Raw genomic sequence first — 57,671 nt, 5'->3', positions numbered from 1 at the left:
CCATATCGGTGATAGCTTTGGAGATCGCCGGCTGCGACAACCCGAGACGGCGAGACGCCTTGGCCATGCTGCCGACCTCTGCGACGGTCTGCAGCGTATGCAGATCCTTGAGGCGTAGGCGTCGGCCGATGCGGTCGTGCCACTGCATGGGCATTCACCTCACGTTATAGCCCGATAGGAAAATGCAATTTCGGGTTATAGCGTTGTTGCTTCAGAATAGCGAGATGGAAAGCCGGCCGGATTATCGCATTGCTGTCCCAAGCACATGGAGAACGCCATGCAGCTTTACTCGCGTCGCGCCATACTGGCCGGGTTTTCGGCTCTGGCTCTTCCGCTACCCGTTATTGCTGCCGACCAGCCGCTGAAGATCGTGTTTCCATTCGCGCCTGGTGGGTCGGGAGATTCGATCGCGCGGCTGTTTGCCGAGCAGCTTCAGACCAGGCTCGGCAAGGTGGCGATTGTGGAGAACCTTGCTGGCGCTGGCGGGCGTATCGGCGCTCAGGCGGTCAAGAATGCAGCACCGGGAGAGGAGGCAGTGCTGTTTGCTTCCGCTTCGCAATTCACGCTTCAGCCGCATCTCTTCAGGAGCCTGGGATATGATGCAGAGCGCGACTTTGTGCCACTTTCGCAGGTGATGACGGTCGATCTGGCTCTGGCGGTCAGCGGGAAGCTGCCCATCCATTCGGTGCACGAACTCATCGACTGGATGAAGGCCAATCCCGAACAGGCTGTGTACGGCTCGCCGGGAGCAGGTACAGCACCTCATTTCATCTGCGGCGAGTTTGGCCGGATCACAGGCCTAAACCTGCGCCACACGCCCTATAGGGGTACGCCTGCTGCCCTCCCGGATGTGCTGGCCGGCCGGGTCCCGATGTATATGGCGTTTCTTTCCGAACTCCTGGAGCAACATGGGGGCGGTGGCATACGCATCATCGCCACCGCAGCCGCTGCGCGATCTTCCTTCCTGCCCCAGACCGCAACTCTGAAGCAGAGCGGGATCGATATCGACGCGGCCGGGTGGTTCGCATTCTATGCGCCTGCCCATTCCTCGCGTCAGTTCGTTGAGCGCCTGGGAAAGGAGATCATTGCAATCGGGAGCGATCCCGAAATGCGCGCAAAGATTCATGCCATGGGGTGCGAGCCAACAGGAACGACATCGGACGAACTTGAACATATCCAGCGCGCCGAGTTCGAACGCTGGGGACCGATCGTCAAGGCGTCAGGATTCCCGATCGAAGGCTAGAGCGGCACATGACCACCGATCCCCGCGAAAAGTTGTTGGATCTTGTTCAATCGCACCGCGTGACGGCAGTGATCTATGTCGCTGCCCGGCTGGGGCTCGCCGAGTTGCTGCGCGACGGACCGCGAACGGTCGACGAACTTGCGAGCCGAACCCACACGGATCGGGACGCACTTGCCCGCTTGCTCGTCGCTCTCTCGACCGTCGGCATCTGCTCTCGCGTCGGTGAAGGCCGCTACTTGCTAACCGAGCTGGGGGCGGGACTCGACGGTGCTGCGGGACGATCATTCAAGAACTGGGTCATTTTTGAAGGCTCCATGCTGACCAGGAGGTGGGATGGTCTTCTGGATTCGATCATGTCGGGCAAGACGGCTTCCCAACTTCAGGACGTCGACGACAATTTCGACCTGATGGCGCGCTCGCCAGAGCATGTGCGGGTATTCAATGAAGCCATGACGGACCTGACACGGCTGGTCACGCACGATCTACTGCAGGCCTACGACCTTGGCACGATCTCCCACTTGATGGATGTCGGAGGCGGCTCCGGGCAACTCATGGGCGCGGTGGCGAGGGCATATTCAACCATCAGAGGAACGGTTTTCGATCTGCCGAGGTGCGCCGACGCCGCCAACCAGCACTTCGGGCACCTCGGAATCTCCGACCGCGTCGACTTTGTTGCAGGCGATTTCTTTCACGCGGTGCCTGCAGTGGCCGATGCGATCATCTTGAAAAGCATTATTCACGACTGGGATGATGAGCGCAGCCGCATCATTTTGGGAAACTGCCGCAAAGCGCTTCCCCAAAAAGGCAGACTGCTATTAGTCGAACGTGCGATGCCCGAATTGCCCGGTACCGATGACGCGGGTAGGTCGTGCGCGATGAGCGATTTAAACATGCTACGCGGTCCAGGTGGACGGGAACGGACCGAAAGGGAATATTATCGGCTCCTGACCGAGAGTGGCTTCCGTCCCATCGCGGTTCTCCGCGCAGGCCGCTTTAATCTGACCGAGTCGCGGCTTTGTTGAGACCTGGAAGCCGGCCGCGGCTATGCGGCGATGCGCCAGAGGCGGACAAACACGCCGCAACGAGTGGGGCGTGCTATTCGATGACATCATCGGCCTTAGCAAGCTCTCGCACTGTCGATCAATCCGCGTATGCGCGACGCGACCGCCGCCGAGATCTAGTGACCCACGTACAGGCACCGCAATCGCTTGACCTCGCCTCCATCATGTAACATACAAAGTTACATGAAACGCGACAGCCGTCTATCTGGCGTACTCCACGTCCTGCTCCACATGGCGCAGCAGCCTGGCCCCTTCACGTCCGAGACGCTGGCAAAGGCCATGAACACCAATCCGGTGGTGATCCGCCGCATCATGGCGGGGCTGCGGGACCTCGGCTATGTCCGCTCCGAGAAGGGCCACGGCGGCGGCTGGACGCTTGCTTGCGAGCTTTCGAAGGTGACGCTGCGCGATGTCTACACCGCGCTCGGCAGTCCCTCGCTTTTCGCCATGGGCAACCGGACGGAGGCGCCCGGCTGCCTCATCGAGCAGGCCGTCAATGCCGCCCTCGATCAGGCATTTGACGATGCAGAGGCGCTGCTGCTGTCGCGTTTTGGCGAGGTGACACTGGCCATGCTGAGCGACGACCTGCGCAAGCGTCTCGGGTCCCGAAAGCTTCACAGCATGAGCGCGCATCACGCGTGATGAACTCAATGCAGCAGGACAACGTCATGACCGACATTCAAAACGCGTTCTCCGATCCGCAAATGGTGGCGAAATATACGGAAGGACCGCCGCGGTTCGTTCCCGGATACAATTCCATGCTGTCCATGGCGGCGATCCTTCTGGCCGAGCGTGCGCATAAAGATGCGCGGATGCTCGTTCTTGGTGCTGGCGGCGGCCTGGAGCTGAATGCTTTTGCGCAAGCGCAGCCGCGCTGGACCTTTGATGGCGTGGACCCGTCCGCTGCGATGCTGGATCTCGCGAAGCAGACGCTGGGCCCGCTCGCGTCGCGCGCGCATCTGCATCAAGGCTATATCGACGATGCGCCAGCTGGGCCGTTCGATGGCGCGACTTGCCTGCTGACCCTGCATTTCGTCGATGTCGGCGAACGGCTGCGAATAGCGTCCGAAATCCGCCGCCGCCTCAAGCCTGGCGCGCCATTCGTCGCGGCCCATTTCAGCATCCCCGGCGACGACAATGAGCGGCCGCTGTGGCTTTCGCGATATTCCTCCTTTCTCGCCGCATCCGGAGTCGAACCCGAGAAGGCGGCCGCCGCCCGAAAGGCAGTTGACGGGCAGTTGAGCATTCTTGCGCCAGAGCAGGACGAGATGATCTTGCGCAATGCCGGCTTCTCCGACCCGACGCTGTTCTATACCGGCTTCACGTTCCGCGGCTGGGTGGCCTACGCCTGAGGCGTGCAGGCATTACCGACAGGGCAATCGCATATGGCATTTTGCACGACCTGAGTGCGCGCCTCGTCCTTCGAGACGACCGCTTCGCGGTCTCCTCAGGATGAGGCTAAGCGGCATCGGTGCCCGTTGAAACTGCTACCGCACACGGGTCCTCATCCTGAGGGCCCGCCAACGGCGGGCGTCTCGAAGGATGGCCGCAGGGGAGGCTCTCCTATATGCGATAGCCCTGCCCTCACCGCTCCATCGGCACCCCCCGGCCCGGGATGATACCCGCTGGAAAAGAACACCAGCGGCGTAAGGTCGACGATGCCGATGCGATGCAGGAGGCGACGATTCAGCATCTCGGCATCGCCATCCTTCCGGACTGGAATGCGGCGGTTGCACCGGCCCATCGCATACCCCACCGCCCGCGCCGGCGGTTGACGCCGTCCCTGTCATCGTTAAATGACGCCCATGAAAAAACTCGGATTTCTCTCCTTCGGACACTGGACGCCCTCGCCGCAATCGCAGACCCGCTCGGCTGGCGACACGCTGCTGCAATCGATCGAGCTTGCGGTGGCGGCTGAACAGCTCGGCCTGGACGGCGCGTATTTCCGCGTGCATCACTTCGCGCGCCAGCTTGCCTCGCCCTTTCCGCTGCTTGCGGCCGTCGGCGCCAGGACCAGCACAATCGAGATCGGCACAGCCGTGATCGACATGCGCTACGAGAACCCGCTCTACATGGCGGAGGATGCGGGCTCCGCCGATCTCATCGCCGGCGGACGGCTTCAGCTCGGCATCAGCCGCGGCTCGCCCGAGCAGGTGATCGACGGCTGGCGCTATTTCGGCTACCAGCCGGCCGAGGGCGAGAGCGACGCCGACATGGGCCGGCGCCACGCGGAGGTCTTTCTCGATATCCTGCGCGGCAAGGGTTTTGCGAAACCCAATCCGCAACCGATGTTTCCAAACCCGCCGGGGCTGCTGCGCCTCGAGCCGCATTCGGAAGGCCTGCGCGAACGCATCTGGTGGGGCGCCGGCTCGAACGCCACCGCCGTTTGGGCCGCCAAGCTTGGCATGAATCTGCAGAGCTCGACGCTCAAGAACGACGAGACCGGCGAGCCGTTTCACGTGCAGCAGGCCGCGCAGATCCGTAGCTATCGCGCGGCGTGGAAGGAAGCCGGCCACAGCCGCGAGCCCCGCGTCTCCGTCAGCCGCAGCATTTTTGCGCTGATGGACGATCGCGACCGCGCCTATTTCGGCTCCGAGCGCGGCGGCGAGGACCAGATCGGTTTCATCGACCCGCGAACGCGCGCGATCTTCGGACGCTCTTATGCCGCCGAGCCCGACGTGCTGATCGAGCAGTTGCGCCAGGACGAAGCCATTGCCGAGGCCGATACGCTGCTGCTGACGATCCCGAACCAGCTCGGGGTCGACTATTGCGCGCATGCGATCGAGGCGATCTTGAAGCATGTCGCGCCGGCGCTGGGGTGGCGGTGAGGCGCGCGACGCATTGCCTTGGTCAGATCAGGCAGACTGAGCGCAAGTTCCCGGCTTGCCGTGGCACTGTCATGCGGCGTGTGACGGGCGGCCGCCCGTCATGCACCTCGTGCGGGAACCAGTCGACTTGTTCCATCTTTACGGTGCAGGCTGCAGGCCGGTAGTCTTCTCGACTGATTCTCGACTGATGAAGCGTGCGGATATCGCAGCCATCATCGGCGCGGTCATGTCTGGCGGGAACATTCCTGGTGCCGAGGATGATTTCGGCGTCGTCGGGGGAGGACAATTTGCGGGACCGCGAACGCGAATGCAAGTTCGGCTAGCGTCAGCCGAAATGCATCACCATACGACTTTTCACGATCCCGTTCTGGTCGCGCTTTCGATCTTGATCGCGGCACTCGCTTCCTATACCGCGCTGGACCTGGCGACCCGGATGCGCGCTGCTTCGGGGAGGGCTCGCCGATCCTGGCTCGTAGCCGCCGCGATTGCCATGGGCGGCGGCATCTGGTCGATGCATTTTGTCGGCATGCTGGCCTTCAACCTGCCCGGAATCGAGGTCTCATACGATCCATTCCTGACCCTCCTCTCGCTTGTCATTCCTATTGTCGTCGCCGCTGCCGCCTTCGCCGTTGTCGGACGACGCCCGCAGGCACTTCTCGCATCGGGCTTCGCGATGGGCCTTGGTATCGCCGGTATGCATTATACCGGCATGGCCGCAATGCGAATGGCGGCCTTGATGGCGTACGATCTCCTGTGGGTCGTGCTCTCGATCGTGATCGCGATCAGCGCCTCGGTCGTGGCGCTCTGGCTCGCCTTTCGCAACACCAGCGCAGTCCAACGGCTGTTCGCGGGATTGGTGATGGGCCTTGCGATCTCCGGCATGCACTATGCCGCGATGGAAGGCGCCATGTTCCTGCCGATGATCCCGATGGCAGGGCAGGCAGGACATCTCGGCGTCGGTCAGGCGCCGCTCGGGTTCCTGCTCGCCGGCATCACCATTGTGATCCTGAGCATCGGGATCGCCGCCGCCGTCTATGACAGGGCATCCGCGGAGCGCGCCCAACGCGAGGCCGACGCACTGAGGCGCAGCGAAGAACGCTTTCGGCTGCTCGTGGAGGGTATCGCCGACCATGCGATCTTCATGCTCGATCCGGATGGGCGCGTCGGCAACTGGAATCTCGGCGCGCGCCGGCTGATGGGCTATCGCGATGACATCGTCGGAACGAGCTACACGATCTTTCATACCGAGGAAGACTGTGCGACCGGGGCGCCCGCACGCGCGCTCGTTGAAGCCGAGCGGGAGGGGAAGTCCGCAATCGAAGGCTGGCGTGTGCGCAAGGACAGCAGCCGCTTCTGGGCGGAGGCAACGATCGTCGCGGTGCGGAACGAAAGCGGCGCAATCGCCGGCTTTGCCAATATCGTGCGCGACGTCAGCGAAAGGAGGCGGGCGCAGGAGGCGCTGGATCGGGCGCGCGAAGCATTGATGATGTCGCAGAAGATGGAGACCATCGGCCAGTTGACCGGCGGCGTGGCCCACGATTTCAACAACCTGCTCGCGGCCGTTCTCGGCAGCCTCGAGCTTTTGAAGAAGCGCCTGCCGTCGGGCGATCCGAAGATCCAGCGCCTGGTGGACAACGCGATGCAGGGCGCGCAGCGGGGCGCCTCCCTGACCCAGCGCATGCTTGCTTTCGCGCGCAAGCAGGATCTCAGGCCGGCGGTCGTCGATGTCCGCGACCTCGTGCACGGCATGGCGTCGCTGTTGAAATTCGAGGCCGGAATTCGTGTCGAGACGCTGTTCCCGATGGACCTGCCGAAGGTAAAGGTCGACGCGAACCAGCTCGAGCTGGCTGTCCTCAACCTGGCGGTCAACGCGCGTGATGCGATGCCGGACGGTGGCCTGATCACCATCGCTGCCCGCGAGGAGCAGGACGATGGCGGCCTTGCGACGCGCGGCTATGTTGCGCTCTCGGTGAGCGACACGGGCTGCGGCATGGACGATGACACCCTCAAGCACGCTCAGGAGCCGTTCTTCACGACCAAGGGCGTCGGCAAAGGCACCGGGCTCGGTCTGTCAATGGTCCACGGCCTTGCCGAGCAGTCCGGCGGCAGGCTCGTATTGAAGAGCCGTCCTGGCGAGGGCACGACAGCCGACATCTGGCTGCCGATAGCCGAAGAGATGGCGGTGCCGGACTTGCGCGCGGAGGCTCCGGCACCCGTGCCTCGGGCCAGCCGGCAGCTCGCCGTGCTGGTCGTCGACGACGACCTCCTGGTGCTCGAGAACACGGCCGTGATGCTGGAGGATCTCGGGCACACGGTGCTCGCGGCGCGCTCGGGCGAGGAGGCGCTGGATTTGCTCCGCCGCACGCGTACTATCGACCTGGTCGTGACCGACTATGCCATGCCGGGCATGACCGGACTGCAGCTTGCAAGCGCGGTCGCTGCGGAGCGCCCCGGGACGGTCATCCTCCTCAGCTCGGGATACGTGGACCTTCCCAGCGACACGCGATCCAGCCTGCCGCGCTTGTCAAAGCCTTTCGACCAGGCCGCGCTTGCGAAGGCCGTCGAGGCGGCGATGCGCCAGGAAGAGCCAAGCGGATCTATCGTCGCGTTTCGGCCGAAGAGCGCGTGAATGCCTGATGATGAGTGGCGCGCCACGGCCGATGAAGATGGGCACTATTGCTTCGCTGTAGTGCTATGATGCTCGCACCCGCAGAACTCTCTAGGCCGCTAAATTGCGATGCCCTACGACTTTGCCCTGCCAGCTACGCGTCTCTGGATTCGGTCGAGGAGCCCGAGCAGGCTATCCGCTGGCATCCTGCGGCTTTACGAACGCGCGCCGAGGCGCGGAGCAGCCCAACAGCATCGGTAGCAGCGTGAGCAACAATATTGGCGAGGAGGTCTTGCCGCCAGACGAAGAATAAGGTCAGCACGGCACCGCTCACAACAAAGGCAACGACTGGCCCCCAGCCCCAAAGACGCAGGTGAACTAGCGCGAACAGCACGACTGTAACGAACCCGGCAATCGTGTAACTTTCTGTCAGCTCTGCGACGCGCTCAAAGGCGTAGCCACGAAATAGCGTCTCCTCAGCGGCGCCCGCAACGAGGGCGGCGAAGACCAGAAACCACGCGGGCAAGCGTGATAGCGTTGCCAACCCCTTTTCAAAGCCGCCGAGGCGCAACCGGGCCAGCACACGGCCCTCGACGGGGAGCAATGCCCACACAAAGACGATGGTGAGGACCGCGCCCCAGGCGATCGCTGCCAACTCGATCCCGCGCCAGCCGATCGAAGCAAGGGGCCGCGCCTCCCAGAGCAGGACTATGGCGATCACGCCTCCCGCCATGGCGAGCAAGCAGAGTTGATCGACCACGCGGGTGCGCAATGCGTCCGCGTCTCCGAGTAGCCGATGCGCAGGGCTGGCCAGCAGCGCCGGTCCGCCAAGCGCGAGCGCAAGGCCTGAGAGAGTGGGAAGAACATCTGGTTCGGTCATGAACTGCCTGCTGCCCACTTGCGGTTAGCTACCGCTGGCCGAATACGAGTCTCTCTGTGCCATTCCCGAAGGGTACAAGCGGCGGGTCGTATCTATGCGAGAAGGAGGTGGTTAGCCGCTTCAAGGCGTCAATATCGGACGGCAAGATAAAAGCGACGCTGTCGCTCGCGGCCGTCGGGGGCCGTAAGTGTTTGTCTGCACATTGTTTTGGATGGCACTGCAGCGGCACCGCATGAAGCGGCCTAGTGCCGCTCGAAGCGAGAAAGCATTCAAATCAACGTTCCGAGCGCTATCGTTCGCAGCATAGCGTCTTGTTGCGCGTGCTCGGCAGGATGTCCGGCCATGATCGCATGGGAGGCCGCTGCCGGACCAACGGTGCACCGTCAAGGCTCCCGCCGTGCGCGACCGGCGCCGGCTTGCGGCCTTGACGGTGCTCCGCTGGCTCTTTGCTGCCATGCGATCATGGCTTGCTGTGAGCGACTGCGCTCACGCTGCAAGGGAAGCGCCCCGAAGAATCGGATCATCAAGATGCCCGCTGATATTGCGCGCCGGCACCTTCGTTAGCCGGCAACGATCCCTTGCCGGCGGCGACGCTATGGCATATGTCTATGGCATATGCCAGCATGAGGCCGCCAATGCCGGAACAAAGGCACGTCAGACTATTCCGCAATGGCCGCAATCAGGCGGTCCGTATTCCTGTTGAGTTTGAATTGCCGGGCGATGAGGCGATCATGCATCGCGATGGCGATCGTCTTGTGATCGAGCCGGTGCGCAGGCGCGGGCTCGTCGCGTTGCTCAAGACGATGAAGCCGGTGGAGGAGCGTTTTCCCGAGATCGACGATTCCGTACCGGCGCCGGAGAAAATGTTTTGACCCGCTACATGCTGGACACGAACATTATTTCTGACCTGATCAGGAATCCACAGGGCAAAGCTGCCAGACGGATCGCCAAGGTCGGCGAGAACAACGTCTGCACCAGCATTATCGTCGCAGCAGAGTTGCGCTACGGATGCGCCAAGAGCGGCTCGCAACGCCTGCTCAAGGCAGTCGAGGACCTGCTCGGCGAGATCGACGTGCTTCCGTTTGATGTACCGGCCGATGCCGATTACGGCGGAATCCGCGCGGAACTGGAAACCGCCGGAAAGCCGATCGGCGGCAACGATTTGCTGATAGCGGCTCACGCCGCTGCGATTGGCGCCGCCATGGTGACCGCCAATGTCGATGAGTTCAAACGCATCCGAGGTTTGAAAGTTGAGAACTGGCTTGCGTGAGCAAAGAAAGCTACCAGCCGAGAGTTTTGCGCGTGCCGCTCGTCGCCGCATCAAGCGCAAAAACGGCAGGTTTTGGCGTGCCCAGTTCTGTACCGAAATGGCGCGCCCGGCACGATTCGAACGTCCGACCTTTGGATTCGGAGTCCGATGCTCTATCCGGCTGAGCTGCGGGCGCGTGGTTTCGTAGGCAGCGACCGCCACCTCACCCCGTCTTCACGCTCGCATCGATCAGCAGCTTCGCCGCCGCAAGCGCCGACTGCGCCGGGCCGTCTTCCGATTGCTGGCCGGTGACATAGATGCCTTCGATCAGCAGCAAGAGCGCATCGCCAAGCACATTCGGCTGGCGCGCGCCCATGTGGGCTGCGAGCTCGCGCAGGCGCTTGCGGAAGACCTTCTTGTGCGCTTCGGCAACCTTGCGCGCGGGATTGTCGCGCGAGGGATATTCCACTGCGGCGTTGCTCAGCCCGCAGCCGCGATAGCCTTTGGCGACGGCGCGCGACGAGAGCTGGCTGATATAGGCGAGCACATGATCGCGGGCGTTGCTGTAGGTCTTGCCGTCGGGGCGTTCAAAATTCTCCCAGAAGCTCAGATCGTAGTCGCGCAAATAGGCGGCGGCGAGATCGTCCTTGGAGGCGAAGCTGCGATAGAGGCTCGGCTTGGTGACGCCGGCCCGGTCCACCACCTCGTCGACGCCGACGGCGCGGATGCCCTCGCGATAGAACAGCTCGCTGGCGGAGGCGCGAATCCGGTCGGCGGCGCGCAGCGGCGCACTTACGGCTTTCTCGGCTTTTTTCGGCATCTGGCTTCGTCCGACCTTCGACATGAGCTTGGAGTGTGGGTTTGGGCTTGACAATGTTACTGACCGGTACGTATTAGTACCGCATCGCAATACGTACCGGTAAGTAACATGCCCCCAGCTTCCGTTCAATCCTCCGCCATCTCCAAAAGGCCGTTCGGCCCAAACTACGCCTTCGTGGTCGTTGCCGTGATCTTCCTGGCGCTGCTGGCCTCCGCCGGCCTGCGCGCCACGCCCGGCGTGCTGATGCTGCCGCTGCAGAAGGCGTTTGGCTGGGACGTCAGCGTGGTCTCGTCGTCGGCCGCAATCGGCATCTTCCTCTACGGCCTCGCAGGTCCGTTCGCCGCCGCCGTGATGCAGCGCTTCGGCATCCGCCGCACGGTGCTGGGCGCGCTGGCGCTGATGTCGGCCTCGACGGCTGCGAGCTATTTCATGACCGCGCCGTGGCAATTGTTCCTGACCTGGGGACTGCTGTCCGGCATCGGCTCGGGCGCGGTCGCCAACGTGCTCGGCGCCACCATCGTCAATCGCTGGTTCACTACCAATCGCGGCCTGGTCATGGGACTTTTGACCGCGAGCACGGCGACCGGCACGCTCATCTTCATGCCGGGCCTCGCATCGCTGGTCGAATGGGGCGGCTGGAAGCCTGTGGTGCTGACGGTCGCCGCATGCTGCGCGGCGCTGATTCCGCTGGTCTACGTGCTGGTGCCGGAACGGCCGGCCGCGATCGGCCTGCGCTCCTATGGCAGCCCGCATGAGGACCAGCCCGCAGGCCCGGCGCAGGGCAACCCGTTCGTCGCCGCGATCAGCAACCTCGTGCGCGCGGCCAAGGTGCCGACCTTCTGGTTCCTGTTCGCGACCTTCTTCATCTGCGGCTTCACTACCAACGGCCTCGTCGGCACCCATCTGATCGCGTTCTGCGGCGATCACGGCATCTTCGAGGTTCAGGCCGCGAGCCTGCTGGCGCTGATGGGCTTCTTCGACCTGTTCGGCACCACGCTGTCGGGCTGGCTCACCGACCGCTTCGATCCGCGCAAGCTGCTGTTCTTCTATTACGGCCTGCGCGGGCTGTCGCTGATCTACCTGCCCTACTCGGATTTCTCCTTTGTCAGCCTGTCGGTGTTCGCGGTGTTCTACGGCCTCGACTGGATCGCAACCGTGCCCCCGACCGTGCGCATCGCCAACGAGGCGTTCGGCGACAAGAATGCGCCGCTGATCTTCGGCTGGGTGGTCGCCGGCCATCAGTTAGGGGCCGCCTGCGCCGCCTTGTTCGCCGGCTTCATGCGCTCGTCGCAGGGCGACTATCTGCAGGCCTTCATGATCGCGGGCGTCACCGGCATCATTGCTGCCGTGCTGTCGCTGATGATTGGACGGCAGCCGAAGCAGCCGGTGCTGGCTGTGGCGTGAGAATATCGCGCCGGCATGGCGATCAACGCCGACCTTGCCGGCGCAGCTGCCCGTGACGTTTGATTTGTCGATTGATTCCGTTGATGAAATTTGGAATATTGCGATGACGAAGCGGGTGGTTCGAAAGCTCGCGCAGGGGCTGAGAGTTCGCGTTGCGTCAAGCTCCATCCCAATCAACCAAACGATTTGTGGCGGCCCCGGCGGATGAGCGATTCCCTGCTTTCAACGGTCGGTGACCATTTCTTCCTTGGCCTGCGGCCGACCAGCGTCCTCGATGACCGCGACCGCGCGCTGCTGCGGGATCTCCGGCCCGCCGGCGTCATCCTCTACAAGAGCAATTTCCGGCACGACCTGCCCTATCGGGACTGGCTGTCGATCCACCGGGACCTGATCGCCGCGATCCGCGATGCCTCGCAGCGCGACAAGCAGTTCATCGCCATCGATCACGAAGGCGGACGCGTCTGCCGCACGCCGGCGCCGATCACGCGCTTCTCCTATGCGGCGCGCTGGGCCGGCACCGCGGAGCAGGTCGGCGATGCCATGGGCGTCGAGCTCGCCTCGCTCGGCTGCAATCTGAATTTTGCGCCGGTGCTCGACATTCACAGCAACCCCGCCAATCCCGTGATCGGGGAGCGCGCCTTCGGCCGCTCGGCCGACGAGGTCATCAAGTCGATGCTTCCGTTCACCAAGGCGATGGAACGCCGCGGCGTCCGCGCCTGCGGCAAGCATTTTCCGGGGCATGGCGACACACAGGTGGATTCGCATCACGAATTGCCGGTGCTGGATCTCGATCTCGACCAGATCAAGGCGCGCGAGCTGCTGCCGTTTGCCGCGGCGATCGCCGATGGCATCGGGATGATCATGACGTCGCACATCCTGTACCGTAAGCTCGACCCCAACGATCCCGTCACGCTGTCGCGCGCGATCACGCACGGGCTGTTGCGCGAGGCGATGAATTTCCGCGGCGTGATCGTGTCCGACGACGTCGGCATGCGCGCCATGGCGGGCCGGCTGGACGCGCCGGATTCCGGCGCGCGCTTCATGGCCGCCGGCAACGACATGCTGATGATCTGCTCGCACCTGACCGACACCGAACGCGCCCGCGACCTTGCCCGGTCGATCATCAACGGCGTCGACCAGGGCAAGCTCGATCCGGCGTTGCTGGCGGCATCAAGCCGGCGCGTCCGCGCGATGCTGGATAGCACCGCGCAAAACGCGGTGTCGGAGCTATCGGGCGAGGTGCTCGCACGTCATCGCGGCGCCGGCACCCAGTTCGACGCGGCGACGGTCGAAGTCGTCTAGGGCGGCACCGGGGGTCGGGCCCCGCCAAAATCCATCGGCAAGCCAGACGTTCAGCAACGCAAGCGCCGTTGATCTCTATCCGCTACGCGTGCTAATGTTACGGATGGTAGCATATCGCGTCCTGCCGATATCAACGTCAGGTTGCTTCATGCTAAGAGGTTCCGCGCCGGGACAATCAACCGGGTATTGGCGGCCGGCTCGGGGTGATGGGCTTGAACGTGAAACGTACAGCAAAACTCCTCATCGCCGCGCTGGTCGTGTTGCCGGCGGGCTATGCCGGCTATTATTTCAGGCATGACCTCAAGCTTCCGTTCGCGCTGCCCTTCATCCAGGCGGCGGAAGCCGAGCAAACTGCCGCCGCCACGCCTGCAGCACGGCCGCCGGTCGCCGTAAAGGTCGCGGCCGCGAAGGCGGAGGACGTCCCGATTTACCTGACCGGCATCGGCACGATCCAGGCCTACAACACCGTCAACGTGCAGAGCCGGGTCGACGGCGAGATCGTCCAGATCCTTTTCCAGGAAGGGCAGGACGTCAAGCAAGGCGACATCCTCGCAATCATCGATCCGCGGCCGTTCCAGGCCCAGCTCGATCAGCAGATCGCGGTGAGGCAGAAGGACCAGGCGCTGCTGGACGGCGCCCAGATCGACATGGAGCGCTACGACGCGCTGATCCAGAAGGCCGCCGCGATCTCCCGGCAGGTGGTGGACCAGCAGCACGCGCTGGTCGAGCAGTACAAGGCGCAGGTTCGGAACGACGACGCCCAGACCGAATATGCGCGCACGCAGCTCGGCTTCACCAGCGTCCGCGCGCCGATCAGCGGACGGCTCGGCATCCGCCAGGTCGACCAGGGCAATTATGTCCGCGCGGTGTCGCCGGCGACCCTCGTCACCGTCACGCAGTTGCAGCCGATCTCGGTGATCTTCACCCTGGCCGCGGTCGCCGTCGGCCAGACCCGGCTCAGCCTCGGCCAGGCCGATGCACCGGTGGTCGCGCTCACGGCCGACAATACCACCGAGCTGGACAAGGGCATGATCACGCTGGTCGACAACCAGGTCGATCAGGCCAGCGGCACGATCAAGCTGAAGGCGACGTTTCCCAACAAGGCGCTGAAACTCTGGCCGGGCAATTTTGCCAACGGGCGGATCACGGTGGACACGCGCAAGAACGCGATCACGGCGCCCGCGATCGCCGTGCGGCACGGACCGCGCGGCGATTTCGTCTGGGTCGCGAAGGCGGACGATACGGCGGCCTTCCGGCCGGTCACGGTCGGGCAGATCTTCGACGGACGCGCGATGATCGAGCGCGGCCTCGCCAAAGGCGAACGCGTCGTCACCGACGGCTATTACCGGCTCGAGAACGGCTCCCGCATCACGATCGAGGGCGTGACGCCGACCGCCAAGGCGCAGCCGGGCACCCAGCCGCGCTCCGAGCCGCGCGTTGACTGAGGTCCGCCATGTCCGCGCCCTTCATCCTCCGGCCGATCGCAACGACGCTGATGATCGTCGCGGTCGTGCTGCTGGGCATGCTCGGCTACCGTGAGCTGCCGATCGCGCCGCTTCCGAATGTCGACTTTCCCACCATCCAGGTGGTGACGCGCTATCCCGGCGCCTCCGCCACCGTCGTCGCAACCTCGATCACCGCGCCGCTGGAGCATTATTTCGGCACGATCTCCGGGCTGACCGACATGAGCTCGACCAGCTCCTATGGCTACAGCCAGATCACGCTGCAATTCGACCTGTCGCGCAAGATCGACGCGGCCGCGCAGGACGTGCAGGCGCGGATCAATGCGGCAGCGGGCTGGATTCCGGTCGAGCAGCTGCCGAGCCCGCCGACCTATCGGATGGTCAATCCGGCCGACACCCCGGTGCTGATCCTGGCGCTGACCTCGAGGACAATGGCGCTGCACGAGGCCAATGATCACGCCGCGACCATTCTGGTGCCAAAGCTGTCGCAGATCCCGGGCGTCGGCGCCGTCAGCATCGAGGGCGGGCAGACCCGAGCCATACGCCTGCAGATGAACCCCACGAGACTGGCCGGGCTCGGCATGTCGCTCGACGACGTCCGCCGCGGCATCGCCGCCACCACAGCAGACAATCCGAAGGGGTCGCTCGACGGGCCCAGGCAGGCATTTCACGTCGACACCAACGACCAGCTCTTCACCGCGGAGGCCTATCAGGATGCGGTGATCGCCTATCGCAACGGTGCGCCAGTGCTGCTGCGCGATGTCGGCAGCGCCATCGACGGCGTCGAGGATTCCGAGCAGGCGGCGTGGTTCCAGGGCGAGCGCGCCGTGCTGCTGGACATCCAGCGCCAGCCGGGCGCGAACACGATCGAGGTGGTGAATGCCATCAAGAGCATCCTGCCGAAGCTGCAGGATTCGCTCCCCGCCGCGCTGAAGATCTCGGTCGTCAGCGACCGCACCACGACGATCCGGGCCGCGATCCACGACGTGCAGTTCACGCTGGTGCTGACGGTCGCCCTCGTCGTGCTGGTGATCTTCATCTTCCTGCGCAAGCTGTGGGCCACCGTGATCCCGAGCGTCACGCTGCCGGTCTCGCTGGTTGCAACCTTCGGCGCCATGGCGCTGTGCGGCTTCAGCCTCGACAATCTCTCGCTGATGGCGCTGACCATCGCCTCGGGCTTCGTCGTCGACGACGCCATCGTGATGATCGAGAACATCGCGCGCTATGTCGAGGAGGGCGAGGATCCGCTCGAGGCGGCCTTGAAGGGCGCGCGGCAAATCGGCTTCACCATCGTCTCGCTGACGGTCTCGCTGATCGCCGTGTTCATCCCGCTGCTCCTGATGGGCGGCGTGGTCGGCCGGCTGTTCCGGGAATTCGCGATCACGCTGTCCTTTGCCGTCGTCATCTCAGGACTCGTCTCGCTGACGCTGACCCCGATGATGTGCGCGCAGCTTTTGCAACGCGAGGACCCCGATGCGCAGCACGGCTGGCTGTTCCGCATCAGCGAGCGCGGCTTCGACGCATCCGCAAGCTTCTACCTGTGGGGGCTCGACTGGGTGCTGAGGCACCGCAAGCTCACGCTGGTCTTCACCGTGTTCACCCTGGTCGCGACCGGCATGCTGTACGTCGCCATCCCCAAGGGCTTTCTGCCCTTGCAGGACACCGGCCTGTTGATCGGCACCACCGACGCGGCCCAGGACATTTCCTTTGCGGCGATGGCCGAGCGGCAGCAGCAGCTCGCCGCCGTGATCGCGCGCGACGGCGATGTCGTCACCGTCGGCAGTTTCGTCGGCATCGGATCCGTCAACACGACGCTGAACAGCGGCCGGCTCTATATCGACATCGGCAGCCCCGACGCGCGGAAATCATCCGCAGCCGCCGTGATGGCGCGGCTGCAGCATGCGGTCGAGGGCGTTCACGGCATCACGCTGCACCTGCAGCCGGCGCAGGATCTGCAGATCGAATCGCGCGTCGCACGCACGCAATACCAGTATGCGCTGCAGGATCTCGACGAGGACGAGCTTCGGCTCTGGAGCCGGCGCCTGGTCGAGGCGCTTCGCAAGCGCCCGGAGCTCGCCGACGTCGCCGACGACCGCCAGGACGAAGGCCTGCAGATGTCCGTCACCATCGACCGCCAGCTCGCGGCGAGCTACGGCGTCAGCCTGAACACGATCGACCAGACCCTGTATGACGCATTCGGGCAGCGCCAGATCGCAACCGTGTTCGGTCCCCTCACCCAGTATCACGTGATCCTCGAGGTCGATCCTGCCTTGCGCAACGATCCTGATATCCTGGGCAAGATCTATCTGACCGCGGCCGCGGCCCAGGCCAGCACCATCGACCAGCAGACCAGCGGCTTCAGCGGCGCCTTCAGCAAGGCCTCCGTGCCGGTTCCGCTGTCGGCCTTCGCGCGGATCGAGCGGCAGCACGCGCCGCTGCTGATCTCGCACCAGGGCCTGTTTCCCGCCACGACGATCTCGTTCAACCTGGCCGAGGGGGTTTCGCTGAGCCAGGCGACGGAGGCACTGCGCCTGACCGAGCACGAGATCGGACTGCCGGATGCGGTCACGACCAAGCTGATCGGCACCGCCGCCGAGTTCGCCAACTCGCTCTCGGACGAGAAGTGGCTGCTGCTCGCCGCGATCGTGACGGTCTATCTGATCCTCGGCATGCTCTATGAGAGCTACATCCACCCGATCACGATCCTGTCGACCTTGCCGTCGGCAGGCATCGGCGCGCTGCTGGCGCTGATGCTGTACCGGCAGGATCTCAATCTGATCTCGCTGATCGGCATCATCCTGCTCATCGGCATCGTCAAGAAGAACGCGATCATGATGGTGGATTTCGCGCTCGCCGCCGAACGCGAGGACGGCGCGTCCTCGTTCGACGCCATCCGGCAGGCCTGCATTCTCCGCTTCCGTCCGATCATGATGACGACGATGGCGGCGCTGTTCGGCGCGCTGCCGCTGGCGATCGGCTCGGGCACCGGCTCCGAGCTGCGCCAGCCGCTCGGCATCGCCATCGTCGGCGGACTGATCGTCTCGCAAGTTCTCACGCTCTATACGACGCCCGTCGTCTATCTCGCGTTTGCCTCGCTCCGCGCAAGGTTCGGATGGCGATCCGCCGATGATCCGGCGGCGCTGCCGCAAGCCGAGCGGCCGGCGCCGTGAGCATCACCGCCCAATTCGTGCTGCGGCCGGTGGCGACGACGCTGCTGATGATCGGCGTGTTCCTGCTCGGCTGCGTCGCCTATTTCCGTCTGCCGATCGCCTCGGTGCCGGCAGTGGAGCGGCCCACGATCGGAATCTACGCGCCTTTCCCCGGCGCGAGCCCGGTCACGGTCGCGAACGCGCTATCGCAGCCGATCGAGACCACGCTCGCGCTAATCCCGGGCGTGACGGAAATCACCTCGTTCAGCGCCATGGGCGGCACGAGCATTACGGTGCAGTTCGAGCTCTCCGTCGACATCGATGCCGCGGCCGGGGCGGTCCAGGCTGCCATCAACTCGGCAGGGCCAAACCTGCCGAAGGGTCCTTGGCCACCCACCTATTGGAAGGCCAATCCCGCGGGCGCGGCGGTCGTCGCGCTCGCCTTGACCAGCGACGTGTTCACGCCCGGAGAGGTCTACAGCCTTGCCGACGGCGTGATCTCACCAAAACTGTCGCAGCTGCCGGGCGTCGCGCGAATCAACGTCACTGGCGCCGAGCGCAGCGCGGTGCGCATCCAGGTGTCGCCGGCGCGGCTGGCCGCCATGAACCTGTCGCTGGAAGCGGCGCGCGTCGCCGTCCTCAATGCATCGCAGAACCTGCCGAAGGGCGCGGTGTCGGTCGATGGCCAGCGCCTCACCATCGAAGCCAACGACCAGCTGCTGCAGGCCTCCGAATATCGCGATATCGTGCCGGCCTGGCGCAACGGCGCCCCGATCCGCCTCGGCGACGTCGCGTCGGTGACCGACAGCGTCATCAACAACCGTCTCGCCGGCTGGTACGGCACCGAGCGCGGCATCGTTCTGTTTGTCTATAAGCAATCTGACGCCAACATCGTCGAGACCGTCGACGCCATCAAGGCCGAGCTGCCGGAGATCCAGCGCTGGCTCCCGCCCGGCATCAAGCTGCATACGATCTACGATCGCACCACGCTGATCCGGGCCGCCGTGAACGACGTCAAGCTTACGCTGGTGATCGCCTCCGCGCTCGTCGTGCTGGTCATCGCGTTGTTCCTCAGGCGGTTCTGGGCCACATTGATCCCGAGCGTCACGATCCCGGTCTCGCTGGCCGCAACCCTGTTCGTGATGAGCCTGTGCGGGTTCAGCCTGGACAATCTGTCGCTGATGGCGCTGACCATCGCCGCCGGCTTCGTGGTGGACGATGCCATCGTCATGATCGAGAACATCATCCGGCGCATGTCCGAAGGCGAGCCGGCGCTGCAGGCCGCGATCAACGGCGCCCGCCAGATGGCGTTCACGGTCGTCGCCATCACCGTCGCGCTGATCGCGGCGCTGATCCCGATCCTGTTCATGCCTGACGTCGTCGGGCGTTATTTCCGCGAGTTCGGCGTGACGCTGGTGGTCGCCATCGTCTCCTCGGCGGCGATCTCGCTGACGCTGACACCGATGATGTGCGGACATCTCCTGGATCGCGGCCGGCAGAAGCTGCATAATCCCGATGCGGTCTCCGAACACCGCACCTTCTATGCCCGCAGCCTCGACTGGACGCTGCGCCACCGTCTTCTCACCGTCCTGATGATCACCGCGCTGACGGGGGCCAGCGTCTGGCTTTATCTGCAGCTGCCGAAAGGATTCATGCCGACCCAGGACACCGGCGTGATGTTCGTGCGGACCGTGGCTCCGTCGAACATCTCGTTCCTGTCCATGGAGGACCGCCAGCGCGCCGTCGGCGCGGCGATTCTGCAAGATCCCGCAATCTCAGGTCTGACGTCCTACATCGGCGAGGGCAATGGCAACGCGCTCAGCATCGGGCAGATGCTGGTCGCGCTCAAGCCGCCTGACGTCCGCAAGCTGTCGATCCAGCAAGTGATCACGCGGTTGCGCGAACGCATGAACAGGATTGACGGCGTAAGGGTTTTCTTCGTGCCGCTTCAGGATCTCAATCTCGGCGTCCAGTCCGCCGGCTCGCGTTATCAATATACGCTGTGGGGCATCGACGAGGAGCAGGTGCTGCGCGCCGCGGAAAACATGATCCGCCGCGTCCGCGGCATTCCGCAGGTCATCGACGTCATCGCGAGCTGGGAGACCGGCGGCCTGCAGGCCGGCCTGACCATCGACCGCCTGCGCGCCGCGATGCTCGGCGTCACGCCGGTCGCAGTCGACAACACGCTCAACGACGCCTTCGGCCAGCGCCAGATCAATCTGCTGTTCCTTCCGACCAATTATGCGCGCGTGATCTTCGAGGTCGAGCCGCAGGCGGCGAGCGACCCCGGCTCGATGGGCCAGATTTACGTGCCAAGCGCCAACGGCAAAGCGGTACCATTGACGGCATTGACCCGACCGCAGCGCGCGCATGCGGCGATGTGGGTCCGCCACAGCGCCCAGTTTCCGGCCGCGACGATCTCGTTCGACATCAAGCCCAACACATCGATCGGCGACGCCATCGCCTCTATCCGCAAGGAAGAGGCCGAGGCAAAGCTGCCCGATGACATCAAGGCGGAATTCCGCGGCGAGGCCAAGGAGGCGGACAAGTCGATCGTCAAGCAGGCGGCGCTGTTCGCGGCCGCCCTGATCGCGATCTACATCGCGCTCGGCATGCTCTACGAGAGCTACGTCCATCCGCTGACGATTCTCTCTACCTTGCCGCCGACCGCCTTCGGCGCGCTGGTCGCGCTGTGGGCCACGGGAACGCAGTTCACGCTGGTGACCACCATCGCCTGTATCCTGCTGGTCGGCATGGTGATGAAGAACGCCATCATGATGGTCGACTATGCCCTCGACGCGGAGCGGCATCGCGGCCTCAACGCCCACGACGCCATCCTGCTCGCGGCACGGCTGCGGGCGCGGCCGATCACGATGACGATGCTGGCGGCTTTCTTGAGCGCCGTCCCGATCGCGTTCGGCACCGGCCCGGGCTTCGAGATCCGCCAGCCGCTCGGCATCACCATCATGGGCGGCCTGGTCGTCGCCCAGCTGTTCACGCTCTACTCGACGCCGGCGATGTATTTGATCCTGGACAGGCTGAGGCGGCGGAAGAAAATGCGCGCCGCGGGTGCGCCTCAGGCATCCGCGGCCGGCGGTGCGCCGGCTTCGCCTCTTTCCGGCATCAGCGGCTGATCGGGCGCTGCGCCGACGGCTTCGCACCAGCTCCCACCCGTACGCTCGTAAGCGATTATGATCGCGAATTGACGACATCGCGAGCGCAGAGCCGCCTGCAAGAACTCAATGACCGCCTGGAACGCATCAGCGATGAGCACAGCAACCGCCTTCTGTGAAGCGGGCCTTGCGCATTTCAGGGACGGACGGCATCTCGACGCGCGCGCCTGCTACCAGCAGGCCCTCGGACTCGATGCCGAGCACACCGACGCCCAGCATCTCATGGGCCTGCTGTTTCTCCAGGCCAGGCAATACAACGAGGCCCTGCAGTGGATCGTCCGCGCGATCCAGCGCGCACCGAAACCGGAATATCTGGCGAGCTTCGCGACCATCCTGCAGCAGTATGGGCGCTGCGACGAAGCCCTCAACGTCCTCGACCAGGCAATACAGCTGCGGCCTGACGACGCCGAGCTGTGGCGACAGCGTGGCGACATCTTCGTTCAGCTTGCGCGCCTCGATCAAGCCCTGCCGAGCTTTCAACACGCGCTCGAGCTCAATCCGCATCATCAAGACGCGCTGTATAAGAGCGGGATCGTGCTCCACAAGCTCGGGCGGAACGAGGAGGCCATTGCCTGTCTTGATCTCAGCGACAGCCTGCTCCCGGACCATGGCCCGACGCTGCGGACGCGCGCATGGGTTCTCTATTGCCTGAAACGGTTCGAGGACTCCGCGACCGACGGCAGACGGGCGCACCAGCTCGATCCTGATAATGCCGAGATCTGCAACAATCTCGGTCTTTCGTTGCGGCGGCTCGGCAGGAATGAAGAGGCGCTGGCATGGTTCGACAAGGCCATCGAGATCCAGCCGCGCTTCGTGGACGCCTTCGACAACAAGCTGGTCGCGCTTTTCCACCTTCATCGCTTCGACGAGGTCTTCGCGCTGTCCGATCGGATGACATCGCTCGGGCTGAACAGTACGGTGACGGAATGGAATGTGTCTCTGGCCCATCTCCTGACGGGCAATCTCGAAGCCGGCTGGCACGGACACCAGGCCCGATTGAAATTGCCTTCGGCCAGACACCCTGAGTTTCAGCGACCGATGTGGCTCGGGGAAGAAAACATCGAGGGAAAGACGATCCTTGTCGCGGCGGACGAGGGATTAGGCGACACCATTCACTTCGTCCGCTACGTCCCCATGCTGGCGGAGCGTGGAGCACGCGTTATTCTGGTCGTTCAAGACCCGCTGCATCGGCTCATGTCGGCGCTGGGCGGTGCATCCCTTTGCGTTCCGCGGTCGGCGATGGGCACGCTGCCGGCTTTCGATCTGCACTGCCCGATATCCAGCCTGCCGCTCGCCTTCGAGACCCGTCTCGATACGATCCCGTCGGGACCGTATCTGCCGGCCCCTCCGGACAGCCTTGTTCAGGCCTGGGACAATCGCCTTGGCCCTCGCAGCAGGCTCCGGGTCGGCCTGGTCTGGTCCGGCGATCCATTCCACGTGAATGACGAGACGCGCTCGATACCGCTGCGAACGCTGTCCCGTATCCTCGACGTCGATGCTACCTATGTCAGCCTGCAGAAGGCGCCGCGCCGGCATGATGCGGCGGTGCTGCGCGAGAGGAACGACATCGTCGACCTGACCGCCGATCTCACCGACTTCGCCGAGACCGCCGCGTTGATCGCTTGCCTTGATCTCGTGATCACGGTCGACACCAGCGTTGCCCATCTCGCCGGCGCCCTTGGACGTCCGACCTGGATCCTGCTGCCATGGACGCCTGACTACCGCTGGCTGCTCGATCGCGCGGACAGCCCCTGGTATCCGAGCGTGCGGCTGTTCCGGCAGACCAAGACACGTGAGTATGAGAGTGTGCTCGATCGCGTGCGGCACGAATTGCGCGTGCTGGCCGCCGCGTTCGGTCATTGAGGCTGAATGCACCGCGAACGACGCCGGCAGTGTTCATGGCCTCGTGCGGAAATGGCGCCCCATTCAGAATAAAACCGCGAACTCCTATACTATTGAAATATTGTTATAATTTCTAGTCTTGATCAGGCCCATGCTGGGATCTGCTTGAGCCGACGCAGGACGACGAGGGAAAGAGCGGCTGTTCCGGAATGGGGAATGCGTTCGCGCCCTTGGCAGGACGTCGGCATCTCGCTCCTTCCGGGAACGCGCCTGCGATTCAGCGATGATAACGAAGATGATAACGAAAGAGTATCGGCAAGGGGTGCGCCGCGGAAGTTCAGCAGAACGGGACGCAAGATCATGAGGGAAGCCGGCGTCGAACTGCAAAGCGGGGGTGCGCGAGCCTTCGCCGGGCTCATTGCACTGGCCGCCTGGCTCGGGATCGGCCTGTACTTCCATGCGCTCGCGGATGGGCCTGCGTCGTGGCCGGCCGCCATTTGGAGAATGCTCAGCTACTTCACTATTCTGACGAACCTGTTGGTCGCGGTCGTTTTCACCGGCATCGCGATGCGCACGGGTCTCGGGACGCCATGGCTGCTGGGCGGAACCTTGCTCAACATCCTCCTGGTCGGCGTCATCTACGGCGTCTTGCTGCAGGGTCTGCGCGAGCTCACAGCGGGCTCGCAGCTCGCCAACATTCTACTGCACCGGGCGACGCCCGCGCTGGTGTCCATGTTCTGGCTTGCCTTCGCCCGAAAGGGGACGCTGACTTGGCGTGCGCCGGTTCTTTGGGCGCTCTTTCCGCTTGGCTATCTCCTCTATGCCCTGGGGCGCGGGGCGATCGAAGGGCGCTATCCCTATCCCTTCATCAACGTCGCCGAGATTGGCTGGCCACACACCCTGCGCAACAGCGCACTGATCGCACTGGCGTTCGTCATCGCCGGTGAGGCCATGGTCTGGGTGGATCGCCGGCTGGCCGGAAGAGCAAAGCGCTAGCTCCGGTTCCGAAAACCGCTTTGGCCAGGAATACGCGTCTGGAACTTGCCAATCGCCGCGCGGGCAGCACCACACGCTACCGGCGCCTGACCACAGAAGTGTGACAGCACTGCACGCTACGGCATTTACGATTATTTCAATTGGCGCTTAAGCGACCGTGGCTTTCGCGCAACGCACGCGTGAAATCATCGTCGACATCGCGCATAGGCTTTACGCTGGGTCGGAGCCTAGCATACTCATAGAACGATCAGGCTGTGGGCTGACGGCATTCGAGAGAGGCTCGGATGGGACGTCGTCCTGCGCTGACGAGCGCGATATTGTCGGGAGCCGCACTGATATCGGGTGGGTTGATCCTGCTCGATAGCAGAGAAGCGCGCGCCGTCTGCGACATTCACGATCCGACCTCCGGCCAGACCGTCACGTGCAGCACAGCCGCGCCTAATCCTGATCCGACACGGGTTGAGGCCGTGGCCGGCAGCACGAATGTCACGGTCAACGTGCTGCCGGGCTCGGGCATCACTGCAACCGGCATCAACGGCGTCTTCGTGCGCGACCAGAGCCAGGTCACCAACCAGGGCGCGATCACGATCAGCGGCGACACATTCGACGGCATCCGCGTCGACAACAACAATACTGTCACCAATACGGGTTCGATAATGACATCGGGCGGTCAGTCGGAGGGCATGTTCTCCCAGGGGGGACAGAACAATGTGCTGGTGAACGGCGAGGGCGGCACGATCACAACGACCGGAGTGGATGCGCAAGGCATGTTGGTCTTCAGCGGCGTGAACGGAAATACGCTTATCAACAGAGGAACAATTGCGACTTCCGGAAACGGCTCCAGCGGGATGGAAGCGTTCAACGGAAACAACAATAGCTTCACCAATTCCGGCACGATCACGACAGCCGGCGCAAACGCGAGCGGAATCACGGCGACCGGCGACGGCAACACGCTGACCAATAGCGGGACGATCGGGACATCCGGGCTGAACGCGCACGGCGTCACTTGGAACGGGGCCACGCTTGGCGCGATCAGCAATTCCGGTACGATCACGGCTGCAGGGCCGGGCGGTCTCGGCGTGTTCCTCGGTGGACCCGCGACCCTCACCAACGCTGCCAGCGGTACGATCGTTAGCCAGCAGGTATCCGGCGTCATTGCCAACGGCGGTGGCACCTTTAGCAATGCCGGCTCTATCAGCGGCCGGGCCACCGGTATCACCAGCTCCGGCGGGCCGGCCGCCGTGACCAACTCCGGAACGATCACCGGCACGACCGCCCCGGCGCTGCTCTTCAACGGCAACTTCAACAATTCCGTCACGAATACCGGGACGATCGGCTCTGGCAGCAGTGTCGCGATCCAGTTCGGCTCAGGAAACGACACGATGATGATGAACGGCGGCACGGTCAACGGACATATCAGCCAGGGAGACGGCACCGACTCGTTCACGATGTCGGCCGGGACCATAAACGGCAACGTCGATCAGGGCGGAGGGCTGGACACGGCGACCATTTCGGGCGGAACGATCACCGGCGGTCTGGTCGATGGCGACTTCGTGGCAATCGCCGGCGGTACAATCGGCTTCGTCAGCCTCAACATAGCCAACAACGTCTTCACGATGAGCGGCGGCCGGATTCTCGGCGACGTAACCGCGGGCTTTCAGAACGACAGCTTCGCACTCTCTGGCGGCACGATCGGCGGCAACGTCAATCTTGGTAGCGGCAACAACATCGGCACGGTCACCGGGGGGCAGGTAGTCGGCTCGTTCGTTACCGGAAGCGGCATCGATCAATTCACCTGGAGCGGCGGCAACGTCGGCGGGATGAATCTCGGCGGCAACAACGACGTCGCGACCTTCCGCAATCTGACGCCGGCAAACCTGGTCCCTGGCATCCTCGTCGATGGCGGGCCAGGAATCGATCGGCTGACCTGGGACAATACGACCGGTGGCGATGTCGCACGTTTCCTCAACTGGGAACTGTTCGAGCTCACCAATGCGTCGACACTCGTTTTTTCAAGCACGCTGACACTCGGTGACGCCGGCACCGGCACCGGTACGCTCTCGATCGATCCGACGAGTAATGTCTTCGCGGGCCAGGGCGCGCACGCAATCGTACCGTTCACGGCAGGCCAGCTCGTCACGGTGAACAACGCCGGCACCATCGACCTGACCAACGGCCCGCCGGCCGCGACCGACAGCCTGACCATCGTCGGTAACTATGTCGGCCTGAACGGAAGGCTCGCGCTGCAGACCTTCCTAGCGGGCGACGGCGCGCCGTCGGACAAGCTCGTCATTTCGACTGGCAATGCGTCCGGAGCGACCAGTATTTCGGTCGCCAACCTCGGCGGTCCCGGCACGTTGACAACCGGCAACGGTATCCTTGTTGTCGAAGCGATCAATGGCGGGACGACGGCCGGCGGAGCCTTCTCGCTCGCGGGAGCGGTTGCGGCCGGGCCTTACGAGTACCTCCTCTTCCGCGGCGGCGCGACCACCGGCACCGAGCAGAACTGGTATTTGCGCTCAAGCGAACCGGCTCCGTCTCCGTCTCCCTCTCTGCCGGAGACGCCCGTCGTCCCGACGCTCGAGGGCCCGGTCGTGCCGCTCTTTCGTCCGGAGGTTCCGCTGCATTCCGTGCTGCCGGCGACCGCGCGACAGATGGGTATCTCGACGCTCGGCACGTTCCACGAGCGGTTTGGCGAGCAGGATCTCCTAGGCGGCACTGGCCGGCTCCCGGACACCTGGGGCCGCGTGTTCGGGTCGACACATGAGCAATCCTGGCAGGGCACCGTCCGGCCGGAGTTCGACGGCAATATCTGGGGTATCCAGGTTGGCCGCGATCTCTATGGGATTGACCGACCGAGCGGGCACATCGACCGTTTCGGCCTGTTCTACGCTCACGCGCGCGCGAGCGGTGACGTGCGCGGCTTTGCGGTCGGCCAGTTGCACAGCCCGGTCGGATCGATCGGTCTCGACGGCGATACGCTCGGCGGCTATTGGACCCATGTCGGCCCGTCCCGCTGGTAGCTCGACGCGGTGCTGATGGGCACGTTCCTGCAGAGCGCGGAGCGCTCGATTCGTGGCCCCAGCACCACGACGGACGGCACGGCCGTCACCGCTTCGCTCGAGGCCGGCTATCCGTTTGCGCTCGGCGGAGGCTGGACGATCGAGCCGCAGGCGCAGATGATCTGGCAGCAGGTCTCGCTCGATCCGACGCGCGACATGTTCTCGACCATCGCCCACAACGACTCCGATGCCTTCGCGGGTCGATTCGGTTTCCGCCTGCAAGGCAGCGTGCAGGCAGGTACAACGCTCGTCGAGCCGTATTTCAAGACGAATCTCTGGCACACGTTCGCGGGCACCGACACTGTGCTGTTTGCGACGACCCCGATCGAGACAGCACGCCGCGCGACAGCGATCGAAATCGCCGGCGGGTTCGCAGCGCAGATTACGGCAGCGGTCGCCGTGTATGGCGCGGCAAGCTATACCACGGGTATCGACGCCGACGTGAATCGTCAAAGCGTCGGCGCCAACGTTGGCGTGCGCGTACGGTGGTAGAAGATGAAATGCGGCTTCTCCGCGATTGGCGGCGCCATTCGCCCTCACGTCGCCAAAGCCAGGATGCGCTTCGATATCTGGCTTGCTGAGAGCCGTGCGACGAACTCATTTCGGCAATACATGATGGGTTGGCTGCGCTCATTGTGCAGCGGCGGCCGCTGTTTGCAGGCTGTGGGCTTCGTCGGTGCTGATGGTCGGCGCCGATCCCTCCAGCGGCCGCCCAGACGTCTCCTGCATGAGCAGCACCGCAAGCAGCCCGACCAGCGCCGCCAGCATCGCGTAGAGGGCTGGCATGTAATCGTTGCCGGTGATGCGCACCAACCACTCCGCCACCAGCGGTGCCGTTCCGCCGAACAGTGAGGCAGACACGTTGTATGCGATCGACAGACCGCCGTAGCGGATTGCCGTCGGAAACATGGCGGGCAGCGTCGATGATGTCGTACCAATGAAGAGCGTCTGGCACAGGCCGAGGATCAGGAGCCCTGCCAGGATCGCTCCGATGTAGCCTTGTTTCAGGAGCCATAGTGCCGGCAAGGACAGCGCCAAGTAGCCGACGCAGGCTGCGAGCAGCACTGGGCGTCGCCCGATCCGGTCGCCCAACCACCCCACGAACGGGATCGCCGCCAGCATCACCAGCATGGTCAGCAGGCTAAGCAAGAGGCTGTGCGTGGTGTTGTAGCCGAGCGTCGCTGACAGGTAGTTCGGCATGTAGGTCAGCACCAGGTAGTTGGTGACGTTGAGCGCCAGCACCACGGCCATGCAGAGCAGAACGACCCGGCTATGCTCGAACACGATGTCGCATAATCGGCTGCCGCCGGATCGCGCATGCGCCTGTTCGTTCATTGAGGCGAAGGCTGGCGTCTCCGAGAGCCTGAGCCGCAAATAGAGCCCAATGATCCCGAGCGGACCAGCAAGCAGGAACGGCACCCTCCAGCCCCATGACTCCATCGCGGCGTCGCCAAGCGCCGCCGTCAGGCCGGTGACAAGCGCTGCTCCCGCGACGAATCCGGAGATGGTGCCGACCTCCAGGAACGATGCGAGGAATCCGCGTCGTCGATCGGGCGCGAACTCGGTGACGAACGTGGAGGCACCGCTGTACTCGCCGCCGGTGGAGAAGCCCTGCACCAGACGGGCGACGTAGAGCAGAACAGGCGACCAGATGCCGATCGATGCGTAGCTCGGGATCAAGCCGATCGAGAAGGTAGCCACCGCCATCGCGATGATCGTCGTCGCGAGGATGCTCCGGCGACCGATCCGGTCACCGAGCATTCCGAAGAAGAGCCCACCGATCGGCCGGACCAGGAAGGCGACTGCGAATGCGGCAAGGCTGGAGATCAGCTCGTCGCCGCTGCCGGGGAAGAAGACCTTGCCGATGACGACGGCGAGATAACTGTAGATGCCGAAATCGAACCACTCCATCGCGTTGCCCATGGCGGTGGCGCCAACAGCGCGTTTGACCTCCTGCTCATCGACAACCAGCGGCTGGCCGTCTTCTGCAGCCTGTGGACCGGCAGTCAGCAATGCTAGTTTCCTTTATCTACGGAGCAGGCGGCCGCCCTCGTGACTGGCGATCCGAAACCGGACGACCGACTCGGCCGAGTTCGAAATCGATAACGTGCGAAAGCTGGGCAAGTTCGCGGGAACATTTGGGCGCATGTTCCGAGATCGACGGGGTCTCAAAAAATGGATGAATTTTCAGGAAGTTAAATGGCGCGCCATTCGGAATAAAACCAAGAACTCATATATGTTATTGAGATTGCGCTATAATCTCGTTAAGTGCCCCACGGAATATTCATGCACAGACTGGCGCGATGCAATTCGAGCACCTGCTACCATGCGTATCGCACCGTGCCTTTTTGCCGGCATAGCTGCGGGGTGCCCCGCTCACCACGCATACCGTGCGACGCCCTTGCTGGTATAGCTTTGGGAAGCACTGGAGAATTCGCCTTCGAAAGTGGCGGCAAGCGAAAAGCCGCCAATCCATTTTATTTCGGCGGACGCGGTGGTCAGCGCTGCCTCGCCGGCCTGTCCGGCGCCGTTGACGACGAATGACGCACCGGGCAGCGTTTGAAACGTCGCGGCGATGGCCCGATCGGTGGTGAAGTCGTGTGCCCATGCGACGCGGCCGCGCAGCGTCAGGATGGCATCGGTCAGTGCATACGATTTGTCGGCACGAATACCAAGTTCGCTGCGGGGCGCGGTCGCGGTTTTCGCGCCGTAGGTCAACGCGAATGTGTTGGTGCCGCTGACGGCTTGCTCTGCATAAGCCGGCAATGCGTAAGTGGTGAATTGTCCAGCGGCATAGGGCGTGATCCCGACCCACGACGTCGCAAAGCGATAGCCGCCTTCCAAACGGCCCGAGAACGCGTTGGCGTTGAACTTCGCGTGCAACTGATCCGCGCCGGCAACGGAGACAGTCCGGTCAGTTGTGACATTCTGCCAGCCATAGGCCAAGGCAGCGACCATGTAGGCCGGACCCATCGTGTGACGAACGAATGAGCCGGCTTGGAACAGATCGGAGTGACCCCTGCCCCCATTCGAGACACTGAAATTGGTGCCGCCGCCAGCTAAGGCAAAGCCTGCCAGCGTCGACGGCGAGAGCAGATAGTCGGCACCCGCAGCCATGCCGTAAACACGGCCGGTCGCGCCGCTCGAGCCGAGCGCGGCATCGCCATTGGTGGTTCGGGAGCCACCGAAACCAGCACCCCAAACGCTCCAACGCCGATCGAAGCTGGCCGCCGGCGGTGCTTTGCCGGGCATCATCGCAAAGGCGGGCGAAGCACCGGGCGCGCGGGTTTCGTCAGCGAATTGCAGGGGCGCCGACGGCCCAACTACTTCGCCACGCCTGCCCATAAAAGGATCGGTCATCGCCCCCAGAAACAGACCCATCGCATCAAATGTCGTCTGTTGCGAGCCGGTGGCCAGTTCGCCTGAGACCTGCGTCAGGCCGGCTGGCGTCAGCGACCCGAACACCGCCGGAATGCCACCGGTCGTATTGAAGAAGTTTGTCAGCGAATTGGCGACGTTCTGCTGATTGATGCTGAGACCGCTATATTGCGATGCGAGGTCTAGATTGAGATAGGCGTTGTTTGCGTCATAGCTCAAGCTCGACCTGAAACCGGACGGCAGGTTGGTGTTGACCACCACCGAACCGAACGTGCCGCTGACGCCGCCGGTAGCGTTCAGGATTGTGTACTGTTTAACAACGTAACTACCCGGAGCAAACGACGCATTCACCGTGGCGCCGCCGAGCGTCGCCGTGCCCGTAGCATTTGTGAGGTCAGCCGCCGTCGGCGAGACCTCCACAAGGTAGTGTGCAGCCGAAGTGAACGCGAGGTTGCCCTGCACGGTCAGCGTGCCGATCGAATTGCCGGGCGACAGCGTGCCACCATTGATGGTGGTGTTGCCGACTGTGCCGGTGCCGCCGAGGACGCCGCTGCCCGACACCGTAACGGCAGAGCCGGCGAGCGAACCGTTCACGGCCAGCCGGCCGCCCGTGACGTTGGTGGCGCCGGTGAACCCGCTGGAATCGGCGGTGAGGATCGTGGTGCCGGCGACCTGGCTGATCGTGCCGTTGCCGCCAATGACCGGCGTAAAGTCATAGCCCGCGCTGGTGTGATTGAAGTTGATGCTACCGGCACCCAACCCAAATCCGACGGTTGGGGTGTTCAACGTTCCGGGCGCGGCGGCGGCGCTAGCCGCATCGGCTCCGATGTTGAGTGTGCCGACCGACCCGGCCGAGGCTGCGATAGCCATGCCGCTTGGCGCCGATATGGCGCCGCCATTTGAAACCGTGAGCGCGCCGCTGCCACCGAAGCCGACAAAGACGCCACCGGTACTCGTCCAGATCGAATTGGCACCGGTAACCGTCATAGTCCCGGCCCCGCCGGCCGCAACACCTAAATAACCGTCGCCCGTGATGACGGTGCCCCCGTTCGAAATCGTCATCGCGCCCGTGCCGCCAACGCCGACGAACAGAAAAGCGGGCGTCGTCCACGACGACCCAGTGCCGTCGACCGTCACGGTGCCGCTCGATCCCGCGGCTTGGCCCAGGATACCGGCGCCGTTGCTGCTGCTCATCGCGCCGCCATTCGAAACCAGAAGCGAGCCGGTGCCGTTTGCACCAATGGTCAAATCGAAAGCGCCGAAAGACCAGGCTGAACCGGCGCCCGTCACCGTGACCGCGCCTTGGGCACCGGCGAGGTTGCCGATCGCACCGCCGCTACTGACGAGCGATGAATTGCTCGCGACCGTCAACGTGCCGGTGCCGGTAAAGCCGACGTTGACCGCCCCCGCTGTCGATACTCCAGAATGACCGGTGAGGCTCACGGTGCCGGTGCCGCCGGCAACGCCAATGAGGACGCCGGCGGCCGTCGCCTGGCCTTGGTTCGAAAGAGCCAACGTGCCGGTCCCCTGAGTGCCAACGGTCAGGGTTGAAGTATTGGTCCAGGTCGAGCCCAGACCATCCACCGTCACCGTGCCGACGCCGCCGGTATTCTGACCAACTACGCCGTTTGCATCGCTGACCGCGCCGCCGCTCAAGATCTGAAGCGAGGCGGTGCCGAAGTTTCCGATCACGACCTGGTTGCCGATTCCTGTTGTGGTCAAGGTCGAGCCTGTTCCTGCCACGGTCACCGTGCCAGTCGAACCGGCCTGATCGCCGGCCGTGACGCTTGCGGCGCTGACGGCGCCGCCGTTGGATACGGTCAGCGTGCCAGTGCTCGAGCTGCCGATCGTAACACCCTGGTTGTTGGTCCAGGTCGATCCCGCGCCGTCAACCGTGACAGTGCCATTACCGCCGGCAAAATTACCGATTATACCAATATTGCTGATGACCTTCGCGCCATTCGAGACCGTCAACGCGCCAGTGCCAGATTGGCCGACGTTGAGAGCCCCGCTGGTCGACAATGCCGAATTGAGATCGGTGACGTTGACCGTACCTGTGCCATCCGCGACACCAATGTAGGCCGTGACGGCGGTGACCTGGCCTTGGTTCGAAATCGTCAGCGTTCCGGTCGATTGAAGTTCACCAATTCCGAGAATTGCGCTGTTCGTCCAGGCCGAACCCAGACCATCCACGGTCACCACTCCGGTGCCGGCAACGTTGCTACCAACGAAACCGGACGCATCGCTGACGACGCCGCCGTTCAAAATCTGAAGCGTACCTGTGCCCAGGTTACCAATCACGACCTGACTGCCGGCACCCACTGCGGTGAGAGTCGATCCCGATCCCGTCACGGTCACCGCGCCAGTGGCTGCGGAGGTGTTGCCGGCCGCGACACCGAAAGCGCTGAGGGCGCCACCACCCGATATCGTAAGAGTGCCGGTCGCCACTTGACCTACAATAACGCTGTTGCCGGCGGCGCCTGCTGCGCCGATCACCGTCGGATTGGGTGCGATCGTGTCGATGACAACCGTAGTTGCGGCCGTCGGCACCGTGTTCGCGCTCCAGTTGCCGCTCGCAAACCAGTCGGCGGATGTCGCGCCGGTCCATGTCTGCGCCTGCGCCGGCGATGCGAGTGGCAGGCCAGCGAGTGCCGTTCCAGCCAGCAGCAAGGCCGCGAACCGTCGCGCGTGCCGCTGCAGATGGAAGCGGGGACAGCTGGGGAGCGATGTCGTCATGGCAAAAAAACTTTCAAATGAACGCCGACGGATGCCGAGGAAAGTAGGCGGGCAAACCGTAGCGGGCCGACTCGGCACGGCGCTTGGTCTGAATGACGTGATGAGTTGGGCTAGACGGCAAAGTCGGCCATCGCCGAGCCAATGTTGCTGATCGGCAACTGTACTGACTTGGTCATCCGACCCGCGCCACGTGACGGACACCTAACGGCTAGACCAGGGAAATGCTCTCAGCCCGCGGCATCGTCAGGCCGGCGGCCCGCAGCGCGTATATCGGATGGGGTCGCACGGTAACGCCGCCGAAACGCATGATTGAAATAGGACAGATCCCCGAACCCCGCTTCGAAGGCGATGGTGCTGATCATGTAGCCGGCAAAGCGCGGATCAATCAGGCAACGATGGACTCTGGCGAGGCGCTGACCCAGCACGAAATCGGTGAACGTCGTCTCCTCGCTCTGGAAGAGCGTCCTGATGTAGCGTGGCGATATACCGTGCCGCGAGGCAAGGGCTTCGATCGACAGATCGTGCCGGGTGAGATTGGCAAGGATATCGGCCTGGACCGCGAGCAGCCGTGCGGCGCGAACGCCGCGCCCCTTGGCAACTTCGGTGGCATCCCGTGTTGCTCCAAGTGCCAGCGCCACGAGATCCTGCACGTGCGAACTTGTCGCCGCCTGCAATTCCAACGACATGGAACTAAACTCGCGTTGCAGTAACCTGACGTAGCCGGTCAAAAGCCGAAGCGCCTCGTTGTCACGCGAGATAAGCTGCATCAGGACATCGTCTATATTTGCAACGACCTGCGTGAGGACGGTTCGCGACATGGCAATCGTGAGAAAATCGATCGACGAGTTGTAAAGCGCGCCTCCGGGCGCAGCGTTCGACCACAGAACAGCTTCCGACTTCTGAAACGAAACCTCTCGTTTTCCTTGATGCGTAACGGCTTGTCCGCTGAGAAGAATGCCGAGCACAAGGTCGTCGCTACCGTCGGCGGCGAGGGCCCGCGTCCGGGCAATCCGGTTGGGAGAACTGGAAACCGATGCGACCGTCAGGTTCGGCATTGCATAGATCTGAGCTTCGCTTCGAAACGGCCCACTGCCGATCGACTCCATTTCCATCTTGACGACGGTGCGCCCAAAAACTTCCCGCCACACCGAAAGCCGATCGCGCTCTGGCAACTCGTCGGTCGAAAAGCGGAAGAATCCCGCACCCTCCTGCACAGCAGCCCCTCCGGCCGCCTCTTTAGCGACATCGAGGCAAGGTACCGAGAAGAAGCAGACGGCCGCTTGGGCTGGATGACATATCGTCTTGGGCTGTGAGGAACAGCCGAACTCAACTGTCAGCCTGTGGTTGGCTTAGTCGGCGGCATTCCGCTATCCATCGTTGCGCCGGGCTGCGGCCCGTATGTCGGATGGGGTCGCTCCATAGCGTCGGCGAAAGCGGTGATTGAAATAGGAAAGATCGCCAAAACCAGTTTCGAACGCAATCGCACTAATCAGACGATCGCCGTATCGCGGATCGACCAGGAGCGCATGGGCTCGGGCCAGCCTTTGGCTCAGCACGAAATCTGTGAAGGTCGTCTCCTCGCTCTGAAAGAGCGAACGGATATAGCGCGGAGAAAGACCATGGCGCGCGGCGATCGCGTCAAGCGAAAGCCAGCTTGAGGCGGCGTTCGCGGCCGCGTCCGCCTTGATTGCCTGCAGACGCGCAATTCGCACCCCGCGACCGGTCGCGATCTCAGCAGCGTCCCGGGTGGCGCCCAAGGCGAGAGCTGCGAGGTCATGGATGTGGTCGGCCGCGCTCCGCTGCAGAACGGAGGGCGATCGCGTCAGTTCGCTACCGACAATCTGCAGGTAAGACGTCAGCAGCCGCAATGCCGGATTGTTCACTGACATCGGCCGCAGGAGGAAATCGTTAGCATCCGCAAGCTGCGGAGCAAGCCTCTTACGCTCGAAACGAAGGTTGATGAGTTGCGTACGCGTATGCCCGGCAAAGCTTCCCGGCGCGTCGTTCGTCGTCAAGATCGCCTCGCCATTGCTGATAGTCGCTTGTCTGCCACGTTGCCCGGCCGTACCGACGCCCTCCTGCAGAATGACGAAAACAAGATCATCGTTGTCGATCAATGCACGGGTGAGCCGATTGCGCATGGGAGAGAGAGAACCGGATGCCATGCCGAGCCCCGGCAATGCCTGCAATGTCATGTCGACATCGAATTCGGTACCACGCTCGGGCTCGATCTCGATCTTGAGAAGCTTTCGCCCGAAGACTTCGCGAAATGCCTCCAACCGCTGCGCGGCCGGCAATGCACCGGTGGCAATTCGAAGACTATCCATCCGATCCCCAAAGGAAGCGTTCCAGCGATCAATAAGCAAATAGCTTGCCGCTGATCCCGCAGCGGGGGAATTGTCGGATAGACCCGGTTCAACCCAAGCACGATGCTAGACGACTTCTTTCTTGCTAGATCGTCGCCTGGATTCTGTACACAGGGATGAAGGCCGGTAATGTCGCGTACGCGCTGCGGCTACTCAGGTGATTGTGGACCGGATTGAAGTAGCCGATGACGCGATACGTATCATCGGCGACAAAGCGGCCTTCATATAGGCGATCGCTGGCCGAGGGTAGCGGCAGGGGCCGTTCACAGTTTTGTACCGAAATGGCGCGCCCGGAACGAGGCGACGGATACCCAGCCTTCGCGTTGAAAAATCAACACAAATCAGCACTACTGCACATTGGTTAGTACCACATTATGTGACCACCTCAACTAGGTCGGAAGCAGTCTGCGCTTCCCTTGAGGCGGCTAGTCGATTAGAAGCGGCTCGAAGACCCGGAAACCTCTCCACCGCGCGCCCTCTGGCAAGGTCCTGCGAAGTGGCTGTGTCCGCTGTACGGGTCTCGGTTCGCGGTGAGGCCGCTTACCGGAGCCTATGGTCTGCAGCCGGAGCCGCTGACCAATCTCAGTTATCGGTATGCCCTCCACATCTCAGAACGGGTCCTGCACGCTGGCGAGCGCCTGAATGACGTTCGCGATACGCGAGGCCTCCTGTGGCGTGAGGTCGCTCGGTAGCCCTACGATCCGCACGATGGTGTTGGGCCTGATCGGGATCGGAAACACGATTTCGGACGGGCTTACGAAGGGTTCTATCGGCTGATGCGCCTGCGGATTGGACGTATCTTGCGCGGGCTCCTTCGCTGGGGATGCCTTGTCACCTTTGCCAGACGTCGCTTTCGGAGTGAGGCTGACCTTGAAGTTCAGAGGGTCGGCTCGGTACTTCTTGAAGTCCTCGATGGCGCCGATGACGCGCGACTTGTAAACCTTCACGCTGTCGGGCTTGAAGTCCGCCCCGCGTTTGTTGGCGAAGCGCATCGCCACCTCATCGATCTTCAGAGTGGTGACATCGGCCGTCTCTGTCGGGTCGAGAACGCTGAACAACGTCTTGACCGCGCCCTTCCGCGAGGAGGCCGTTGTCGCGTTCATCAGGCCCTTGTCCGCGAGGTAATCGAGAAAGGCGATGAGGTCGCTCTGGCTTGTATTCGGGGCTGACATTGATCTCGTCCAAGTGAATGGAACGCTGATACAGCCGAATCGTCCTTAACGTCAACCCGTCCATGCAGACAATCTACCGTCTTAGATGGTATTCACAGATGTTTGACCGTGTCGATTGGGTTCGCGCTGAGACAGAAATTACGTCTCAATAGGGTTGACTTTCGTTTTATGAGACATCATGCTCCAAGGGTCTAAACCCTAACGAGACATCGGAGCATTCCTCGTGACCACGATAGGCTACGCCCGCGTCAGCACCACCGATCAGAACCTTGATGTGCAAGAGGCAACCTTACGCGCCGCTGGGTGCGACCTGATCCGCTCTGAGAAGCGCTCCGGCACCACCACGAATGGCCGAGAGGCGCTGCACACCGTGCTCGACTTCCTCCGCACTGGCGACGTTCTCATGGTCACCCGCATCGACCGCCTCGCCCGCAGCATTGGAGACCTTCAGGACATCGTGCGCACCGTGAAGGCCCGTGGCGCTTCCCTGCGTGCCACCGAGCAACCTATCGACACCAGCACAGCCGCTGGGAAATGCTTCCTCGATATGCTCGGTGTGTTCGCTGAGTTCGAGACCAACCTCCGCCGTGAACGCCAAATGGAAGGCATTGCGGACGCCAAGGCCCGTGGTGTCTACAAAGGCCGCAAGCCCTCGGTGGATGTCACCAAGGTGAAGGCGCTGCACGCTGAAGGTCAGGGCCCATCCGCCATTGCAAAGGCTCTCGGGATTGGCCGCGCCTCGGTCTATCGCGCCCTGGAAGCGCAGGAGGGCTGAGGGATGCTGATGATCATCGGCTCGCTCGCTGGCGCGGTGGCCGTGGTCGCCGTGGCTTGCGAAGCCCCGAGGGCCGCTGCGGTGTGCGGCGCGTTGGCGTATCTGTTGATCGCGAGGGCCTGAGTAAGCAAGCGGACGCGATGGTTAGCCTTCGCTTCCGTGTTCGAATTTCAACGGGTCCCCTTTTGAACACCGGACCCTATTTTAGGGCGATCCCAGCGCCCGACTTCAAAGCTTCTTGGGTTAAAGCCTGCGCCGCCGCCGAGCTAACTGCAGCAGCGTGCGCGCTCAACATCTCCGCTACGTCTGCTTCGCCTTCCCGTAGCCGACATCAACGCCAAGCGGGCCAAGGCTCCTTGTGACCCATAGCTGACGTCCTTGGGGACGAGTAAAGTGATCACCCAAGAATGTGCGAGGCCAATGGGCGATGAACAAATCTGAAGCTTTAACGGACCGCGAACAGAAGCTGCTAATTGCGCTGGTCAAGATGGTCGATCAGTACTTGGACGAGTACGGCGATCAGGTGGACAGCCGCGCAATGTCCGCTGGCGAACATGCAATAAAAGCGCTCGCGAGTGTTGGTTTGATGGAGAACGTCAACACTCGCTTCGGAAGGTGGACAGAAGCAGGAAACCAGTTCCGCGAGAAGTTCAACAGTTTAAGAGGACTTGCGTCGGCCGAGGAAAGCGGTGGCATTAAATTGGTTGGGCGGCCAAAACCTGAAGGCTGATCTACTTTCCGCTTGTGGCCCATAGCTGACCTTGTTGCGCAGAGCGCTCTTGGCCTCCTTGGTCTCGCAGCGGACCTATGGCGCTCGCAGGCGGCCGGCAGGTCAGGTGGTGTTCCTCGGTCCCTTGGTACACGCGAGGATCGAATGGGTCCTTCCGGCCGGACTGGACCCTATCTTGGCGCGATGGCCACACGGCACTTCAAGTCTACTTGGGTTCAAGCGCCGCCTGCCGGTGCACCGCCTCAACGCAGCCGACACGCCCCGAGGATTCCATAAGGAGTCCACCCAGGGGCTATTCGTATCCATGCTGTCTGATGGCCTCCAAGCGCTGAAGCGAATCCAACGCCACCGTAGGAATCCCTGTGACCTATGTGGCTGTGCCAGAGAGACGCAATGCACCCCGGCCGCTCATCTCCGACTGATACGCCCCACCTAGTCATAAACTTATCGGGTTGGGTCCAAACATTCGTTCCACGTTATGGTAGGGATACCCTCCGAGGTACATGGGGTGAATAACCATGACCATACCCCTATGTAATAATACCTATTATATTATATATTTCATATACTTAGGTATCCTCCATATCCTCCTCCCGTTAGAAGTCCCATAGGTGGGTGACATCTAAGCTGGGACTGACCCCGAGACGGGTCTGGAATTGATGGGTGATCGTCTTCACAGCCAAAGCCTGATGTGAAGCTGGTACGATCAGGCTGTCATGAACTGGCAGACTTGGCACGCCCTGCGCCATCAGTTCTTTCATACTACCGATCACGACCTCGCTCTCCGCAAACATCAGGTCGCTCCAATCCCGAGCACGGCCACCGATGGGGTGACCCCAGCGCTCAAGCAGCGGATGGTGTTCAAGAACACGCCTCTTCACCTCGCGAAGATTGTAGCGCTTCGGGTTGAACTCTTCAGGTGCAATGGCCTTCTTCTTCAAAATCTTCCTGACATCCGCAACAACACCCGAGCGCCACGCTGCAAGGAAGTCACCGTTCCCGAAGTGGTAGTTGATGAAGAACTTCGTCACCACCCGGTCCAGCTTGGTAGGGCCAAGGATATCCCCGTAGGCGTCCGCCTCGGTGTCGAGCGGCTGACCGATCCAAGCGTAGAAGATGGTGAGGTACGACGATGAGATATCGACCTCCGCCACCGCTTCGCCGTCGATCCGCATCTGGACCCGTTTGTCTTCCTGAATCTGCTGATAGCATCCCGCATCTTGCGGGTACGAGTACAGGCGGCCACCCTTGTCCCAGCGGTAACGTGCAAGGTTCTCAGCCTTGTGGAACTTGCGAACCCAGCCAAGATGGATGATCTCGTCTGTTGGATGCGTGAGCGTGTGCTGTTGCATGAAAGCGTTCAGCGCAGCAACATCTGCACGGAGCCGGTGGACCGTGGGTATCTCAGGTGTCTTATGGTGCGGCTTCGTGAGTTGGACCAATTCGGCGGGCATCACGGGCACGAACTTGAAATGCTCCCGGACGTTCTGCGGTGTCACTCCGTGCTCGGCACAAAGCCCCTGAAGGGCTGGTGTGGCTCGGTAACGCGTGAGCATGCCTCGGGGCGGCCCAGGGTTGCCCATCGCCCGACTGCCGTCATAACCGGGCTTGTGGTCCAGCAACCCCGCCTGCTGCCACGATGTCCGAACACCGTCGAACATACGCCAAGTGACAATCTGGCCGGAATAATCAGTCTTCCGCTGCGAACTTCTCAGCCAGCCTTCGCTGCGGCCGCGCCGGATCGCATCAAGTAGGTCGGCGAGGAATGCAGCAGCTGCGGTCTGATAGGAATCCAAGGTCTTGTCACGTGCATAGATACGGCCCTGCGCGGCCTGCGGCCGGGGGTAGCGCTTGACTAACTCAGCCACGAGCGCACGAGCCTGCTCAGTGGCCGGTGTCGCAGTCAGTGTCGCCAGCGGTGCGTCGCGAAGCGGTCCACGCTCCGCCCGTGGTGTCTTTGGTTCCCACGGGGCGTGCTCAACGAAGTCACCTTCATCGTCATCAAAATCAATCATCGTGCGCTCACTCTGGCAGGCGTAGTGGAGGGCTCAACGGCCGTATTCGCGATCAATCATGTGTTGGGCGATGTCGATCCCGCACCGCGCAGCCACATGGTCAACCAGGGCTTCCATCGTCTTTCCGGTGCGGCCCATGGCCACCCAAAGGCGGGCTGCGGTGTCGGACTGTGCGATCACCGCGTTTTCTCGCGAACGGCACATAGGCCATGCGATGTCCAAGATGGAAGCGAGCACAGCGGTGACGAGAGACTTGATCATGATGGTGATGTTTTCCGTTGTGATGTCCGGCGTTGCCCCAATGCCATGCCGGTAGTCAAGGCTCGTTAGGTGTCGCGTGTATGCGGTGGTACGCTCAGCGGCTTGACCCGCGACAGATCAAGGCCGTGATAGGCGATGCGGTTGATTGCGTCTGCGAGGCCTGCCGCAGTGAAGCGCGCCAACATGGCGTTAGCGCCGTAGCCCCAGCTCGTTGAGGATGACTGCGCGTGTCCGATTAGCGCCTCACGAGCCTCATGGTCCGCCCTGCCCCTGCGCAGAGCATCTTTCACGGTGTGCCTGAAGCTGTGGAACACCTTCGCCTTATCGGTGACGCCCATTGCACGAAGATAGCGCCCGAACCACTGCGACCATGCCGGCACCCCAGCGCGCCCACGGTCCGGCGCCACAGACGGGAATAGCCAAGCCTCCGGCCCGTCCGATTGCCTTCTAGCCTCGACGTAGCTCAGGAAGCCTAAGCGGATTGCTTCGGGATGCACCGTGACCACTCGCTCCGAAGCATCCGTCTTGACCCTCTTGCCCCGCGCGCGCTCGGTGACGAAGTACAGCAAATCCAGATCGGTCTCAGCGTCCTTCTGCACGTTGGCTGCATGAAGGCTTCCAAGCTCCGTCTGTCTCGCCCCCGTAAACAGCGCAAGCACAGGCAGCCAGAACCCAGCGGCCCCGTGTGATCCCAAGGGAAATCGGTGTTCGGTGAAGATAGGCGCGTTGAACAGAAGCTGTAGTTCAGCCACATCAAACGATGTTCGCTCTGATCGCTCCTCGGGCAATCGCAGCTTGCTGAAGGGGTCTGTCCAGTGTGCGTCATCACGCACAAGCCCGTTGTCGTCCGCCCATATGCAGATCGACTGCACCGCGCCAAGCTGTTTGTTGATCGTGGCCGCTGTGATCTTAAGCGCTTCAGGGTGCTCCCGTCCCCATTCGGCTTGCACGGGAAGCGATGCCTTCAACAAGGCCCCTGTGCGATGCCGCGGGACGTCCTGAAGGGCCTTGCGGTACTCCAGCGCGTGTTTCTTCTTAATCGCCACCACGGCCAGGTTGCCGTGAAGCTCCACAAACATCTGCACACTGCGCCCGAACTCATCCACGGTCCGCTTGGGCCTCGCGCGGTGCCTCTTCCATCCTTCCAGCGCGTCTTGGAGCGTTCCGCCTTCAGCCGGCACTTGCGCATTCGGCAGTGCCAACGTTGGCGTCTCGACTGTCAGTCCTTGGTCGCGCTTGCCGATGTCCTCAAGTGCCCTGATGTACGAATGCAGGCACGCGTTGCCGAGCTTGATGTAGGCCGCGCTTTCCACGTCAACATCAATGTTGAAGGCCCACATGACTTCCAGCACATGGTCCTGCACGGCAGAAATGTCCCCCACCGCTGCGCACTGCCTAAGCAGTCGCAAGGTTTCGAGCGCCATATCCTTGTTGGCCGCATAGACTTGGAGGTGAATACCGTACGGCGGCCACTCTTCGTGCGGGATGTGCGGCGGGTCCAGTGGTCCATGAAGGCGCACGGCCTCCGCGTATTGCCTCTTCAGCTCCTCCCGCCCGGTGGCCCGATAGCGTTCGTCTCTGGCCATGGTGTCGGCGTAGAGGTATTCCGCCATGCGCTTGATTTCGATGTCGCTGAGGCTCTTCCGCTTCACCAAGGGCGCGGCGTTGTCTGCAAGGCGTGCCGTCGCCCGGGCGATGATGCGGTCAAATTCCATCAGGACAGGCTTGGCTCTGATGTTGGCCTCTCGAACATCCTTGGTGCCGAGCGACTTCTTCAGGTGCGACTGCACGGCCTTGCCGTTGTTCAGCTCCAGCGCGACTGCTGCCCGCAGCCTCTCCGGCTTCGCTGGCACCGTCTTGCGGGCGTAGTAGGTCCCGTGTCGATCCTTGATGACGCCCATGAGCACGCGCACGATTAGACCACCGCTTGTGACCACCACACAGCAGCTAAACGCTTGTATCTGCGCTTCTATTTGATCTTCAAGCGATTTTTGGGTGACTGGCGCGCCCGGAACGATTCGAACGTCCGACCCTCAGATTCGTAGTCTGATGCTCTATCCAGCTGAGCTACGGGCGCGTGTTTCGCAAACAAGTGTGCGGGCTGCGCCCGCACGCAGCCTCCAGCGAGCGCCGGAGGGGTGCGAAGGAGCGCTCTGACTAACCGCTCTTGTCCCGATTGGCAAGGTCCGGGATGGGGAGATTTTCGCGTATTTTCACACCTCTTACTGTCATTCCGGGGCGCGACGAAGTCGCGAGCCCGGAATCCATAACCACCAGCCTGGGTTATGGATTCCGGGCCCGGCCCTTTGGGCCGTCCCGGAATGGCAGAAGACTATCGGCCGCTGGCCGATCAGGCCCGCGCCCGCTCGTTGCGGATGGAGAGGAGTTCCACAGGGCGGTCGGGGATGACGATCCGGAAGGTGGCGCCGATGGTGCCTTCGACCAGATGGATGTCGCCGCCATGGGCGCGGACAAGCTCGGCGGCGATGGCGAGGCCGAGCCCGCTGCCGCCGGGGCGGCCGGAGGTCTGGAACGCCTCGAACAGATGCTCCCGGGTCCTCTGGGGCACGCCCGGGCCGGTATCGGAGACCTCCAGGATGGCGACCGCGCCCTCGCGCTTGCCGGTGATCCGGATCTGTTGCGGGCCGCCGTCGCCGGAGGAATGGCTCTCCAGCGCCTGGGCGGCGTTGCGCACGAGGTTGAGCAGCACGCGAAACAGCTGGTCGGGATCGGCATCGACCGCGAGCCCGCGCTCGATCGCGGCGACCCAGGCAATCGAGACGTCGTTGGCAAGACCCGCGGTCTCGCGCACCTCGACGACCACAGGCTCGATCAGCATCATGCGGCGGTCGGGCGCGGCCTCCTGGGCGCGGCCGTAGGACAGCGTCGACTGGCAGAAGGCGATGGCGCGCTCGAGCGAACGCACGAGCTTTGGCGCAAAACGCTGCACCCGCGGATCGGGCACGCTGGCGAGCTGGTCCGACAGCAGCTGCGCCGAGGCCAGCAGATTGCGCAAATCGTGGTTGATCTTGGAGACGGCGAGGCCAAGCGCGGCGAGCCGGCTCTTCTGATGCAGCATCGACATCAGGTCGCGCTGCATGTCCGACAACTCACGCTCGGCGACGCCGATCTCGTCGCTGCGCTGGCTCGGCACGATGATCCGCGCCGAGCTTTCGGGGTTCTCGTGGAAGCCGACCAGGCTCGCGGTCAGCCGCCGCATCGGCCGCACGAAGAGATAATGGAGCGCGAGATAGACGAGGCCCGCGGTCAGGACGCCGATGATCAGTGCGACCACCACGACGTTGCGGGAGAAGCGGTACATCGACTGCCGCAGCGGCAGATCGTCGGTGACGATCTCGATGAACTGGGCGTTGCCGACGCCGGGGCCGACGACGCGAATCGGCTGGTTGCCGGTCTCCAGCATCATCTGGAACGAGCCGGTGATGGCCTGCCACACCGTCATGTCGCGCAGGTCGATGTCGTGCTCGATCGTGGCGGGCAGATTGTCACTGGCGAGCAGGCGGCGCTGCTGGCCCATCTTGATCGCGACCCCGCGCGCATTGATGCTCTTGAGGATTTCCCGCGACAGCGAATCCGGCACCATGCCGAGCGGCGCGGCATCGAGCACCAGCGCCGCCGTGTTGGCCGCGGCGACGCGGTCGTTGAGCCGGTTGACCCAGAAGTTGGCGATCGCCGGCACATAGAGCAGGACCGCCGCGATCATCACCAGGGGAACGGTCAGCAGCAACAGCTTGCCGGACAGGCCAAGCCCATCCGGTCCGCGGGATCGCGTCACCGGCTGATCCGCTGGCCGATCCGGATCCTGGTCCCTAACGCGATCCAGATCTTGGGTCTGTTGGGTCGGCTGCTGGAGGTCTGTCGCTATCACGAAATTCGCCCCTGCTGGCCTTCTGATAGAGCTCGACTGATGGAGGATGCGACCCGCCCCCCGGGGAGGTCAAATTACAGATCGCTAATCTGCCAAGGTCGGATGTAGGCGCTGATACCGCTACTCGCCACCTCATGGGTTAAAAACCCCAAGGAAACAGCGATATTCACCGGAACTGTGCGGTCCTGCGACGTTGACGAAAACAAGACGCTCCCTTATAAGCCGGCCAAATTGTCCGCGATGGCCCGGTGCGACACCGGGAGCGGCTCTTCTGGGGCCGGAAATGGCTCATTTTGGGCCGCATCTTCCGGACTTTATCATCAATTCTACAGGCAAATTGCCCGGTCAGCGGAGAAAAACCCGTGAAGCGGACTTATCAACCCAGCAAACTGGTGCGCAAGCGCCGCCACGGCTTCCGGGCCCGTCTCGCGACCGCCGGCGGTCGCAAGGTTCTGGCCGCGCGCCGCGCTCGCGGCCGCAAGCGTCTGAGCGCCTGAGCCGGACCCCCTTTTTGGGATTTCATTATGGATCGGCTGAGGCAGCGGGCGGATTTCCTCGCCGTTGCCAATGGCGCGCGGGTGAATAGTCCCGCGTTCGTCCTGCAAAGCCGTGGTCGCGACGACTCTGGCCCGATCCGGATCGGCTTCACCGTTACCAAAAAGAACGGCAACGCCCCCGAGCGCAATCGCATCCGGCGCCGGCTTCGCGAACTGGTGAAGCGGCTCGATCCGGTGTCGATGCAACCCCATCATGATTACGTGCTGGTCGGCCGCAGGGACGCGCTCTCGCGCGACTTCACGACCATGCTCGACGATCTGCGCATAGCGTTCACGAAGCCCGCGCGGCATACGGCCAAAGGACCTAACAAGGGACAGGTAACGGGACGCGGGCCAAAGCCTGATCCAAGCCCTGATCCAAGACCTGATCCAAGCTCTGGCCCAGCCGCCAGCCGCAAACCGGATTGATGACGAGACCACAGTGATGACTGACAATCGCAATACCATCCTCGCCGTCATTCTCTCCGGCCTGGTTCTGATCGCCTGGCAATATTTCTACAACGTGCCGGCAATGGAGAAGCAGCGCGCCCAGCAACAGACGCAGGCCGAGCTCCAGAAGACCGCGCCGCAGCCGACGGCGTCTGCAACGCCGGGCGCCACGCCGCAATCAGGCAGCGCGCCTGCGCCGACCACCGCGCCGGGCGCGAACCAGCAGGCCCAGCCGGCCGTCAGCCGCGACGCCGCGATTGCCGCGAGCCCGCGCGTCAAGATCGATACGCCGCGCCTCGCCGGCAGCATCTCGCTGAAGGGCGGCCGCATCGACGACCTCGCGCTGCTGCAGTTCCGCGAGACCGTCGACCCGAAATCGCCGCCGATCATTCTCTATTCGCCTTCCGGCACGGCAGAGCCCTATTACGCCGAGTTCGGCTGGGTGGCGGCAACAGGCGTGACGTCGAAGATGCCTGATGCCCAGACCGTCTGGCAGCAGGAGGGCAGCGGCAGCCTGACGCCGAATTCGCCGGCGGTGCTGAAGTGGGATAATGGCGAAGGCCTCACCTTCCGCCGCACCATCTCGGTCGACGATCACTATCTCTTCACCATCAAGGACGACGTGAGCAATGTCGGCAACGCGCCGGTCACGCTCTATCCGTTCGCGCTGATCTCGCGCCACGGCACGCCGCAGGTGTCGGGCTATTACATCCTGCACGAAGGCCTGATCGGCTATCTCGATGGCCTGCAGGAATACGCCTACAAGAAGATCGACGAAGCCAAGTCGGTGAGCTTCAAGGCCACCAATGGCTGGCTCGGCATGACCGACAAGTACTGGGCCTCGGCGCTGTTGCCCGACACCAGCGCACTGCTTCAGGCGCGGTTCTCCTCGAACCTTAACGGCAACGTCCATACTTACCAGACCGACTATCTGCTCGATCCCGTCACCGTCGCGATCGGCGGCACGACGACGGCGAACGCACGGCTGTTCGCCGGTGCCAAGGAAGCCGGCGTGGTCGGCGTGTTCCCGTTCGCAGGGCTCGGCGGCTACAACAAGGAGCTCGGGCTGAACCATTTCGATCTGTTGATCGACTGGGGCTGGTTCTACTTCATCACCAAGCCGATGTTCCTCGGCCTCGACTTCTTCTACCGCTTCTTCGGCAATTTCGGCATCTCGATCCTGCTCGTGACCGTGATCGTGAAGCTCTTGTTCTTCCCATTGGCGAACAAGTCCTACGCCTCGATGGCAAAGATGAAGTCGGTCCAGCCGCAGCTTCAGGCACTGAAGGAGCGCTATCCCGATGACAAGGTGAAGCAGCAGCAGGAGATGATGGAGATCTACCGCAAGGAGAAGATCAATCCGGTCGCCGGCTGTCTTCCCGTGGTGATCCAGATCCCGGTGTTCTTCTCGCTCTACAAGGTGCTGTTCGTCACCATCGAGATGCGGCACGCGCCGTTCTTCGGCTGGATCAAGGACCTCTCCGCGCCCGACCCGACCAATCTGTTCACGCTGTTCGGGCTGATCCCGTTCGATCCGACCACGCTGCCGGTGTTCGGCCACTATCTCGCGCTCGGGATCTGGCCGATCATCATGGGCATCACGATGTGGTTCCAGATGAAGCTGAACCCGACGCCGCCGGATCCGACGCAGCAGCTCATCTTCAACTGGATGCCGCTGATCTTCACCTTCATGCTGGCCGGCTTCCCGGCGGGCCTCGTGATCTACTGGGCCTGGAACAACACGCTCTCCGTGCTGCAGCAGAGCTTCATCATGCGCCGCAACGGCGTGAAGGTGGAGCTGTTCGACAATCTCAAGGCGACGTTCGCAAGGAAGGCGACGTAGCCGTCGTCATTGCCGGGCGCAAATGCCTCCACATCGTCATGCCCGGGCTTGTCCCGGGCATCCACGTTTTGGAGGGTACTGTGTGGATGGACGTGGATGGCCGGGACAAGCCCGGCCATGACGAAGGGTGAGGCTTTCGCATGACCGACGACAAAGATGCGAAGCTGATCGAGGCCGGGCGAAAGCTGTTCGCCCGCGACTGGCAGTTCATCTGGGCCTCGCCCTCGATTCAAACGCTGCCGCCGATGGCGGGGCTGGAGATCGCCTTTGCGGGCCGCTCCAATGTCGGCAAGTCGAGCCTGATCAACGCACTGACCGGCCGCAACGCGCTCGCGCGCACCTCGCATACGCCGGGCCGCACCCAGGAGCTGATCTTCTTCGAGGTCCCGGGCAAGACGGACCTGCGCCTGGTCGACATGCCGGGCTATGGCTATGCCAAGGCGCCGAAGTCGCAGGTCGCGTCCTGGACCGAGCTGATCCACAAATTCCTGCTCGGACGCGCCTCGCTCGCGCGCGTCTATGTGCTGATCGATGCCCGCCACGGGCTGAAGGATGTCGACCTCGAGGTCCTTGGGACGCTCGACCGCTCGGCCGTCAGCTACCAGATCGTGCTGACCAAGGCCGACCAGGTGAAGGCCTCCGAGCTGCAGACGCGCATCGCCGAGACCGAGGCCGCGCTCGCCAAGCGTCCGGCCGCGTTCCCGAACGTGCTCGCGACGTCTTCACGCGAATCGGCCGGCATGGCCGAGCTGCGCGCCGCGATGGCAAAGCTCTTGGAAGAGCGGACCAAGTGACGGCTCGTCTGCTGATCGCCCTTGCCGGATTGATGGGCGCCGCCGGCGTCGCGCTGGCCGCCGCCTCCGCCCACGGCGCCGACGCCAGCCGGCTTGCCTCCGCCAGCGCCATGCTGCTGTTTCATGCAACGGCCATATTGGCCTGCGTCGCCCTGCTCGCGCGCGGCCTTCTGCACGGCGGAATTGGCCTGATTGCCGCGACCGGCTTCGTGATCGGCGCCGCGCTGTTCGCCGGCGACCTCACTGTGCTGCAATATGCCGGCCATTCGCTGTTTCCATTCGCGGCGCCGACCGGCGGAACGCTGATGATCGCGAGCTGGCTGGCGGTGACGCTGGCGGCGGTGGTGGCGACGCGGGAATAGTGGTTCTTCCTTCTCCCCTTGTGGGAGAAGGTGGCGCGAAGCGCCGGATGAGGGGTCTGCCTCCGCGGATAGAGACCCCTCACCCGTCTCCCACAAGGGGAGAGGGGGAAGAACATCACTTTGCGCCTCGCCCGCCAATCAGATAGAACGCTGGCCGCGTTAGTCCCGCCAGCGAGATCCGCCTCATGACCGAAATCTCCCCGCTCGACCAGGCCCGCATCCTGTCCGAAGCGCTGCCGCACATGCAGCAGTACGACGAAGAGACCATCGTCATCAAATATGGCGGCCATGCCATGGGCGACGAGGAGACCGCGAAGAATTTTGCCCGCGACATCGTGCTGCTCGAGCAGACCGCGATCAATCCGGTGGTGGTGCATGGCGGCGGGCCGCAGATCGCGACCATGCTCAAGCGCCTCGGTATCGTCTCGGAGTTCGCAGCCGGCCTGCGCATCACCGATGCCGCGACCATCGAGATCGTCGAGATGGTGCTCGCCGGCTCCGTCAATAAGCAGATCGTCGGCTACATCAACGAAGCCGGCGGCAAGGCCGTGGGGCTATCAGGCAAGGACGCCAACATGGTGAAGGCGTCGAAGACGACGCGCACCATCATCGATCCGGATTCGCACATCGAGAAGGCGGTCGATCTCGGCTTCGTAGGCGACCCTGAAAAGGTCGATCTCACGCTGCTCAACCAGCTGATCGGCTACGAGCTGATCCCGGTGCTGGCGCCGCTCGCGACCTCGAAGGACGGCCAGACGCTGAACGTCAACGCCGACACCTTTGCCGGTGCGGTCGCCGGCGCGCTGAAGGCCAAGCGTCTCTTGCTGCTCACCGACGTGCCTGGTGTGCTCGACAAGTCGAAGAAGCTGATCCCGCAGCTCTCGGTGAAGGACGCGCGAAAACTGATCGCCGACGGCACCATTTCCGGCGGCATGATCCCGAAGGTCGAGACCTGCATCTACGCGCTCGAGCAGGGCGTCGAGGGCGTCGTCATCATCGACGGCAAGATGCAGCACGCGGTGCTGCTCGAGCTATTCACCAACACGGGCACGGGAACGCTGATACATAAGTGAGCGGCGAGAAGACGAGAGATTCCGTCATGGCCGGTCAAGAGCGGCGGCATCGCCGCTCGCCTCTGACGCGTCTCCTGATGACGCTGCCGGCCGCTGCCGTGTCGTTCGTCTTCTCCTCCGCGCCGGCCTTCGCCGACCTCAAGATCTGCAACCGCATGTCCTACGTCGTCGAGGCCGCGATCGGCATCGACGACAAGGCGGCGACCGCGACCCGGGGCTGGTTCAGGATCGATCCGGCGACCTGCCGCGTCGTGGTACAGGGCACGCTGACCGCCGACCGCATCCTGCTCAACGCCCGCGCGCTCGGCGTCTATGGTGCGTCACCGATCCCGCAGAACGGCAGCGACACGCTGTGCGTGGCGCAGGACAATTTCGTCATCGCGGCCGCGCGGCAGTGCCGCACCGGCCAGACCCAGGCCGCCTTCACCCAGATCACGCCGACGCAAGGCGACAACGGCAATCTCGTCGCCTATCTCGCCGAGGATTCCGAATATGACGACGAGCAGGCGCGGCTCGCCGGCATCCAGCGGCTGCTGGTGATCGCAGGCTACGACATCGGCGCGATCGACGGCGTCGACGGACCGAAGACGCAGGCCGCACTCGCGGCGTTCCTGAAGAGCCGCGGATTGCCGACCGACGTGATTTCGTCGCCGAATCTCTTCAAGACCATGGTCGATGCGGCGCAGGCGCCGTCCCCGAGTGGCCTGACCTGGTGCAACGACACGCCGCACAAGGTGATGGCGGCAGTCGCGACTGACGACGGCAAGTCGGTGACGAGCCGCGGCTGGTACCGCATCGATCCCAGGACCTGCCTGCATCCCGACGTCGCCGGCCAGCCAAAGCAGATCTTCAGCTTCGCGGAAGCCATCGATGGCGACAACCGCGCCATCAAGCTGAAGGACAGACCGCTGAACTGGGGCGGCGACAAGCAGCTCTGCACCCGCGAGACCAAGTTCGAGACCAACGAGCAGACCGATTGCGGCGCGCGTGGATTTGCGGCCACGGGTTTTGGCGTGGTGGACATGTCGAGCGGCGGCAAGACGCTGCGGTTTGCCGTGCCGTGATTGAGAGAGCTCTGATGAAATCGCCCCGCGCCTTCGCCCACATCGACACCTGGGTGTTCGACCTCGACAACACGCTCTATCCGCATCACGTCAACCTGTGGCAGCAGGTCGATGCGCGGATCGGCGAGTTCGTGTGCAACTGGCTGCAGGTCGGCCCGGAAGAAGCGCGCAAGATCCAGAAGGACTATTACCAGCGCTTCGGCACCACCATGCGCGGCATGATGACCCTGCATGGCGTGCGCGCTGACGACTATCTCGCTTACGTGCACAAGATCGACCATTCGCCGCTGGAGCCGAACCCGGCACTCGGCGAAGCCATCGCGAAGCTGCCGGGGCGAAAACTGATCCTGACCAACGGCTCGGTCGACCATGTCGATGCGGTGCTCGCGCGGCTCGGCCTCGGCTCGCATTTCGACGGCGTGTTCGACATCATCGCCGCCGAATTCGAACCCAAGCCGGCGGCGCAGACCTACCGGAAATTCCTTGGGCAACATGCGGTCGACCCGACCAAAGCCGCCATGTTCGAGGACCTCGCCCGCAACCTCATCGTCCCGCATCAACTCGGCATGACCACCGTGCTGGTGGTGCCTGACGGGACCAAGGAAGTGGTGCGCGAGGATTGGGAACTTGAAGGCCGCGATGCGGCCCATGTCGACCACGTCACGGATGATCTGGCGGGGTTTTTGCAATCGCTCGCCGCCTGAGCGCAACCACGCGAGGAGCGAAGGTGCCCCGGAAGCCGGACTTGCCTGCTGCGGACCTGCCCGAAATCGAATGGGATGATCTGCGCTATTTTCTGAATCTCGCGCGCGAGAAGAGCCTGTCCGGCGCAGCACGGGCACTCGGCACGACACAGCCGACCATGAGCCGCCGGCTCGAACTGTTCGAGAAGAAGCTCGGCGCGGTCCTGTTCCAGCGGAAGCCATCCGGGCTCGAGCTTACCGAGACCGGGCGGAAGATCCTCGACCATGCCGGCAACATGGAAGAGGCCGCGCTTGCCGCGCAGCGGATTGCGACCGGCAGCAACGCCGGGATCAGCGGCACCGTCCGCGTGACATCGGCCGAATGGATCGGCGCGCGGATCCTCTCGCCGCTGCTGGCCAGGTTCTGCACCATACATCCGGGGATGGGCGTCGAGCTCGTCACCGACGCCGAGGTGCTGAGCCTGACACGACGCGAGGTCGACATTGCCGTGCGCTTCACGCGTTTCCAGCAGGACGGGCTGGTGCAACGGAAGATCGGCAGTCTTCCCTTCGCCCTCTACGCGGCGCCTGACTATCTCGAGAGGCGGGGCCTGCCGGATTTCAAGCGAGGCGGCGCCAACGCCGTCCTTGTTGCAATGAATGCGGCACTTGCCGAAACAGTCGCCGAGACTAAATGGCTGCGCCAGCATTTTCCGAATGCTCACATTGCCTTTCGCAGCAACAGCCGCGATGGCCAGGCGGCGGCCGCTGCCAGCGGGGCCGGTTTGGTCTGCCTGCCGACACGTCTCGCCGCGGGCTATCGCGAGCTGCGCGCCATCACGACGCCGACGCCGCTTCCGAGTCGCGATGTGTGGCTCGGATTTCACCGCGACACGCGCGCTATCCCGCGGGTGCGCAGTATCGTGGACTTCCTGGCCGAACACGCACATCAATTCCGCTGACGATTTCGGCTCGACGTATGGTGGCCATACGGCGACAGGCGATGGGCGTCGCCGCGACCGCCAACTATCTCTTCCTCAACGCCACCTGTGATCGAGGAGATCCGCAATGTTGGACTGGAAGACTTATCAAGGCGAACTGCTGGCGCGTATCGGGGATATCGGCAAGCTGAATCCGGAGACAGTCAAGGGCTATCGCGCGCTGAGCGCCGCCGGCGCGCAGACCGGCCGGCTTGACGGAAAGACCCGCGAGCTGATCGCGCTCGCGGCCGCTGTCACGGCACGCTGCGACGGCTGTATCGCCGTGCACGCCCATGCCGCAGCGAAGTACGGCGCAAGCCGCGAGGAGCTCGCGGAAGCACTGGGCGTCGCGGTCGCGATCGGAGCCGGCGCCGCACTGGTGTATTCCGCGCGAACCCTCGACGCATTCGAGGCGAACAAGGCGGCGGAGCAGAATGAAGGGGCCGTCCGATGACAGACCCAGCTCGTCGTGCTGTTGCCTTTTCGGAGCCCGGCAGCCCGGCCTCTTCGTTCCAGCACATGCGCGTCAGCACACAGCCGGTCGAGGAGGTCGTGACGCGCCTCAAGGAGAAGATCGTTGCGGCCGATCTCTGGGTGCTGCACGAGATCAATCCGCAGATGCTGCTGCATCGCGACGGCTATGACATCGGCCCGGCGCGGCAGATCCTGTTCTTCCATCCACGCCTGATGTGGCGCCTGCTGGCGGCCGATTCGGCGGCGCTGCTCGAGGCGCCGCTGAAGTTCGCGGCGATCGGCCTCCCTGAGGAGCGAACCGAGCTGCGCTGGCTCGATCCCCGTCAGGCCTTTGCGCGGTACGGCTCGCCGGCACTGGCCACGCTTGGCGAAGAACTGGCCGGGATTTGCGAGGGCATCGTCACCGGCCTTGGCCTCTGAAATGCCGGCGAATGGGCCATGTGCCACGCGCGTTGGCCAGCCCCGGAATAATCGCCGAGAGCGTTCTTGACTCTCCCGGCCCAAATCCCGAAAAAGCCCCCTCGTTTTGCCCTCAAATAACTCCGGTTTCGAGGAAGCCCTCCGATGTCCCTGTCCGCCCTGGAATCCACCATCAACAGCGCCTTCGACGCACGCGACGGCATCTCGACCTCGACCAAGGGCGACGTGCGCGAGGCCGTGAACCAGTCGCTGGAGATTCTGGACAAGGGCGAGGCGCGCGTTGCCGAGCGCGGCGCCGACGGCAAGTGGAAGGTCAATCAGTGGCTGAAGAAGGCCGTGCTGCTCTCCTTTCGCCTCAACGACATGGACGTCATTCCCGGCGGCCCGGGCCAGGCGAACTGGTGGGACAAGGTGCCCTCGAAGTTCGAAGGCTGGGGCCCGAACCGTTTTCGCGATGCCGGTTTTCGGGCGGTGCCGGGCGCCGTGGTGCGCCGCTCGGCCTTCATTGCCAAGAACGTCGTGCTGATGCCGTCCTTCGTCAATCTCGGTGCTTACGTCGATGAGAGCACCATGGTCGACACCTGGGCCACCGTCGGCTCCTGCGCGCAGATCGGCAAGCGCGTGCACATCTCCGGCGGCGCCGGCATCGGCGGCGTGCTCGAGCCGCTCCAGGCCGAGCCCGTCATCATCGAGGACGACTGCTTCATCGGCGCGCGCTCCGAGGTCGCCGAGGGCGTCATCGTGCGCAAGGGCGCGGTGCTGTCGATGGGGGTGTTCCTGGGGGCCTCGACCAAGATCGTCGACCGCGAGACCGGCGAGATCTTCATGGGCGAAGTGCCCGAGTATTCGGTGGTGGTGCCCGGTGCGCTGCCCGGCAAGCCCATGAAGAACGGCCAGATCGGCCCGAGCACCGCCTGCGCCGTCATCGTCAAGCGCGTCGACGAGCGCACGCGTTCGAAGACCAGCATCAACGAGCTGCTGCGGGATTAATACCAGACTCATGACCGATGCCCTCTCTATTGCCCGCGACCTGATCCGCTGCCCCTCGGTAACCCCGGCCGACGCCGGCGCGCTGCGGGTGCTTGAACAAGCCCTCAATGCAGCCGGCTTCACCTGCCACCGCATGACCTTCAGCGAACCCGGCACCGCCGATGTCGATAATCTCTATGCGCGGATCGGCAACGAGGGCCCGCACATCACCTTCGCCGGCCACACCGACGTGGTGCCGCCCGGCGACGAGAGCGCCTGGAGCGTCGGTGCCTTCTCGGGCGAAGTGAAGGACGGTTTCCTGCACGGCCGCGGCGCAGTCGACATGAAGGGCGGCATCGCCTGCTCGGTCGCTGCGGTGCTCGAGCATCTCACTGCCAACGACGGCAAGCCGCGTGCGGACGGAAAAGGTTCGATCTCGTTCCTGATCACGGGCGACGAGGAAGACGTCTCCATCAACGGCACCATCAAGCTGCTCAAATGGGCGGCCGAGCGCGGCGAAAAGTTCGACCATTGCGTGCTCGGCGAACCCTCCAATGTCGAAACGCTCGGCGACACCATCAAGGTCGGCCGCCGCGGCTCGCAGTCGGGCACGCTCTATGTCGACGGCGTGCAGGGCCATGTCGCCTATCCGCATCGCGCGGCCAATCCGGTGCCGGATATTGCGCGGCTGATCGTTGCCATCAGCGACGAGCCGCTCGACCATGGCAGCGCGCAGTTCCAGGCGTCCAATCTCGAATTCACCTCGGTCGACGTCGGCAACAAGGCCAATAACGTCATCCCCGGCGAAGCCCGCGCAAAATTCAACATCCGCTACAACGACAACCATACGCAGGCGAGCCTGCGCGAGCTGGTCGAGACGCGCCTGACAAAGGCCTGCGGCAACCGCATCCGCGCCCGCATCGTCTGGGAGCCGTCGAACTCCAACGTGTTCGTGACCAAGCCGGGGCCGTTCACCGACCTCGCCGTCTCCGCGATCGAAGAGGTCACGGGCCGCAAGCCGGAGCTGTCGACCTCAGGCGGCACCTCGGATGCGCGCTTCATCTCGAGCTATTGCCCGGTGATCGAGTTCGGCCTGGTCGGCCAGACCATGCACCAGATCAACGAGCGCGTGCCGGTGGGGGATTTGGAGAAGCTGACGAAGGTGTATCGGGGGATTTTGACGCGGTATTTTGCCTAGGGCTGTGAGGCTATCTGGCTGCCGCCAATCACTCCTCCGTCATGCCCGGGCTTGTCCCGGGCATCCACGATCTTTGATGCCTCAAGAAAGATAAGATCGTGGATGGCCGGGACAAGCCCGGCCATGACGACGTGGCGAGAGTACGGGCACGTCTCACTGCGTGATCGTGTCGTACAGATCCTTCCATTCGGGATTATCCTTGAGGATCAGCCTGACCTTCCAGGTCCGTGACCAATGCTTGATGTTGTGCTCGCGCTGGATCGCGGTCTGGATGTCTTCGTAGCGCTCGAAATAGACGAGCAGCTTGACGCCGTACTTCTTGGTGAAGCCAGGCACGAGTCCATTTCGGTGCTCGTAAATGCGACGAACAATATCGTTCGTCACACCGACATATAAAATGCCGTTGGCCGCGCTCGCCAGGATGTAGACCCATCCGCCATGCATGGTCGCATGTTGACGCACGTGGATGGCCGGGACAAGCCCGGCCATGACGACGGAGGCGGCATCACGCTCAATAATCCACCTTCACCAGATACAGCCCCTCCGGCGGCGCGACAATGCCGCAAGCGGCGCGGCTGCGGGCTGCAAGCGCTGCGGAGAGATCGTCTGCGGTCCAGCGGCCTTCGCCGACCCAGACCAGCGATCCCACCATCGAGCGCACCTGGCTGTGCAGGAACGAGCGTGCCGAGGTGACGATGATGATCTCACGCCCGTCGCGCAGCACGTCGAGCTGGTCGAGTGTCTTCTCCGGCGACCTGGCCTGGCACTCGGTGTCGCGGAAGGTCGTGAAATCGTGCTTGCCGAGCAGGCGCTGTGCCGCTGCATGCATCGCATCCGCATCGAGCCGGCGCGGCACACGCCAGGCATGGCCGATGTCGAGCGCGAGATTGGCGCGGGTGTTGATGACCCGGTAGCGATAGTGGCGCTTCACGGCCGAGAAGCGGGCCTCGAAAGTATCAGGTACAATGTCGGCTTCGAGGACCGCGATCGGATGGGGGCGCAGATGCGCGTTGAGCCCATCGCGAAAACGGCCCGGTGGAAACTGCTTCTCGATGTCGACATGCGCGACCTGGCCGCGCGCGTGCACGCCGGCATCGGTGCGGCCTGCGCCATGCACCCGCGCATCCGCGCCGGTCATCGCCTTCACGGCCGCTTCCAGCGCGCCCTGCACCGAAGGCAGCGTCTCCTGCACCTGCCAGCCGAAGAAGGGTGCGCCGTCATATTCGATGGTGAGCTTGTAGCGGGGCATCTCAATCCGGTGGTGTCATCGTTCGGCTTGACCGGGCGATCCAGTACTCCGCAGCCTATCGGTTCGAACCGAGAAGTCTCAGCGTACTGGATACCCCGCCTTCGCGGGGTATGACAGCGTTAGGTGAATTTGGCTCCTGCCTTCAACGGCACACCCCGCAAGAAGTCCACGGCCTGCATCCGGGCCTTGCCCTCGCGCTGCAGCTCGAGGATGCGGATCGCGCCCTCGCCGCAGGCGATGGTAAGCTGGCCATCGAGCACCTCGCCCGGCGCACCGGAGCCCTTCGTCAGTTCGCAGCGCAGGATTTTTACGCGCGCATTCTCCGTGACACCGGCGAGCTCCGCCCAGGCACCGGGAAACGGCGACAGGCCGTGGATGTGGCGCAGCACCGCGTGCGCGGACTTGCTCCAGTCGATCCGTGCCTCGGCCTTGTCGATCTTGGCGGCGTAGGTGACGCCCTTCTCGCTCTGCTTCTTGAGCTGGAGGCCGCCACGGTCGAGCGCGGCCATCGCGCGCACCATCAGATCTGCACCAAGCCGGGACAGGCGATCGTGCAGGTCGACCGCGGTCATGTTGTCGGTGATCGCGAGCCGCTCGGCCATGGCGACGTCGCCGGTGTCGAGGCCGACATCCATCTTCATCACCATCACGCCGCTCTCGGCATCGCCGGCCATGATCGCGCGGTTGATGGGCGCGGCGCCGCGCCAGCGCGGCAGCAGCGAGGCGTGCAGGTTGTAGCAGCCGAGCTTTGGCGCATTGAGGATCGCCTGCGGCAGGATCATGCCATAGGCGACGACCACGGCGGCATCGGCGTCAAAGGCGCTGAACTCGTCGAGCGCTTCCTGGGTTTTCAGGGTCTTCGGCGTCAGCACGGGCACGCCGAGTTTTCGCGCAGCTTCTTCCACCGGGGTCGGCTGCAATTGCAGCCCGCGCCGACCGCCCGGCTTCGGCGCGCGGGTATAGACAGCCACGATCTCGTGGCCATGCGCGACCAGTTCGAGCAGGGTCGGCACGGAGAAATCGGGCGTGCCCATGAAGATGAGGCGGAGGGACATCGACGGAGAACCTTACTCCGCGCGCTTGGCGGCTTTCTCGAACTTCTTGATCACGCGGTCGCGCTTGAGCTTCGAGAGATAGTCGACGAACAGCACGCCGTTGAGATGGTCGATCTCGT

Annotated in this window: 48 protein-coding genes and 1 tRNA gene (2 of these 49 only partly in view); 32 read left to right on the top strand and 17 right to left on the bottom strand. The window is 63.4% G+C overall.

The annotated features are described in order from the left end of the window. A protein-coding gene (locus FXB38_RS05955) for a LysR family transcriptional regulator (RefSeq protein ID WP_187434688.1) crosses the window boundary here: on the bottom strand, positions 1-148 show its 5' portion. Its footprint begins 794 nt before the window's first position; the window shows 148 of its 942 coding nt (coding positions 1-148); it begins with the start codon at positions 146-148; its stop codon lies off the left edge, out of view. Positions 149-277: 129 nt separating this feature from the next. Between FXB38_RS05955 and FXB38_RS05950 the strand changes: the two genes are divergently transcribed. The 6 genes from FXB38_RS05950 (at position 278) to FXB38_RS05920 (ending at position 7,761) form a co-directional block, all read left to right on the top strand. Then, positions 278-1,243 carry a Bug family tripartite tricarboxylate transporter substrate binding protein gene (locus FXB38_RS05950; RefSeq protein WP_187434687.1) on the top strand — a complete coding sequence of 322 codons (966 nt, stop codon included), beginning with the start codon at positions 278-280 and terminating at the stop codon, positions 1,241-1,243. Positions 1,244-1,251: 8 nt separating this feature from the next. After that, positions 1,252-2,265 carry a methyltransferase gene (locus tag FXB38_RS05945; protein ID WP_148749831.1) on the top strand — a complete coding sequence of 338 codons (1,014 nt, stop codon included), beginning with the start codon at positions 1,252-1,254 and terminating at the stop codon, positions 2,263-2,265. Between the two features lie 222 nt (positions 2,266-2,487). Then, on the top strand, positions 2,488-2,946 hold the full coding sequence (locus FXB38_RS05940; RefSeq protein WP_148749830.1) for an Rrf2 family transcriptional regulator: 459 nt from the start codon (positions 2,488-2,490) through the stop codon (positions 2,944-2,946). An 8-nt stretch (positions 2,947-2,954) separates the two neighbouring features. After that, entirely contained in the window at positions 2,955-3,656 is a 702-nt protein-coding gene (locus tag FXB38_RS05935) for a class I SAM-dependent methyltransferase (RefSeq protein ID WP_430640156.1), read from the top strand. A gap of 453 nt (positions 3,657-4,109) precedes the next feature. Continuing rightward, on the top strand, positions 4,110-5,132 hold the full coding sequence (locus FXB38_RS05925) for an LLM class flavin-dependent oxidoreductase (protein ID WP_148749827.1): 1,023 nt from the start codon (positions 4,110-4,112) through the stop codon (positions 5,130-5,132). Between the two features lie 334 nt (positions 5,133-5,466). Further along, a complete protein-coding gene (locus tag FXB38_RS05920) occupies positions 5,467-7,761 on the top strand; it encodes an MHYT domain-containing protein (protein ID WP_148749979.1) in 2,295 nt (764 codons plus the stop codon). 133 nt (positions 7,762-7,894) lie between these two features. Here FXB38_RS05920 and FXB38_RS05915 read toward each other — a convergent pair whose 3' ends face one another. Beyond that, entirely contained in the window at positions 7,895-8,620 is a 726-nt protein-coding gene (locus tag FXB38_RS05915) for a CPBP family intramembrane glutamic endopeptidase (RefSeq protein ID WP_148749826.1), read from the bottom strand. Positions 8,621-9,255: 635 nt separating this feature from the next. On the opposite strand from FXB38_RS05915, the gene FXB38_RS05910 reads away from it, so the two are divergent. Both FXB38_RS05910 and FXB38_RS05905 read left to right on the top strand, forming a co-directional pair. After that, positions 9,256-9,492, top strand: coding sequence for an antitoxin (locus tag FXB38_RS05910; RefSeq protein ID WP_148749978.1), 237 nt, complete (start codon positions 9,256-9,258; stop codon positions 9,490-9,492). An 8-nt stretch (positions 9,493-9,500) separates the two neighbouring features. After that, positions 9,501-9,890, top strand: coding sequence for a type II toxin-antitoxin system VapC family toxin (locus FXB38_RS05905; protein WP_148749977.1), 390 nt, complete (start codon positions 9,501-9,503; stop codon positions 9,888-9,890). A 202-nt stretch (positions 9,891-10,092) separates the two neighbouring features. Here the strand turns inward: FXB38_RS05905 and FXB38_RS05900 are convergent, their stop codons facing one another. Beyond that, a complete protein-coding gene (locus FXB38_RS05900) occupies positions 10,093-10,689 on the bottom strand; it encodes a TetR/AcrR family transcriptional regulator (protein ID WP_148749825.1) in 597 nt (198 codons plus the stop codon). Between the two features lie 108 nt (positions 10,690-10,797). Here FXB38_RS05900 and FXB38_RS05895 point away from each other — a divergent pair, with 108 nt between their 5' ends. The 9 genes from FXB38_RS05895 (at position 10,798) to FXB38_RS05855 (ending at position 27,572) form a co-directional block, all read left to right on the top strand. Beyond that, positions 10,798-12,093, top strand: a complete 1,296-nt coding sequence (locus tag FXB38_RS05895; RefSeq protein ID WP_148749824.1) for an MFS transporter — start codon at positions 10,798-10,800, stop codon at positions 12,091-12,093. A 204-nt stretch (positions 12,094-12,297) separates the two neighbouring features. After that, a complete protein-coding gene (locus FXB38_RS05890; RefSeq protein ID WP_148749823.1) occupies positions 12,298-13,395 on the top strand; it encodes a glycoside hydrolase family 3 N-terminal domain-containing protein in 1,098 nt (365 codons plus the stop codon). 218 nt (positions 13,396-13,613) lie between these two features. Further along, entirely contained in the window at positions 13,614-14,840 is a 1,227-nt protein-coding gene (locus tag FXB38_RS05885) for an efflux RND transporter periplasmic adaptor subunit (RefSeq protein WP_246229715.1), read from the top strand. 8 nt (positions 14,841-14,848) lie between these two features. After that, the gene (locus tag FXB38_RS05880) at positions 14,849-18,028 is read left to right on the top strand and encodes an efflux RND transporter permease subunit (protein WP_148749821.1); all 3,180 of its coding nucleotides are present in this window, start codon (positions 14,849-14,851) and stop codon (positions 18,026-18,028) included. Then, the gene (locus FXB38_RS05875; protein WP_148749820.1) at positions 18,025-21,141 is read left to right on the top strand and encodes an efflux RND transporter permease subunit; all 3,117 of its coding nucleotides are present in this window, start codon (positions 18,025-18,027) and stop codon (positions 21,139-21,141) included. Before FXB38_RS05880 ends, FXB38_RS05875 begins: the two co-directional genes overlap by 4 nt. A gap of 132 nt (positions 21,142-21,273) precedes the next feature. Beyond that, the gene (locus FXB38_RS05870) at positions 21,274-23,043 is read left to right on the top strand and encodes a tetratricopeptide repeat protein (protein ID WP_246229697.1); all 1,770 of its coding nucleotides are present in this window, start codon (positions 21,274-21,276) and stop codon (positions 23,041-23,043) included. Between the two features lie 195 nt (positions 23,044-23,238). After that, the gene (locus FXB38_RS05865; RefSeq protein ID WP_210250876.1) at positions 23,239-24,018 is read left to right on the top strand and encodes a Pr6Pr family membrane protein; all 780 of its coding nucleotides are present in this window, start codon (positions 23,239-23,241) and stop codon (positions 24,016-24,018) included. A 284-nt stretch (positions 24,019-24,302) separates the two neighbouring features. Then, positions 24,303-27,041, top strand: coding sequence for an autotransporter outer membrane beta-barrel domain-containing protein (locus FXB38_RS05860; RefSeq protein ID WP_148749818.1), 2,739 nt, complete (start codon positions 24,303-24,305; stop codon positions 27,039-27,041). 9 nt (positions 27,042-27,050) lie between these two features. Next, positions 27,051-27,572, top strand: a complete 522-nt coding sequence (locus FXB38_RS05855; RefSeq protein ID WP_347340219.1) for an autotransporter domain-containing protein — start codon at positions 27,051-27,053, stop codon at positions 27,570-27,572. Between the two features lie 138 nt (positions 27,573-27,710). Here FXB38_RS05855 and FXB38_RS05850 read toward each other — a convergent pair whose 3' ends face one another. From FXB38_RS05850 to FXB38_RS05830, 5 genes are all read right to left on the bottom strand, one after another. Next, the gene (locus tag FXB38_RS05850; RefSeq protein ID WP_210250875.1) at positions 27,711-29,093 is read right to left on the bottom strand and encodes an MFS transporter; all 1,383 of its coding nucleotides are present in this window, start codon (positions 29,091-29,093) and stop codon (positions 27,711-27,713) included. Between the two features lie 363 nt (positions 29,094-29,456). Beyond that, on the bottom strand, positions 29,457-33,194 hold the full coding sequence (locus FXB38_RS05845) for an autotransporter domain-containing protein (RefSeq protein WP_148749816.1): 3,738 nt from the start codon (positions 33,192-33,194) through the stop codon (positions 29,457-29,459). A 227-nt stretch (positions 33,195-33,421) separates the two neighbouring features. Then, positions 33,422-34,408 carry an AraC family transcriptional regulator gene (locus tag FXB38_RS05840; protein WP_148749815.1) on the bottom strand — a complete coding sequence of 329 codons (987 nt, stop codon included), beginning with the start codon at positions 34,406-34,408 and terminating at the stop codon, positions 33,422-33,424. 153 nt (positions 34,409-34,561) lie between these two features. Then, positions 34,562-35,521, bottom strand: coding sequence for an AraC family transcriptional regulator (locus FXB38_RS05835; RefSeq protein ID WP_148749814.1), 960 nt, complete (start codon positions 35,519-35,521; stop codon positions 34,562-34,564). A gap of 647 nt (positions 35,522-36,168) precedes the next feature. Then, positions 36,169-36,732, bottom strand: coding sequence for a hypothetical protein (locus FXB38_RS05830; RefSeq protein ID WP_148749813.1), 564 nt, complete (start codon positions 36,730-36,732; stop codon positions 36,169-36,171). A gap of 223 nt (positions 36,733-36,955) precedes the next feature. Here FXB38_RS05830 and FXB38_RS05825 point away from each other — a divergent pair, with 223 nt between their 5' ends. Together FXB38_RS05825 and FXB38_RS05820 are read left to right on the top strand one after the other, a co-directional pair. Beyond that, on the top strand, positions 36,956-37,507 hold the full coding sequence (locus tag FXB38_RS05825) for a recombinase family protein (RefSeq protein ID WP_148749812.1): 552 nt from the start codon (positions 36,956-36,958) through the stop codon (positions 37,505-37,507). 427 nt (positions 37,508-37,934) lie between these two features. Next, positions 37,935-38,237: a hypothetical protein gene (locus FXB38_RS05820; protein ID WP_148749811.1), complete on the top strand. Its 303-nt coding sequence runs from the start codon at positions 37,935-37,937 to the stop codon at positions 38,235-38,237. Between the two features lie 596 nt (positions 38,238-38,833). Here FXB38_RS05820 and FXB38_RS05815 read toward each other — a convergent pair. From FXB38_RS05815 to FXB38_RS05795, 5 genes are all read right to left on the bottom strand, one after another. After that, positions 38,834-40,252: a hypothetical protein gene (locus tag FXB38_RS05815; RefSeq protein ID WP_148749810.1), complete on the bottom strand. Its 1,419-nt coding sequence runs from the start codon at positions 40,250-40,252 to the stop codon at positions 38,834-38,836. 33 nt (positions 40,253-40,285) lie between these two features. Continuing rightward, positions 40,286-40,513: a hypothetical protein gene (locus tag FXB38_RS05810; RefSeq protein WP_148749809.1), complete on the bottom strand. Its 228-nt coding sequence runs from the start codon at positions 40,511-40,513 to the stop codon at positions 40,286-40,288. A 65-nt stretch (positions 40,514-40,578) separates the two neighbouring features. After that, positions 40,579-42,426, bottom strand: a complete 1,848-nt coding sequence (locus FXB38_RS05805) for a site-specific integrase (RefSeq protein WP_148749808.1) — start codon at positions 42,424-42,426, stop codon at positions 40,579-40,581. A gap of 87 nt (positions 42,427-42,513) precedes the next feature. Beyond that, a tRNA-Arg gene (locus FXB38_RS05800) sits at positions 42,514-42,590 on the bottom strand. 273 nt (positions 42,591-42,863) lie between these two features. Continuing rightward, on the bottom strand, positions 42,864-44,309 hold the full coding sequence (locus FXB38_RS05795) for a sensor histidine kinase (RefSeq protein WP_187434683.1): 1,446 nt from the start codon (positions 44,307-44,309) through the stop codon (positions 42,864-42,866). A 455-nt stretch (positions 44,310-44,764) separates the two neighbouring features. On the opposite strand from FXB38_RS05795, the gene rpmH reads away from it, so the two are divergent. The 13 genes from rpmH to dapE all read left to right on the top strand — a co-directional run bounded on the left by rpmH (position 44,765) and on the right by dapE (position 55,248). Next, positions 44,765-44,899 carry a 50S ribosomal protein L34 gene (gene rpmH, locus FXB38_RS05790; RefSeq protein ID WP_008542748.1) on the top strand — a complete coding sequence of 45 codons (135 nt, stop codon included), beginning with the start codon at positions 44,765-44,767 and terminating at the stop codon, positions 44,897-44,899. Between the two features lie 27 nt (positions 44,900-44,926). Then, positions 44,927-45,367 carry a ribonuclease P protein component gene (gene rnpA, locus FXB38_RS05785; protein WP_148749806.1) on the top strand — a complete coding sequence of 147 codons (441 nt, stop codon included), beginning with the start codon at positions 44,927-44,929 and terminating at the stop codon, positions 45,365-45,367. 16 nt (positions 45,368-45,383) lie between these two features. Next, positions 45,384-47,231, top strand: coding sequence for a membrane protein insertase YidC (gene yidC, locus FXB38_RS05780; RefSeq protein ID WP_187434682.1), 1,848 nt, complete (start codon positions 45,384-45,386; stop codon positions 47,229-47,231). 140 nt (positions 47,232-47,371) lie between these two features. Continuing rightward, positions 47,372-48,025, top strand: coding sequence for a ribosome biogenesis GTP-binding protein YihA/YsxC (gene yihA / locus FXB38_RS05775; RefSeq protein ID WP_148749804.1), 654 nt, complete (start codon positions 47,372-47,374; stop codon positions 48,023-48,025). A gap of 32 nt (positions 48,026-48,057) precedes the next feature. After that, positions 48,058-48,387 (top strand): DUF423 domain-containing protein, encoded by a 330-nt coding sequence (locus FXB38_RS05770; RefSeq protein ID WP_148749974.1) that lies wholly within the window; start codon positions 48,058-48,060, stop codon positions 48,385-48,387. Between the two features lie 185 nt (positions 48,388-48,572). Then, entirely contained in the window at positions 48,573-49,460 is an 888-nt protein-coding gene (gene argB / locus FXB38_RS05765; protein WP_148749803.1) for an acetylglutamate kinase, read from the top strand. A gap of 77 nt (positions 49,461-49,537) precedes the next feature. Beyond that, positions 49,538-50,524 carry a DUF1036 domain-containing protein gene (locus FXB38_RS05760; protein ID WP_148749973.1) on the top strand — a complete coding sequence of 329 codons (987 nt, stop codon included), beginning with the start codon at positions 49,538-49,540 and terminating at the stop codon, positions 50,522-50,524. Between the two features lie 14 nt (positions 50,525-50,538). Beyond that, positions 50,539-51,228 carry a pyrimidine 5'-nucleotidase gene (locus FXB38_RS05755; protein WP_148749802.1) on the top strand — a complete coding sequence of 230 codons (690 nt, stop codon included), beginning with the start codon at positions 50,539-50,541 and terminating at the stop codon, positions 51,226-51,228. A gap of 41 nt (positions 51,229-51,269) precedes the next feature. Continuing rightward, positions 51,270-52,169 carry a LysR family transcriptional regulator gene (locus tag FXB38_RS05750; protein WP_148749801.1) on the top strand — a complete coding sequence of 300 codons (900 nt, stop codon included), beginning with the start codon at positions 51,270-51,272 and terminating at the stop codon, positions 52,167-52,169. A 106-nt stretch (positions 52,170-52,275) separates the two neighbouring features. Beyond that, on the top strand, positions 52,276-52,641 hold the full coding sequence (locus FXB38_RS05745) for a carboxymuconolactone decarboxylase family protein (RefSeq protein WP_148749800.1): 366 nt from the start codon (positions 52,276-52,278) through the stop codon (positions 52,639-52,641). Beyond that, positions 52,638-53,081, top strand: coding sequence for a DUF302 domain-containing protein (locus tag FXB38_RS05740; protein WP_148749799.1), 444 nt, complete (start codon positions 52,638-52,640; stop codon positions 53,079-53,081). The genes FXB38_RS05745 and FXB38_RS05740 overlap by 4 nt, the downstream gene beginning before the upstream one ends. A 144-nt stretch (positions 53,082-53,225) precedes the next feature. Beyond that, complete coding sequence (gene dapD / locus FXB38_RS05735; RefSeq protein ID WP_148749798.1) at positions 53,226-54,071, top strand: 2,3,4,5-tetrahydropyridine-2,6-dicarboxylate N-succinyltransferase; 846 nt, start codon at positions 53,226-53,228, stop codon at positions 54,069-54,071. Between the two features lie 10 nt (positions 54,072-54,081). Beyond that, positions 54,082-55,248: a succinyl-diaminopimelate desuccinylase gene (gene dapE, locus FXB38_RS05730; RefSeq protein WP_148749797.1), complete on the top strand. Its 1,167-nt coding sequence runs from the start codon at positions 54,082-54,084 to the stop codon at positions 55,246-55,248. A gap of 153 nt (positions 55,249-55,401) precedes the next feature. Here dapE and FXB38_RS05725 read toward each other — a convergent pair whose 3' ends face one another. From FXB38_RS05725 to def, 4 genes are all read right to left on the bottom strand, one after another. Further along, positions 55,402-55,737, bottom strand: coding sequence for a GIY-YIG nuclease family protein (locus FXB38_RS05725; RefSeq protein ID WP_148749796.1), 336 nt, complete (start codon positions 55,735-55,737; stop codon positions 55,402-55,404). 22 nt (positions 55,738-55,759) lie between these two features. Next, positions 55,760-56,497 carry a tRNA pseudouridine(38-40) synthase TruA gene (truA, locus tag FXB38_RS05720; protein ID WP_148749795.1) on the bottom strand — a complete coding sequence of 246 codons (738 nt, stop codon included), beginning with the start codon at positions 56,495-56,497 and terminating at the stop codon, positions 55,760-55,762. Positions 56,498-56,616: 119 nt separating this feature from the next. Next, positions 56,617-57,552, bottom strand: a complete 936-nt coding sequence (fmt, locus tag FXB38_RS05715) for a methionyl-tRNA formyltransferase (RefSeq protein ID WP_148749794.1) — start codon at positions 57,550-57,552, stop codon at positions 56,617-56,619. 12 nt (positions 57,553-57,564) lie between these two features. Next, positions 57,565-57,671: the final stretch of a peptide deformylase gene (def, locus tag FXB38_RS05710; protein WP_148749793.1), read on the bottom strand. It continues 418 nt past the right edge of the window; 107 of the gene's 525 nt are visible here — the last part of the coding sequence; its start codon lies beyond the right edge, outside the window; its stop codon occupies positions 57,565-57,567.

Source organism: Bradyrhizobium cytisi, assembly GCF_008123515.1.
GTDB classification, from domain to species: domain Bacteria; phylum Pseudomonadota; class Alphaproteobacteria; order Rhizobiales; family Xanthobacteraceae; genus Bradyrhizobium; species Bradyrhizobium cytisi.
Note: the sequence above shows the minus strand (reverse complement) of the source record. Positions and strands in the feature narration are given on the sequence as shown.

Coding starts and splice junctions, on each gene's coding strand:
- FXB38_RS05950 (WP_187434687.1), top strand. CDS start 278: ATGCAGCTTTACTCGCGTCGCGCCATACTGGCCGGGTTTTCGGCTCTG.
- FXB38_RS05945 (WP_148749831.1), top strand. CDS start 1,252: ATGACCACCGATCCCCGCGAAAAGTTGTTGGATCTTGTTCAATCGCAC.
- FXB38_RS05940 (WP_148749830.1), top strand. CDS start 2,488: ATGAAACGCGACAGCCGTCTATCTGGCGTACTCCACGTCCTGCTCCAC.
- FXB38_RS05935 (WP_430640156.1), top strand. CDS start 2,955: ATGCAGCAGGACAACGTCATGACCGACATTCAAAACGCGTTCTCCGAT.
- FXB38_RS05925 (WP_148749827.1), top strand. CDS start 4,110: ATGAAAAAACTCGGATTTCTCTCCTTCGGACACTGGACGCCCTCGCCG.
- FXB38_RS05920 (WP_148749979.1), top strand. CDS start 5,467: ATGCATCACCATACGACTTTTCACGATCCCGTTCTGGTCGCGCTTTCG.
- FXB38_RS05915 (WP_148749826.1), bottom strand. CDS start 8,620: ATGACCGAACCAGATGTTCTTCCCACTCTCTCAGGCCTTGCGCTCGCG.
- FXB38_RS05910 (WP_148749978.1), top strand. CDS start 9,256: ATGCCGGAACAAAGGCACGTCAGACTATTCCGCAATGGCCGCAATCAG.
- FXB38_RS05905 (WP_148749977.1), top strand. CDS start 9,501: ATGCTGGACACGAACATTATTTCTGACCTGATCAGGAATCCACAGGGC.
- FXB38_RS05900 (WP_148749825.1), bottom strand. CDS start 10,689: ATGCCGAAAAAAGCCGAGAAAGCCGTAAGTGCGCCGCTGCGCGCCGCC.
- FXB38_RS05895 (WP_148749824.1), top strand. CDS start 10,798: ATGCCCCCAGCTTCCGTTCAATCCTCCGCCATCTCCAAAAGGCCGTTC.
- FXB38_RS05890 (WP_148749823.1), top strand. CDS start 12,298: ATGAGCGATTCCCTGCTTTCAACGGTCGGTGACCATTTCTTCCTTGGC.
- FXB38_RS05880 (WP_148749821.1), top strand. CDS start 14,849: ATGTCCGCGCCCTTCATCCTCCGGCCGATCGCAACGACGCTGATGATC.
- FXB38_RS05870 (WP_246229697.1), top strand. CDS start 21,274: ATGAGCACAGCAACCGCCTTCTGTGAAGCGGGCCTTGCGCATTTCAGG.
- FXB38_RS05865 (WP_210250876.1), top strand. CDS start 23,239: ATGCGTTCGCGCCCTTGGCAGGACGTCGGCATCTCGCTCCTTCCGGGA.
- FXB38_RS05860 (WP_148749818.1), top strand. CDS start 24,303: ATGGGACGTCGTCCTGCGCTGACGAGCGCGATATTGTCGGGAGCCGCA.
- FXB38_RS05845 (WP_148749816.1), bottom strand. CDS start 33,194: ATGACGACATCGCTCCCCAGCTGTCCCCGCTTCCATCTGCAGCGGCAC.
- FXB38_RS05835 (WP_148749814.1), bottom strand. CDS start 35,521: ATGGATAGTCTTCGAATTGCCACCGGTGCATTGCCGGCCGCGCAGCGG.
- FXB38_RS05830 (WP_148749813.1), bottom strand. CDS start 36,732: ATGTCAGCCCCGAATACAAGCCAGAGCGACCTCATCGCCTTTCTCGAT.
- FXB38_RS05820 (WP_148749811.1), top strand. CDS start 37,935: ATGAACAAATCTGAAGCTTTAACGGACCGCGAACAGAAGCTGCTAATT.
- FXB38_RS05815 (WP_148749810.1), bottom strand. CDS start 40,252: ATGATTGATTTTGATGACGATGAAGGTGACTTCGTTGAGCACGCCCCG.
- FXB38_RS05810 (WP_148749809.1), bottom strand. CDS start 40,513: ATGATCAAGTCTCTCGTCACCGCTGTGCTCGCTTCCATCTTGGACATC.
- rnpA (WP_148749806.1), top strand. CDS start 44,927: ATGGATCGGCTGAGGCAGCGGGCGGATTTCCTCGCCGTTGCCAATGGC.
- yidC (WP_187434682.1), top strand. CDS start 45,384: ATGACTGACAATCGCAATACCATCCTCGCCGTCATTCTCTCCGGCCTG.
- yihA (WP_148749804.1), top strand. CDS start 47,372: ATGACCGACGACAAAGATGCGAAGCTGATCGAGGCCGGGCGAAAGCTG.
- FXB38_RS05770 (WP_148749974.1), top strand. CDS start 48,058: ATGGGCGCCGCCGGCGTCGCGCTGGCCGCCGCCTCCGCCCACGGCGCC.
- argB (WP_148749803.1), top strand. CDS start 48,573: ATGACCGAAATCTCCCCGCTCGACCAGGCCCGCATCCTGTCCGAAGCG.
- FXB38_RS05760 (WP_148749973.1), top strand. CDS start 49,538: ATGACGCTGCCGGCCGCTGCCGTGTCGTTCGTCTTCTCCTCCGCGCCG.
- FXB38_RS05755 (WP_148749802.1), top strand. CDS start 50,539: ATGAAATCGCCCCGCGCCTTCGCCCACATCGACACCTGGGTGTTCGAC.
- FXB38_RS05745 (WP_148749800.1), top strand. CDS start 52,276: ATGTTGGACTGGAAGACTTATCAAGGCGAACTGCTGGCGCGTATCGGG.
- FXB38_RS05740 (WP_148749799.1), top strand. CDS start 52,638: ATGACAGACCCAGCTCGTCGTGCTGTTGCCTTTTCGGAGCCCGGCAGC.
- dapD (WP_148749798.1), top strand. CDS start 53,226: ATGTCCCTGTCCGCCCTGGAATCCACCATCAACAGCGCCTTCGACGCA.
- dapE (WP_148749797.1), top strand. CDS start 54,082: ATGACCGATGCCCTCTCTATTGCCCGCGACCTGATCCGCTGCCCCTCG.
- FXB38_RS05725 (WP_148749796.1), bottom strand. CDS start 55,737: ATGGCCGGGCTTGTCCCGGCCATCCACGTGCGTCAACATGCGACCATG.
- truA (WP_148749795.1), bottom strand. CDS start 56,497: ATGCCCCGCTACAAGCTCACCATCGAATATGACGGCGCACCCTTCTTC.
- fmt (WP_148749794.1), bottom strand. CDS start 57,552: ATGTCCCTCCGCCTCATCTTCATGGGCACGCCCGATTTCTCCGTGCCG.